This is a genomic window from Aestuariibaculum marinum (assembly GCF_014596975.1).
Lineage (GTDB): Bacteria > Bacteroidota > Bacteroidia > Flavobacteriales > Flavobacteriaceae > Aestuariibaculum > Aestuariibaculum marinum.
Window position 1 is genome coordinate 188,615 of the sequence record NZ_JACVXD010000001.1, and the last position, 56,301, is coordinate 244,915.

40 protein-coding genes and 1 other RNA gene (1 of these 41 running past the window's edge) are annotated in these 56,301 nt (G+C 35.4%); 21 read left to right on the forward strand and 20 right to left on the reverse strand.

All coding sequences use genetic code 11. The features are described from left to right. From ICJ85_RS00790 to ICJ85_RS00800, 3 genes are all read left to right on the forward strand, one after another. Window positions 1-8,781, forward strand: the 3' portion of a protein-coding gene (locus tag ICJ85_RS00790; RefSeq protein WP_188221866.1) for a T9SS type B sorting domain-containing protein. 5,028 nt of this gene lie to the left of the window's left edge; only the last 8,781 of its 13,809 coding nucleotides appear in the window; its start codon lies beyond the left edge, outside the window; the stop codon is at window positions 8,779-8,781. 37 nt (window positions 8,782-8,818) lie between these two features. Further along, complete coding sequence (locus tag ICJ85_RS00795; RefSeq protein WP_188222454.1) at window positions 8,819-9,796, forward strand: PorP/SprF family type IX secretion system membrane protein; 978 nt, start codon at window positions 8,819-8,821, stop codon at window positions 9,794-9,796. A 120-nt stretch (window positions 9,797-9,916) separates the two neighbouring features. Then, window positions 9,917-11,059, forward strand: a complete 1,143-nt coding sequence (locus ICJ85_RS00800; protein WP_188221867.1) for an MFS transporter — start codon at window positions 9,917-9,919, stop codon at window positions 11,057-11,059. On the opposite strand, the gene ICJ85_RS00805 is transcribed toward ICJ85_RS00800, so the two are convergent. Continuing rightward, complete coding sequence (locus tag ICJ85_RS00805) at window positions 11,060-12,094, reverse strand: glutaminyl-peptide cyclotransferase (protein WP_188221868.1); 1,035 nt, start codon at window positions 12,092-12,094, stop codon at window positions 11,060-11,062. It abuts the gene before it with no gap. An 87-nt stretch (window positions 12,095-12,181) separates the two neighbouring features. Between ICJ85_RS00805 and ffs the strand changes: the two genes are divergently transcribed. Both ffs and ICJ85_RS00815 read left to right on the forward strand, forming a co-directional pair. Further along, window positions 12,182-12,280: signal recognition particle sRNA small type (ffs, locus tag ICJ85_RS00810), an RNA gene on the forward strand. Between the two features lie 70 nt (window positions 12,281-12,350). Continuing rightward, the gene (locus tag ICJ85_RS00815) at window positions 12,351-13,154 is read left to right on the forward strand and encodes an SDR family oxidoreductase (RefSeq protein ID WP_188221869.1); all 804 of its coding nucleotides are present in this window, start codon (window positions 12,351-12,353) and stop codon (window positions 13,152-13,154) included. A gap of 13 nt (window positions 13,155-13,167) precedes the next feature. Here the strand turns inward: ICJ85_RS00815 and ICJ85_RS00820 are convergent, their stop codons facing one another. Further along, entirely contained in the window at window positions 13,168-14,592 is a 1,425-nt protein-coding gene (locus tag ICJ85_RS00820) for a TlpA family protein disulfide reductase (RefSeq protein ID WP_188221870.1), read from the reverse strand. A gap of 288 nt (window positions 14,593-14,880) precedes the next feature. Here ICJ85_RS00820 and ICJ85_RS00825 point away from each other — a divergent pair, with 288 nt between their 5' ends. Next, a complete protein-coding gene (locus tag ICJ85_RS00825; protein WP_188221871.1) occupies window positions 14,881-16,506 on the forward strand; it encodes an ABC-F family ATP-binding cassette domain-containing protein in 1,626 nt (541 codons plus the stop codon). Window positions 16,507-16,570: 64 nt separating this feature from the next. Here ICJ85_RS00825 and ICJ85_RS00830 read toward each other — a convergent pair whose 3' ends face one another. Together ICJ85_RS00830 and ICJ85_RS00835 are read right to left on the reverse strand one after the other, a co-directional pair. Continuing rightward, the gene (locus ICJ85_RS00830) at window positions 16,571-16,810 is read right to left on the reverse strand and encodes a putative signal transducing protein (RefSeq protein WP_188221872.1); all 240 of its coding nucleotides are present in this window, start codon (window positions 16,808-16,810) and stop codon (window positions 16,571-16,573) included. Window positions 16,811-16,812: 2 nt separating this feature from the next. Continuing rightward, window positions 16,813-17,049 (reverse strand): DUF2007 domain-containing protein, encoded by a 237-nt coding sequence (locus ICJ85_RS00835; protein ID WP_188221873.1) that lies wholly within the window; start codon window positions 17,047-17,049, stop codon window positions 16,813-16,815. 115 nt (window positions 17,050-17,164) lie between these two features. On the opposite strand from ICJ85_RS00835, the gene ICJ85_RS00840 reads away from it, so the two are divergent. Then, the gene (locus ICJ85_RS00840; protein WP_188221874.1) at window positions 17,165-17,920 is read left to right on the forward strand and encodes a sulfite exporter TauE/SafE family protein; all 756 of its coding nucleotides are present in this window, start codon (window positions 17,165-17,167) and stop codon (window positions 17,918-17,920) included. A 17-nt stretch (window positions 17,921-17,937) separates the two neighbouring features. Here the strand turns inward: ICJ85_RS00840 and pheT are convergent, their stop codons facing one another. From pheT to ICJ85_RS00885, 9 genes are all read right to left on the reverse strand, one after another. Then, window positions 17,938-20,367 (reverse strand): phenylalanine--tRNA ligase subunit beta, encoded by a 2,430-nt coding sequence (pheT, locus tag ICJ85_RS00845; RefSeq protein WP_188221875.1) that lies wholly within the window; start codon window positions 20,365-20,367, stop codon window positions 17,938-17,940. A gap of 118 nt (window positions 20,368-20,485) precedes the next feature. After that, complete coding sequence (locus ICJ85_RS00850) at window positions 20,486-20,956, reverse strand: hypothetical protein (RefSeq protein ID WP_188221876.1); 471 nt, start codon at window positions 20,954-20,956, stop codon at window positions 20,486-20,488. Window positions 20,957-20,959: 3 nt separating this feature from the next. Then, window positions 20,960-21,343 carry a DoxX family protein gene (locus ICJ85_RS00855; protein WP_188221877.1) on the reverse strand — a complete coding sequence of 128 codons (384 nt, stop codon included), beginning with the start codon at window positions 21,341-21,343 and terminating at the stop codon, window positions 20,960-20,962. A 34-nt stretch (window positions 21,344-21,377) separates the two neighbouring features. After that, window positions 21,378-23,789, reverse strand: coding sequence for an alpha-ketoacid dehydrogenase subunit alpha/beta (locus ICJ85_RS00860; RefSeq protein WP_188221878.1), 2,412 nt, complete (start codon window positions 23,787-23,789; stop codon window positions 21,378-21,380). A 167-nt stretch (window positions 23,790-23,956) separates the two neighbouring features. Continuing rightward, window positions 23,957-26,713: a metalloprotease gene (locus ICJ85_RS00865; protein ID WP_317173029.1), complete on the reverse strand. Its 2,757-nt coding sequence runs from the start codon at window positions 26,711-26,713 to the stop codon at window positions 23,957-23,959. A 182-nt stretch (window positions 26,714-26,895) separates the two neighbouring features. Next, window positions 26,896-27,582 (reverse strand): LOG family protein, encoded by a 687-nt coding sequence (locus tag ICJ85_RS00870; RefSeq protein ID WP_188221880.1) that lies wholly within the window; start codon window positions 27,580-27,582, stop codon window positions 26,896-26,898. A gap of 113 nt (window positions 27,583-27,695) precedes the next feature. Next, window positions 27,696-30,530 (reverse strand): excinuclease ABC subunit UvrA, encoded by a 2,835-nt coding sequence (gene uvrA, locus ICJ85_RS00875; RefSeq protein WP_188221881.1) that lies wholly within the window; start codon window positions 30,528-30,530, stop codon window positions 27,696-27,698. Between the two features lie 508 nt (window positions 30,531-31,038). Further along, complete coding sequence (locus tag ICJ85_RS00880; RefSeq protein WP_188221882.1) at window positions 31,039-31,755, reverse strand: hypothetical protein; 717 nt, start codon at window positions 31,753-31,755, stop codon at window positions 31,039-31,041. A gap of 142 nt (window positions 31,756-31,897) precedes the next feature. Next, window positions 31,898-32,509 carry an acyl carrier protein phosphodiesterase gene (locus ICJ85_RS00885; protein ID WP_188221883.1) on the reverse strand — a complete coding sequence of 204 codons (612 nt, stop codon included), beginning with the start codon at window positions 32,507-32,509 and terminating at the stop codon, window positions 31,898-31,900. A gap of 84 nt (window positions 32,510-32,593) precedes the next feature. On the opposite strand from ICJ85_RS00885, the gene glmM reads away from it, so the two are divergent. Then, entirely contained in the window at window positions 32,594-33,988 is a 1,395-nt protein-coding gene (glmM, locus tag ICJ85_RS00890; RefSeq protein WP_188221884.1) for a phosphoglucosamine mutase, read from the forward strand. 14 nt (window positions 33,989-34,002) lie between these two features. Continuing rightward, on the forward strand, window positions 34,003-34,518 hold the full coding sequence (locus ICJ85_RS00895) for a DUF3124 domain-containing protein (protein WP_188221885.1): 516 nt from the start codon (window positions 34,003-34,005) through the stop codon (window positions 34,516-34,518). A gap of 53 nt (window positions 34,519-34,571) precedes the next feature. Here the strand turns inward: ICJ85_RS00895 and ICJ85_RS00900 are convergent, their stop codons facing one another. After that, the gene (locus tag ICJ85_RS00900; RefSeq protein ID WP_188221886.1) at window positions 34,572-35,453 is read right to left on the reverse strand and encodes a lysophospholipid acyltransferase family protein; all 882 of its coding nucleotides are present in this window, start codon (window positions 35,451-35,453) and stop codon (window positions 34,572-34,574) included. Between the two features lie 62 nt (window positions 35,454-35,515). On the opposite strand from ICJ85_RS00900, the gene ICJ85_RS00905 reads away from it, so the two are divergent. Next, entirely contained in the window at window positions 35,516-36,166 is a 651-nt protein-coding gene (locus ICJ85_RS00905; protein ID WP_188221887.1) for a rhomboid family intramembrane serine protease, read from the forward strand. Between the two features lie 224 nt (window positions 36,167-36,390). Further along, window positions 36,391-38,841, forward strand: a complete 2,451-nt coding sequence (lon, locus tag ICJ85_RS00910; RefSeq protein ID WP_188221888.1) for an endopeptidase La — start codon at window positions 36,391-36,393, stop codon at window positions 38,839-38,841. A gap of 39 nt (window positions 38,842-38,880) precedes the next feature. Here lon and ICJ85_RS00915 read toward each other — a convergent pair whose 3' ends face one another. Beyond that, the gene (locus ICJ85_RS00915; protein ID WP_188221889.1) at window positions 38,881-40,050 is read right to left on the reverse strand and encodes a retropepsin-like aspartic protease; all 1,170 of its coding nucleotides are present in this window, start codon (window positions 40,048-40,050) and stop codon (window positions 38,881-38,883) included. Between the two features lie 181 nt (window positions 40,051-40,231). On the opposite strand from ICJ85_RS00915, the gene porQ reads away from it, so the two are divergent. Both porQ and cmk read left to right on the forward strand, forming a co-directional pair. Further along, a complete protein-coding gene (gene porQ, locus ICJ85_RS00920; RefSeq protein WP_188221890.1) occupies window positions 40,232-41,251 on the forward strand; it encodes a type IX secretion system protein PorQ in 1,020 nt (339 codons plus the stop codon). Window position 41,252: 1 nt separating this feature from the next. Beyond that, window positions 41,253-41,945 carry a (d)CMP kinase gene (gene cmk / locus ICJ85_RS00925; protein WP_188221891.1) on the forward strand — a complete coding sequence of 231 codons (693 nt, stop codon included), beginning with the start codon at window positions 41,253-41,255 and terminating at the stop codon, window positions 41,943-41,945. Window positions 41,946-41,989: 44 nt separating this feature from the next. Here cmk and ICJ85_RS00930 read toward each other — a convergent pair whose 3' ends face one another. Continuing rightward, complete coding sequence (locus ICJ85_RS00930) at window positions 41,990-42,370, reverse strand: LysM peptidoglycan-binding domain-containing protein (RefSeq protein ID WP_188221892.1); 381 nt, start codon at window positions 42,368-42,370, stop codon at window positions 41,990-41,992. Between the two features lie 292 nt (window positions 42,371-42,662). Here ICJ85_RS00930 and rpsA point away from each other — a divergent pair, with 292 nt between their 5' ends. The 6 genes from rpsA to ICJ85_RS00960 all read left to right on the forward strand — a co-directional run bounded on the left by rpsA (window position 42,663) and on the right by ICJ85_RS00960 (window position 47,947). Beyond that, on the forward strand, window positions 42,663-44,495 hold the full coding sequence (gene rpsA / locus ICJ85_RS00935) for a 30S ribosomal protein S1 (protein WP_188221893.1): 1,833 nt from the start codon (window positions 42,663-42,665) through the stop codon (window positions 44,493-44,495). Window positions 44,496-44,698: 203 nt separating this feature from the next. After that, complete coding sequence (gene pyrR, locus ICJ85_RS00940) at window positions 44,699-45,238, forward strand: bifunctional pyr operon transcriptional regulator/uracil phosphoribosyltransferase PyrR (RefSeq protein WP_188221894.1); 540 nt, start codon at window positions 44,699-44,701, stop codon at window positions 45,236-45,238. A 60-nt stretch (window positions 45,239-45,298) separates the two neighbouring features. Beyond that, window positions 45,299-46,228, forward strand: coding sequence for an aspartate carbamoyltransferase catalytic subunit (locus ICJ85_RS00945; RefSeq protein WP_188221895.1), 930 nt, complete (start codon window positions 45,299-45,301; stop codon window positions 46,226-46,228). 3 nt (window positions 46,229-46,231) lie between these two features. Continuing rightward, window positions 46,232-46,564 (forward strand): ribonuclease Z, encoded by a 333-nt coding sequence (locus ICJ85_RS00950; protein ID WP_188221896.1) that lies wholly within the window; start codon window positions 46,232-46,234, stop codon window positions 46,562-46,564. 3 nt (window positions 46,565-46,567) lie between these two features. Next, window positions 46,568-47,035: a DUF3291 domain-containing protein gene (locus ICJ85_RS00955; protein WP_188221897.1), complete on the forward strand. Its 468-nt coding sequence runs from the start codon at window positions 46,568-46,570 to the stop codon at window positions 47,033-47,035. Between the two features lie 3 nt (window positions 47,036-47,038). Next, entirely contained in the window at window positions 47,039-47,947 is a 909-nt protein-coding gene (locus tag ICJ85_RS00960; RefSeq protein ID WP_188221898.1) for a ribonuclease Z, read from the forward strand. On the opposite strand, the gene ICJ85_RS00965 is transcribed toward ICJ85_RS00960, so the two are convergent. Next, window positions 47,940-48,350 (reverse strand): hypothetical protein, encoded by a 411-nt coding sequence (locus tag ICJ85_RS00965; protein ID WP_188221899.1) that lies wholly within the window; start codon window positions 48,348-48,350, stop codon window positions 47,940-47,942. The two genes, ICJ85_RS00960 and ICJ85_RS00965, sit on opposite strands and share 8 nt — an antisense overlap. An 89-nt stretch (window positions 48,351-48,439) precedes the next feature. Here ICJ85_RS00965 and pdxH point away from each other — a divergent pair, with 89 nt between their 5' ends. Together pdxH and ICJ85_RS00975 are read left to right on the forward strand one after the other, a co-directional pair. Beyond that, window positions 48,440-49,087, forward strand: coding sequence for a pyridoxamine 5'-phosphate oxidase (pdxH, locus tag ICJ85_RS00970; RefSeq protein ID WP_188221900.1), 648 nt, complete (start codon window positions 48,440-48,442; stop codon window positions 49,085-49,087). Between the two features lie 166 nt (window positions 49,088-49,253). After that, the gene (locus tag ICJ85_RS00975; protein WP_188221901.1) at window positions 49,254-49,748 is read left to right on the forward strand and encodes a CAP domain-containing protein; all 495 of its coding nucleotides are present in this window, start codon (window positions 49,254-49,256) and stop codon (window positions 49,746-49,748) included. Between the two features lie 423 nt (window positions 49,749-50,171). Here ICJ85_RS00975 and ICJ85_RS00980 read toward each other — a convergent pair whose 3' ends face one another. The 3 genes from ICJ85_RS00980 to ICJ85_RS00990 form a co-directional block, all read right to left on the reverse strand. Next, complete coding sequence (locus ICJ85_RS00980; RefSeq protein WP_241739465.1) at window positions 50,172-52,088, reverse strand: OmpA family protein; 1,917 nt, start codon at window positions 52,086-52,088, stop codon at window positions 50,172-50,174. A gap of 11 nt (window positions 52,089-52,099) precedes the next feature. Next, window positions 52,100-53,026 carry a PorP/SprF family type IX secretion system membrane protein gene (locus ICJ85_RS00985; RefSeq protein ID WP_188221902.1) on the reverse strand — a complete coding sequence of 309 codons (927 nt, stop codon included), beginning with the start codon at window positions 53,024-53,026 and terminating at the stop codon, window positions 52,100-52,102. A 12-nt stretch (window positions 53,027-53,038) separates the two neighbouring features. After that, a partial coding sequence (locus ICJ85_RS00990; protein WP_194420785.1) for a gliding motility-associated C-terminal domain-containing protein occupies window positions 53,039-56,301 on the reverse strand: 3,263 nt, incomplete at its 5' end.

Consider the following 56,301-nt stretch of genomic DNA (forward strand, 5'->3'; position numbering starts at 1 on the left):
TCGCCATATACAGTAACTTTAATTCAAGGTTCTGGTACTGTAAATTTATCAGGAAACACGTTTACCTTAACTACAGGTGTTGCTGGAACCTACCAATTCCAGGTAACTGATGCAAACGGATGTACTGCTGTATCGAATGTGATTACTGTGAATCCTATCGAAAACCCGACAGCGACAACAACAGTAGTTAATGCCTTATGTAATGGTAGCAGCGATGGTTCGGTTCAAATTGTACCTTCTGGAGGAGTAGGACCTTATACTTTTAATTTTAACGGATTAGGTTTCTCAACAACGTCCTTATATACAGGATTAGCGGCTGGAACTTATAATTATCAGGTTCAGGATGCTAATGAATGTACTTTTGATGGAACCGTAACAATAACAGAGCCTTCTATTTTAGATATAACGGCTTCAGCAACAGCATTTAGTTGTGATGATAATAATATAGCTGAATCTTCAACGGTAACGATTGTTGTGCCAACAACAGGAACAGCTCCATATACCTATAGTTTTAACGGTTCGGCTTATACTGCTTCAAATACATTTGAAGTAAATGATAATGGTTCAGATCAAACCATAACATATTCTGTTCAGGATGCTAATGGATGTACTGCTGATGGTTCATTAACTATTTCAGCGTTAAATCCACCAACCGATTTAGATTTTTCGGCAACTACTGTAACTTGCGATAATGAAACAGCAAGCATAACAATAACAGCAACTAATGGAGTAGGAACGTTAGAATACGAAACTATAGCGCCTTCACAAGAAATTATTGGAAAGCAAAGCTCGAATGTGTTTTCAGATTTAGAACCAGGCACCTATATATTCAGGGTAACTGATGCGAATGGGTGTTATTATACAGAATCGTTTGTAGTTCCTCCCGTAACACCAATTGCCATGACCGCTCTGAAATTAAGAGATGTGTTATGTTTTGGAGGAAACGATGGTGCTGCCCAATTTGAAGTATTTAACGCAACGAATTTCACGTATACAGTAACGGGAGGAACAGCAACAGTTACAGGTTCTGTAATTAATTTAACAGATTTAGCTGCTGGAACATATAGCGTTACTGTAACAGATACAGATACAGGATGTACAGCTACCGAAAGTGTAACTATCAATGAACCAACTGCTGCTGTTAGTGCAACAGCCTTGGCAACTAATATTACTTGTAATATTTCAGAATCTCAAATTACTATTACAGCAACAGGAGGAACTCCTAATTATAGTTATGCTGCTGTAGCTCAAGGGACAACGGTCACTGATTTTGATTACGGAAGTAGTAATGTTATTACTGTAGATACAGCGATAGATGGTTTAGTTTTTGATGTTTATATAAAAGATCAAAACAACTGTACATTACCAACGCCAATAGTGGTAAATATAGAACAAGATGAATTACCAACAGTTACTGCACCAACGGTAGATAATCAGTGTGATGTGTCTTCTGGATTTACTTTTGAAGTTAATGCAACAGGAGTAACGCCGTTATCATACAGTATTAACGGAGGCACTTCATATCAGTCAAGCCCAATTTTTACTGTTAATGCGGCAGGTAATTATACAGTTACCGTTAGAGATGCTAATGGATGTATTGTAACAGCCGACACCTCTACAGATGTGTTTGAACCTATTACCGTTGATGTATTATTAACTAAAGATTTAACCTGTTCGACACCTGCTGAAGCCACTATTGAAGGAACAATTTCAGGTGGTAATGCACCTTATAATGTCACATTCATTCAAGGAAGTGGAACAATTAATGTTAGCGGAAATACTTTTGATTTGTCAACTTCAACTTTTGGTGATTATCAGTTTTTAATTACCGATGCTAACGGTTGTACTCAACAAACAGGTGTAATTACTGTAACAGAACCAATAACAGTAACAGCATCAGTAACATCGGGAGACCCTAGTTGTAATGGTGATCTTCAAGGATACATTCAGCTAACAGCTTTAACAGGAGAAGCGCCATATCAGTATAGTATTGACGACGGAGTAACATTCGTAGATTCTAATATTTTTACTGAAGTAGCAGGAGGCACTTATGATTATGTGGTTAGAGACAGTAAAGGGTGTGAAGCCACAGGTCAGGTTACAATTGTTGAGCCACCAGTAATTGACTTTAATTTAGCCAAATTGGATATTACTTGTGACACTAGCGGAGGAGGAACAAGTTTAGGTGAAATTACAGTTGAAAATGTATCAGGAGGAACATTACCATTAACATACTATATAACCAATAATTTTGGAGATGTTATTGCAGGAAATCCATACTCAGCATCAGCAAGAGAAGATTATACCTTTGAAATTATAAACTATGGTATTTATACTATTAATGTGGTTGATGCTAATGGTTGTAATTTAGAAAAACAAATTACAATAGCTTCACCTCCAGAAGATTTAGAGATTGATGTGACGACCGTTTCGTCAGATTGTACAAATGGAGGTACAGCAACTGTTGAAGCTCTGTCTTCGGTTTCTGGTTCTGAATATGAATTTGCAATTTTAGAGTTTAATACTGTTCCATATGCATCTGCAGGTTCATGGTTAGATCCAGATGTTGTTGGAGGAAACATTAGAACATTTACAAATTTAACACCAGGTGTGGTATATACATTTGTTGTACACGACAAGACCACTGGATGTTATTTTGTTAAAGCAGCAGATACCCCTATATTATCAGCTTCACCTTTAACATCTGTAGTGACTCCTAATAATATTTCTTGTGTAGGTGCTGCCGATGGAAGCGTAACATTTACAATTGATAATTTTGATAGTTTAACGACTTCTGTAGACTATGAAATTTTTAGAGCATATAGCAACGTTTCTGTTATAGCAAGTACAAATGTATCTGTAACCCCAGGAACTCCAGAAACAATTACAGCTCCAATACCTGGTTCATTATCCATAGGTCAATATTACATAGTTTTTACAGAAAACGGAACAGGTTCTTTTGACGGTTGTGAATCAGCTTCAGAAATTTTTGAAATCAAAGAATCATCTGTGGCATTAGAGTTCCAAGCTCAAGTTCTTAAAAATGAAAATTGTAATGAGTTAGGTGTTTTAAGAGCTACTGGAAGTTTCGGTACCACACCGTACCAATATCAAGTGGTGGTTGCAGGAGGTTCTTTAAATGATGCAGATTGGGTGTCTACTAACATTTTTGAAAGGGCTGAAGGTCTTTACGATGTTCATGTTCGTGATGCTTATGGTTGTGTTGTTACAGAAGCGAATGTTCAAATTATTAAAGACGCCGAACCAATAATCGATCCAGTAGCTCAGGACTGTTGGAATGGTGAGCCATTTACTGTGACTTTAGATGGAACGACTTTTAACGGAAATCGCACTTATAATGTAAATGGAGGTGCTTATCAAACAAGTGCCGATTTTACAATTTCAGCAGCGGGTACTTATACTTTCAATATTAAAGATGATAACGGATGTATAGATCCAACAACCCTTGTGGTTAATCCGCCTGTAGTATTAGATGCAATTTTAAGTTTAGATTTAACTTGTGACGACGATGCTGTTATTAATTTATCGGCATCAGGAGGTTCTGGCACCTATACTTATGAAATATTATCTCCGGTTTCTGCAGTTGGAAATATTTCAGGAGCAACATCTGGAATATTTACAGGATTGAATGAAGCAGGAACTTATATCTTTAGAGTAACAGACGATCAAGGATGTGAGGCGGTATCAAATCCAGTAGAGGTAACACCTACTACAACACCAACATTAACCACTCAGGTATTTGATGTGACTTGTAATGGTGGGGCTGATGGAAGTATTATTGTAACAGCAGCCAATGGTATTTCGCCTTATGAATATAGAAAAAGTGATGATGGCGGTTCAACTTGGGATGCTTGGCAAACCTCAAATGTATTTGATGGTTTAGCTGAAGGCACTTACACTATACAGGTAAGAGATAGTAAAAGTTGTGAGTCTCTTCCTGTTGATGTACCGGTTGATGCCCCTGATGTAGTTGTAGCTGATGCACAAGTTACAACAACGTTAAGTTGTGGAGAAGGAAATGCAACGTCCCCAGCAGAAGTTACCGTAACAGCAACCGGAGGTTCAGGTTCTTATTTATATAGTTTTGATGGAGGTTTAAATTATTCAACATCAAATACATATAGAACGTATAATCCAGGAACAGTAACAGCTTTGGTGAAAGATACCAACGGTTGTACTGCCGCAAGTTCTGCAACTACAGATATTGAACCATTAAGTGTTCCTACGGATTTAGATTTTGTTCCAACAGATATAACCTGTATAACAACGACGGCTTCAGTTACCTTAACGGCAACTAATGGTGTAGCACCATTGAAATACAGTATTATTTCACCAGCATCCGAAACTACAAATATTTCAGGTGAAGATTCAGGTGAGTTTACAGGATTATTGCCAGGAACTTATGTATTTACAGTTACCGACGCAAATGGATGTTCTTACACAGAAGCTTATACAATTAACCCTGTAACGAATATTACAGTTTCAGGTCAGTTAATAAATGATGTCTTATGTACAGGTAGTTCTGATGGGGCTGTAGAGTTTATCGTTGGTAATTTCTCAGGAACTTACAGTTATACCATTAATGGAGGAACAGCAATTACAGGACAAACTAATACAACGATTGGTATCACTGGAGTTTCAGCTGGAGATCAAACTATTATAGTGACTGATGATGTTACAGGTTGTACAGATACCATTTCAGTAACAGTAGGAGAGCCAACGGCAGTAGCCTTAGCTGAAATAGATAATATTAATGCAAATTGTAATTTCGGTGCGCAAGTAACAGTCGAAGCAACAGGAGGTACATTGCCTTACGAGTATGCATTTATTATTAATGGTTCTGCTCCAATTGATGCAGATTATAGCAATAGTGCATCTGCAGTTTTAGATCCAACAATAAGTACAGATTGGGATGTTTGGGTAAGAGATGCGAATGGGTGTACAGATATGATTGATGTCACTATTATAACCGACCCGCTACCAACAGTGACAGTACCAACTATTTCAGATAATCAATGTAATTTAAATGGAGATCCGTTTACATTTACAGTAACTAATCCAACAGGAATAGAGCCATTTAGTTATTCTATTGGTGCTGGATTCCAAACCAGTCCAACGTTTACGGTGTCTACACCTGGTACTTATCAAGTAACGGTTAAAGATGGAAATGGATGTACAATAACAATGCCTACACCAATTGAAATTTATCCAACTTTAGATTTAAATGTTGCTGTAACGACATTACCAAGTTGTGATACTGCAGATGGAGTGATTACTGTAACAGGAGCGGGAGGTTCAGGAAATTACAGCTATGCTATCGATTATGCAGGAGCGACTGTTTCTGGAAATGAAATTTCAGGTATTCCTTCAGGTTCGTATACAGTTACAATCACTGATGTGGATACGGGATGTACTAATACAGCACCTATTACTTTAGATGCGCCGACACCAGTTACCTTTACACCAATACCAACCGATGTAACCTGTAACGGAGGTAGTGATGGAATGATTACAGTTGATTTACCATCAACTAACGATAACCCGATCTATACATACGAGATTATAGCTCCAATTACGGTTGGACCTCAAACTTCAAATGTATTTACAGGATTAGCACCAGAAACTTATACTGTTCGTGTAACTTCAGGAAGAAATTGTATCGCTGAACAAGATGTTGTTATTGGTGAACCAGATGCTATTGTAGTACCAAATCCTACAGTGGTAGAGTATACTTGTGCTCCGGATACTAATGCAGCAAACTTTGCTTCAATTACAGTTTCGGGTGTTACGGGTGGTTCTAACAATTATGGGATTTATGAATTCTATAGAGATGGAGCTTTAGTTCAGTCTGGTGCAAATAATGTGTATAATGAAGCCGATTTCTCTGGCGGAAATTACACCATCAATGTATACGACGAAAATGGATGTTCTGGAACAACAACTGCAATTATTGCGCCTTATATAGAATTAGAGGACATCAATATCGCAATTGATAATGCAATCACTTGTGTTAACGATGAAGATATTACAGTATCGGCAACAACTACTGGAACAGCAAATTTACAATATACTGTTGAAGGTGTTGATGTGTCATACAACCAAACGAATACAATAGGAATCTTTACAGGTTTAGCAGTAGGTAACTACATTATTACTGTTGAAAACTTAGATACAGGATGTAGTTTACAAACCGTACACTATGTAATTGATCCTAATACGTTTGAATTAGATATTGAAAGTATTACCGATGTAACCTGTTTTAGTGATAACGACGGAAGTGTAACCTTAACCTTAGTAGATCGTGTACCAACACCAACCGATGAAGCTGGTCCGTTTACTTATGATGTGTTAGATGCTTCAGGAGCTTCAGTACAAACGGGAGCTTCGGCTAATGCAGGTCCGTTAACCATTACTGGATTAGTATCAGGAACGTATACCATTAATGCGACATTAACTAATGCACCTTTCTGTACCGTGTCAACAAATGTGACCATTACAGCTCCGACTGCACCATTAGAAATACAAACGTCTCACACCGATATTACATGTATTGGTGCGGATGGAACGATTTCTGCGAGTGGTTCTGGTGGATGGCCTGGTGATTATGAGTATCAGTTAGAGTTAGGTGGAACTGTCGTTTCAGCGTTCAGCAGCACCTATTATTTCGAAGGGTTATCAGCTGGAATTTATACAGTAAGCGTAAGAGATAGTCAAGGGTGTATTGCTTCGGAAACAGTTGAGTTAATCGATCCGCTACCAATAGATGCAACGGTTACACCAAGTACAACTATGTTATCTTGTTTTGATGATAGAACAGCAAGCATTACAGTAACCAATGTCTTAGGTGGTCAGGGAGGCAATTATACATATACCTTAAATGCCTTATCACCTGTTGTAAGTTCGTCAGGACCTCAAACATCTAACGTGTTTACAGGTTTAGGAGCAGGAACGTATAACGTGACTGTTTCAGATGGATTTACTTGTGAAACTATTTTTGCAGATATCGTTATTGCTCAACCAGAACAAATGGAGGCTAGCTTAGTGAAAGCTTCTGCACAAACGTGTACGGTTGATGCCACATTAACATTAAGTGCAACGGGTGGAACAGGAACTTATGAATATAGTTCAGATGAATCATTTGCAACAGTATTAGGTTCATTTACCACAGAGACAACATTCTCTGTGGCTCCGGGAACCTATCAATATTATGTGAGAGATGCTAACGGATGTACTTCTGTGGTATCAAACGATATTGTAGTTGAAGAACTTCCTGAATTGATAGTAAATTTAGATACAACTAATGCAACGATTAATTGTGCAGGAGATACTACCGGAGTTATTGTAGCAGAAGCGACAGGTGGTTTAGGAAACTATGTGTACACGCTACAAGACGCTGCGGGTAATGACATTCTAACAGCGGTTCAGGATACTCCTGGAGTATTCACCGAATTACCTATTGGAACCTATCAAGTGCATGTAGAAAGTGGAGATTGTTTAGCGACATCAGCGCAGGTTGTTATTACGGAACCTAATTTACCATTAGAAGTTGAGTTCGATGTTACCGATGTAACCTGTAATGGTAGTAACGATGGTATTTTAGAAATCACAGCAACTGGAGGAAGTGGTATCATCAAGTATGCGATTTCACCACAAATGAATCAGTTCTTTGATGAACCAATTTTCGATAATCTTGCGCCTGGTGATTACCAAGGTTTAGTTCAGGATCAGTTAGGTTGTTATGTGTTATTCGATTTTACAATTGCGCAACCAGATCCTCAGTTTGTAACTATTGTACCTAATTCATTAATTCCGGTATTATGTGATGGTGATATGAATGGAGAATTCAGTATCGAAATTACAGGAGGTACACAACCTTATAGTGTGGCTCTAGATGATATCAACGGCGAGTATGTTCAAGGAGCTGATAGGCAAACACTATTTACATTCTCTAACTTATCTGGTGAAGATCATGTTGTTTATGTAACCGATAGTGAGGGATGTCAGTCGGAATGGAATATTGAATTCCCAGATCCTGTGAAAATTGATCCAGTAGCGGTATTAGAGTATGGTTGTGAAAACAATATTTCTACCAATATGGTTACGGTTTATGTTGATGAAACCATGACAGACCCTACCCAGTTAGAATATTCATTAGATGGCGGACCTTACCAAACAAGTAACATATTTGTAAATGTTCCAGCAGGTATTGGTCATTACATAGACGTGAGACATACTAACGGATGTACGAAGCAAACAGATTTATTTGATATTGAAGCTTACGAACCTTTACAGTTTGCTATCCAAGAAGGAGAAACCATCAATACCATAGAAGCCATGGCAATCGGAGGTACTGGTGAATATGAGTTCTTCTTAAACGGCGAGTCTTATGGTAGTGAGAGTACATTTATTTATTATGAGTCTGGTAATTACACGGTAACTGTTGTCGATAGCAATGGTTGTACTTTGGAGGCATCAGGGTATTTTGAATATATCGATGTTTGTATCCCTAATTACTTTACACCTAATGGCGATGGTACTTTAGACGAATGGGGACCTGGATGTACGGAACAATACAAAGATTTAACGTTTGATATTTATGACCGTTATGGTCGAGTAGTGGCTAAATTAAAAGCCGGACAAAAATGGGATGGTAGATATAACGGCGAAGAATTACCAACGGGTGATTACTGGTTTGTTGTGAAACTTAACGATCCTAAAGACGATAGAGATTTTGTTGGACACTTTACCCTTTACAGATAATTAGTGGTTTATGGCTGTTAATATTAAATTTACGATGATGCGAAAACTAATCATATATATCTTATTCTTGACTATAACAACCAGTTATAGTCAAGAGTTAAACCTGCCAGTGTTTACACAGTATTTGGCAGATAACAATTTTGTGGTGTCTCCAACATTTGCCGGTATTGGCGATAATTTAAAAATCAGAGCGAACGGATTAACCCAGTGGGTTGGGATTAAAGGAGCTCCCGATAACCAATCGGTGTATGCCGATTTCAGAATAGCTGATCGTTCGGGGGTTGGAGTGTCTTTTTACAATGATAAAAATGGTAATACACTACAAACTGGAGCTAAGTTTTCATTTGCGCACCACCTTATTTTAGATTATTATTCAAAACAATATTTATCATTAGGTATTTCGTATAACATTAATAATTTCAGAATTGACATCGATAACTTTAATACGGGATATGAAAACCCTGTAGTAGATCCGTTTATTACAGATGATAGAAGAACATCGAATAATAACTTTGATGTAGGTGCATTGTATAGAAACCATGGCTTTTATTTAAGTTTTAATGTGAACAACTTATTACCTAAAAACTTTAATGAAGCGATTAGGCAAATGGAGCCACGATTACTTTTAAACTATCAGATTTACTCCGGCTATACCTTTAGAGGGCCTAAAAAAAGTGGTTTAGAGTTTGAACCATCGGTGTTTTATCAAATGTTTAGTAGTGATAAGCGTTCAAGTACCGACCTTAACTTTAAGTTTAGAAAGTATAATAGGTATGAAGATTATTTTTGGGGTGGAATTTCTTATCGCTTCCTAAATGATCAGTTCTTAAAGCCTTTAAATATTGGACCAATGGTAGGATTCAAAAAATCGATCTTCTATTTTGGTTATGCGTATCAGGTAACAACAAACGGACTTTCAGGCTATAACTCAGGAACGCATGTGGTAACCATAGGATTAGAATTTTTACAAGGGATTAGTAACTGTCCGTGTACACAAAGTCCTGTTCATAATTAAAGTGATATTTATGCTTTAAAACCAATGTGTTGTATTATTTTTGCAACTTCAAAATATTAATATTTAGTAAACCTCAGTTTAAAACTGAGGTTTACTTTTATAATAAATTGGTAAGTAAAAATGGAATTGAGAGCTAAACAACGCATTGCTTTAAGTATTTATTTCTTTTTATCAGGTATTTGTTTTGCGACCTGGGCATCACGCATACCAACTATTAAAACATTTTTCGACCTAAACGATGCACAGTTAGGAACGATATTAATTGCTATGCCAGTGAGTTCGTTAATAGGCTTGCCAATTTCAGGTTGGTTAGTATCAAAGTTTGATAGTCGTATTCCTTTAATTTTTGCTTTTACCTTTTTCTCAATCAGTTTGGCATCTATTGGATTTGCAACGTCAACCTTTGCTTTAGTGTGTTCGATTTCTGGTTTTGCTTTTTGCTTAAGAATATTAAATATATCTATTAATACGCAATCCATAACGCTTCAAAAAAAATACGAGAAAAGGGTAGTAGGGGCTTTTCATGGGCTTTGGAGTTTAGGAGGAGTTGTTGGCGTTGGCATTTCAACACTTATGGTGACATTAGAAATTCCGATCCAGATGCATATGTTAAGTATTGCTGTATTTGGTTTACTAGTGGCTTTATTAACCTTTAAGTTTACCGTTAAAAATGATAAATCTCCTTCCGGAAATAGATTAATTATTAGTAAACCAGACCCTTATATAATGAGTTTGGGAATATTAATCTTTTTCGGAGCCGTTTGTGAAGGTGGTATGTTCGATTGGAGTGGTGTCTTTTTTAAAGAAGTTTTACATGAAGAAGTCTTTACGTATGGATATTTAATTTTTATGACAACTATGGCATTGTCTCGTTTTTTTTCTGATAAGCTAGTCAACGTTATTGGCATTTTAAAGACTTATATTTTAAGCGGATCGTTAATTGCGGTTGGTATACTTATGGCAGTTGTTTTTAAAACCTTCTGGATGGCCTTAGCAGGTTTTTTCTTAGTAGGGTTTGGTACTGCAGCTATATTCCCAGTGACTATGTCTTTGGCAGGAACTTCTAAAAAATATTCTCCAGGAATGGCAATTTCAATAATAACCACCTACGCTATTTTAGGCATGCTTATAGGTCCGCCGTTAATTGGTTACCTCGCACATGCCTTTAATTTAGAAAACGCATTTTTCCTGTTTGTATTCATCGGAATTCTATTTATCCCTGTAGCGTTTAAAATGATGAAATACCAAATGAAGCAGGATTAATTATTTTTCAATAATTTCTACTTCAAATAATTTATCCCAACGTTTTCCTGTAATAAATAGTGTTTTTGTATCTGGATTGTAAGCAATGCCATTTAATACATCTAAACCTTCGTGCTGAGTTACTTTCTTTTTTAGAGGAGAGAAATCTATCACTCCAATAACAGCGCCGTTTTTAGGATTTATAATGGCAACACCGTCTTTTTGGTAACGGTTGGCATAAATGGTGCCATTAACCCATTCAAGTTCGTTTACACCAACAATTTTACCTTTATTTGTGTATACCTCAATATGGTCGTCTTCTGTTAAGGTATCTGGGTTTAACAACCATATGTTTTCACTGCCATCACTTTTGTAAATGGTTTTACCGTCGTTACAAAGTCCCCAGCCTTCTTTACTCTTTCCGTATTTAAAACTGCTTATTTTTTTAAATGAATTAACATCGTATACAAAACCTGTATTTTCTCTCCAGGTTAGTTGATAGATTTTATCATTCAAGATCGTTAGTCCTTCAGCAAAAAACTGATCGGCTAAATTTATATTTTTAAGTACATCTCCCGATTTATAATCGACTAATCGAAGTTTCGACTCTTTATATTGACCAGCACTTTCGTAAAGCTTGCCGTTATGAAATTCTAACCCCTGAGTATATGACGTTATATCGTGTGGATATTCATTTATAATATTATAAGTATATACTTTTGGTAATTCACTTCCTAAAATAGTAACGATAGTATTAACCGTTTGTTTGTCGCCGTTAAAATAAACGGTGGCTTCAACAGTATGCTTTCCTAATCTGTAATTTGAAAGCGTTAGGGTATTATCAATTTTATATCCGTCGAAAGTATAAGAAACCGAGTCGATAGTATGCGATTTTTTGTTTTCAAGATCTAGTTTTAGGGTCTCATTATTGGAAATATTCCCCTTTTCGGCATTAGTTTTTATAGAAAATCCATTTTTTTTCGATCCCGTGTTAGAACCGCAGTTTACTAGTGTTGCGCTTAAAAATATGATTACTAAGTACTTGAATGTTTTCATTTGAGATGTTTAATTTAAAGCAAGATATTTATTTAAAATCAGAGTAAAAAATCATTGTGAAACTTTTAAAAGATTGTATATTTGCACCGGCAAGTCCTACACAACCAGCTCCTGTTGAATCCTCCAGGGCGGGAACGCAGCAAAGGTAAATGGTCGTAGCGGTGTGATGTAGGTAGCTTGCCTTTTTTTATGCCTTTTTGTTTCCTAAAAAGCCATTCAAAATACTACCTTTACGTCTTCAAAAAAACATCAAAATATGTCTAAAGTTATTTTAATTACAGGAGGGTCTTCTGGTATAGGAAAATCTATTGGAGAATATCTTACAGAAAGAGGATTTATTGTTTATGGTACCAGTAGAAATCCTGAAAAATATGCTGATAGCAAGTTTCCTATTTTAGCTTTAGATGTAAAAAATACAAATACTATAAAACAAACGGTTTCTACTATTATAGAAAACGAAGGTAGACTTGATGTAGCGATTAACAATGCAGGAGCCGGAATTACAGGAGCTATTGAAGAAATTCCGGAAGAGGAAATTAAGGCTAATTTTGATACTAATTTCTTCGGGCCTATTAATGTTATTAAAGCGGTGTTGCCGCAAATGCGAAAGCAAAATTCAGGCTTAATAATTAATATCACCTCTATTGCAGGTTATATGGGGTTACCATATCGCGGTGTTTATAGCGCGAGTAAAGGTGCTTTAGAATTAATTACAGAGGCGTTTAGAATGGAGCTAAAGGGCTTTAATATTGACATGACAAATATTGCCCCAGGAGATTTTGCTACCAATATCGCTGCGGGACGTTACCATGCGCCTTTGTTAGAGAATTCTCCTTATAAAGAGCCTTATGGTAATACTTTAGAGTTGATGAATACACATGTTGATAGTGGTAGCGACCCTTTAATGATGGCAAAAGCCGTATATAAGGTGATAAACACTAAATCGCCTAAAGTACATTATAAAGTAGGGGAGTTTATGCAGAAATTTTCAATCGCTTTAAAGCGTATTCTTCCTGATAAAGTTTATGAAAAGCTTTTAATGAATCACTATAAGCTGTAAAGGGCTAATAGTCTTATCTGTTAATCATTCCTAGTATTTCTTCTTCAAAATTTCTAGAGAAGATATTGGCGCCACTACTAACAATGGTCTTGCGTTTGTCTACCAAATAGGTTTTTGTCATAGGTTGTACAGCAAGGAATTCTTTCGAAACCTTTGGATTTTTTAGAACGTATTCAAACTGTAAAGGGAACCTTTTGTCTACAAGCGATTTTTTAATTTTATCACTGTCGTAGTTGTCTATATTAACAGAAATAAAGTTCACCTCAGGATACTTCATTCTTAATTCTCTAAGCTTGTAATGACTTTCTTTAAAGTGATCGTAGTACAAATGCGACCAAAAGGTAATAACAGTAGGTCTGGTTATTGTTTCTTTAAGGTCTAAATCATTATTTCTAAAATCCATAACCTTCACCGATGGGAAAGGTGCTCCGTTTTTTGTAACATCAAGCATGGATACAAAACGCTTAAGGTTTTCCTTGCTTTGTTCGTCGTTACTTTTGTTTAAGAATGAATTCAGAAGTTTGTTATTATTAACAGAGTCTGTGCTTTTTGCCAGATAATTTATGGTATAATAGTGAAGCAGCTCATCTTTAATAAGAGGATTATCTACTAAACTATCAATCAATTCTAGTTTATCTAAGGTATAACAAAGCGAACTTCTGTTAAAATGCCCTTTATCATTATGGTTATAGTGCTCATGAAGCGCCATATTATTAAAGCTATGTCTTAAAAACTTATCGTAGTAGTGATTGTCCTTAAAGAAGGCATCATTATAATCGATAGATTTTCTGTAATCATAAAAATCTTTTGGTAAAGACTCCAGGATTGAGCTTTTATCTCTTCCGTAATGTACAAAAGGGTACACCTCTCTACTTGAATAATAGTTATAGTTAATGTCTGCCATAGCTATTTTATCAAATAGCTCGGAAGTTTCATAACGATCTTTAAAAAGCTTTAAGTTTTTAAGTTTGATAAATTTTAAAGAATCAATACGTTTTATATAAACAGTAGGCTTTAACTGGCAGTATTTAAAAATATTTTTTTCCTGAATTTCGTTTGCTAAAAACTCATTAATTAAGTAGTTGTTCTTTTTATCGCCACGACCTGTATAAACCAAAGATTCATCAAACTCCAGTGTATTTAATCTAAAAAGTAAGCTGTCTTGAGGTTCTAAGAATACAACTTGAATTTCGCCGCCATGGTGAAACGTATAAAGTCCGCCACTTTCAATATTTTCTAATTTGTAAAGAAAGCGATTACGATGATCTAACTTAACGGTATCTATAATTTTATCGGCTTTAGAGAGTACCACAAAGTCATTGCCTGGATTAATAATTTCTCCGCCAAAATATGCATAATTATCATTTTCAGCTTTTTTATCATCCACACAGTTAAACAGTGATAAACCTAAAAATATGCATAAATAGTGTAATCTCATAGAATGTTTGGTCGACTTTATTACAATACAAAAATATGGGTTGTATTGATATAGTGCTGTTAAGGCGTTGTTAAAGTTGAAACTTCGAAAAAACAGCTAATATAACAAAATCATTGATTCATTGGTGGTAAAATTCAGTATTGAAGTTTCCACTTACCGATTGAATTTTCTACTTTTGCACAAATGTAATCTAAGTCAGGTATTATAAAGATTATAAAGGGCTTGCTTTAGATTAATAAACAAAATAGAAATCAAGATTTTACATCTGAGTTAAACGAATATAAACTTATGTTATCAGTATCAAATTTATCAGTACAATTTGGAAAGCGTGTGTTGTTCGATGAAGTAAATACAACATTTACTTCTGGGAATTGCTACGGAATTATTGGCGCAAATGGCGCCGGTAAATCTACGTTTTTAAAGATTATCTCAGGGAAGCAGGACGCAACTTCAGGTCATGTGCATTTAGAGCCGGGAAAACGTATGTCGGTTTTAGAGCAGAACCACAACTTATATGATGAGCACACGGTGTTAGAAACCGTATTAATGGGTAACCAACCTCTGTATAAAATTAAAACGGAAATCGATGCGTTATACGCTGATTATACCGATGAGAATGCAGAGAAAATTGGAGAGCTTCAGGTGCAGTTCGAAGAAATGAACGGTTGGAATGCTGATAGCGATGCGGCTGCCATGTTGTCTAATTTAGATATTAAGGAAGATCTTCATTATACCTTAATGAAAGATTTAGATGGTAAACAAAAAGTAAGAGTGCTTTTAGCTCAGGCATTGTTTGGTAACCCGGACGTGTTAATTATGGATGAGCCTACCAATGATCTGGATTATGAAACCATTTCTTGGTTGGAAAACTTCTTAGCAAATTACGAAAACTGCGTCATTGTAGTATCTCACGACCGTCACTTCTTAGATGCTGTTTGTACTCATATTTCAGATATTGATTTTGGAAAAATAAACCATTTCTCTGGTAACTATACCTTCTGGTATGAGTCGTCGCAGTTAGCAGCACGCCAACGCGCACAACAGAATAAGAAAGCCGAAGAAAAGAAAAAGGAATTAGAAGAGTTTATCCGTCGTTTTTCTGCCAACGTTGCAAAAAGTAAACAGGCAACAAGTAGAAAGAAAATGATTGATAAATTAAATATAGATGACATTAGACCAACAAGTCGTCGTTACCCTGCTATCATTTTCGAACGCGACAGAGAGGCTGGAGATCAAATTTTAAATGTTCAAGGTTTAGCAGCTTCAATTGATGGCGAGGTGTTATTTAAAGACATCGATTTAAACCTAGCGAAAGGTGATAAAGTGGTTGTATTCTCAAGAGATTCAAGAGCAACAACGGCTTTTTATCAGATTTTAAACAATAAACAAGAAGCTGATGCTGGTAAATTTGATTGGGGTGTAACGACCACACAGTCGTATTTACCGTTGGATAACAGTGAATATTTTGAAAACGATTTAACCTTGGTAGAATGGTTACGCCAATGGGCTAAAACCGAAGAAGAGCGCGAGGAAGTACACATTCGTGGTTTCCTTGGAAAAATGATTTTTAGTGGGGAAGAAGCGCTTAAAAAATCGAATGTACTTTCTGGAGGTGAAAAGGTACGTTGTATGTTAAGTAGAATGATGATGACGAGAGCTAACGTATTAATGTTAGACGAACCTACCAACCACTTAGACCTGGAAAGTATTACAGCGTTCAATAATTCGTTAACGAACTTTAAAGGAACAGTATTATTCACAACCCATGATCATGAGTTTGCTCAAACAGTTGCAAACCGTGTTGTGGAGTTGACTCCAAATGGTGTTATCGATCGTTATACAACGTTTGATGAATATATGGAAGATTCAAAAATTAAAGAGTTGCGTAATAAAATGTATTCAGTTACGGCGTAGTTCAACAATTTATAATAAAAAAAGCGGCTTCATTAGAAGCCGCTTTTTTTTACTGAAATAATTCTTAGGCTTCCAATTCGGAAGTAATATCGTTTATTATTTGTGTTGCTCTCTCCTGTTCATCTTGATGAACAAACACTTCTTGAAAACCCGGAAGAATACCACCACCAAAACCAGCCAATCGAGCCGATTCGGTTTGGTCTTTAACAATAGGGTTGATGTTGGCATCCTCAAGTTCTAAAACGAAACGCTTCACCATAATTGCATCGCCTGTATATATTTTTGTGTATTCTGATGTTTTCATAATTAAGCTTCTAATTCAGGGGTTAAACCATCTATAACTTTGGTAGCAGCTTCAAGCTCATCTTTATGAACAAAAACTTCCTGGTAATCCCTGTTTCCACCAAAGACATCTGATATTAACCCGGTTTCTGATTGCTCCTTAACAACAGCACTAATGCCTATTTTATCTAATTCGTGAATTACACGTCTAGTGGTTACTAAACTTCCCGTATATATTTTTATGTAATTAGAGTCTTTCATGGTATTAAGTTTTAATAGTTGTCTTCTAAAGATACGATATTTTTGGGAATTTACATCGGCTAGAGCACTTCAAAAGTCGGCTTTATTGACTATATTTAATATATAAATCAATACCGTGAAAAATCTACAATTCGTATTCCTGCTATTAGCGCTCATTGCCGAGGTTATAGGGACAATTGGTGGTTTCGGGTCTTCAGTTTTTTTCGTACCTATTGCTAATTTTTATTTTGATTTTCAAACGGTTCTAGGTATTACTGCCGTGTTTCATGTGGTGAGTAATTTGAGTAAAATAGCCTTGTTTAAAAAAGGAATTGATAAAAAGTTAATCCTTTATATAGGCGTTCCGGCTGTGTTGTTTGTTATAATAGGTGGTGTGGTGAGTAAGTATTTAAAAGTGACTTTTTTAGAGTTGTTTTTAGGTTTGTTTTTAGTATCCCTGAGTTTGCTATTTCTCATTAAGAAAGATTTAATTATTAAACCACATAAAAAAGAAGCTGTAATTGGCGGAACGTTGTCTGGGTTCGTGGCCGGAGTAGTGGGAACAGGAGGAGCCATTCGAGGGCTTACCATGGCAGCGTTTAATCTGGAAAAAAATGTATTTATAGCAACTTCTGCAATTATAGATTTTGGAGTTGATTTGAGCCGAACCATTGTATATTTCTTCAACGGGTATATTAAAGAAGATATCTTAATTTATATTCCGTTTTTGGTAGGCATTGGCATTTTGGGTACGTATTTAGGAAAATTGCTTTTGAATAAAATCTCACAGGAAAATTTTAAAAAAATCTCTCTGGGATTAATATTAATTATTGGGATTGTAACGATAATAAAAAGCGCATTTGATTTTTTTAATCAAATGCGCTTTTGTTAAAATATCTAAATCGTAAATTATCTTAATTCTGCACCTAACTGGCTTTCAAAATTAGATTGTAATTTACTCATAATCTTATCAATTTGTTTATCGTTAAGGGTTTTGTTTTCATCTTGAAGCGTAAAACTTACGGCGTAACTCTTTTTGCCGGCAGGTAATTTTTTTCCTTGATATACATCAAATAGATTTACACTTTTTAGTAATTGCTTCTCTGTTTTTCTTGCAATTTTATAAATCGATTCGAATGTAACCTGATCGTCTAGTAATAAGGCGAAATCACGACGAACTTCCGGATATTTAGGTATTGGTTGAAATACCACTTTATTACGTTTTACAATCGTTAAAATAGTATCCCAGTCGAAATCTGCAAATAATACTTCCTGAATAATATCGAAATGCTTTAAGATCGGTTTTTTCACTAATCCAAAATCTACCAATTTCATTTTTCCTAAACTGAAACTAACACCTTCAGCAAAGACATCCGAGCTTACCGGACTTTCATTGTAATTTGAAATGCCTAAGCGCTCTAAAACGTTAATCACATAACCTTTTAAGTAGAAGAAATCGCTTTTTGTACTTGGTGAATTCCAATTTTCATCAGCTTGGTTTCCCGTTACAAATAACGCTAAGTGTTTAAATTCTTCTCTTTTATCTTCAGTGAATCCGTGGTATGTTTTTCCGAATTCAAAGAATTTTAAATCACTACGTCTTCTGTTAATGTTAAAAGACACAGCTTCTAATCCTGAGAATAACAATGATTGTCTTAATACAGATAAATCACTACTTAATGGATTTAGCATACTAATGTTATGCTCTTCTTTTAGCTGTTCACTTAACGCTGCATAATTAGGCGTTGTTAACGAATTGGATAGTGTTTCAAAGAACCCTAAAGAAGCCAACTGATCTCCAATAATATTTTGAATTTTATGATCTTCAAAACGTGTTGAATTAGAAATGGAAGCGTTTAATTTCTCGGTAGTTTTAATATTGTTGTAGCCGTAAACACGAAGTATTTCTTCAATAATATCGGCTTCACGTTGCACATCGTTTCTGTAAGCAGGAACCGTTAACCCTAAACCAGCTTCGGTAACGTTATTCACTTTAATTTCTAAAGATGATAAAATACGCTTAATAGTTTCCTTCGGAATTTCTTCACCGATTAATTTTTTAGCACTATCAAAGCTTAAACGTACCTGGAAATCTTCAATTTTGTTAGGGTAGAAGTCCATAACATCTGAAGTTATTTCACCTCCGGCAATTTCTTTAATCAATAAAGCTGCTCGTTTTAATGCATATTCGGTTGTATTAGGGTCAATACCACGTTCAAAACGGAATGATGCATCGGTATTTAAGGCATGACGCTTAGCAGTTTTACGAACGCTTACCGGATTGAAGTAAGCACTTTCTAAAAAGATGCTTGTAGTTGTTTCTGAAACACCTGAATACTCGCCACCAAAAACACCAGCGATACACATTGGTTTTTCGGCATCACAAATCATTAAATCATCTTCGTGCAATTCACGTTCAACACCATCTAAGGTTTTGAATTTTGTTCCTGAAGGCAGTGTTTTTACTTCTACTTTCTGACCTTCAATTTTAGCTGCGTCAAAAGCGTGAAGCGGCTGACCTAATTCGTGTAGTACGTAATTAGTAGCGTCAACAATATTATTAATAGGAGCTAAACCTATCGCTTTTAACCTATGTTGTAACCAAGCAGGCGATTCTTTTACCTTTAAGCCTGAAATAGTAACACCGCAATATCTTGGTGCTAGGTCTTTATTTTTTACTTCAACATCAATTTTTAATGTTCTGCTATCCACATGAAACGCACTAACTGATGGCGTGATTAACTCTAAATTAATTTCTTTCTGTACTAAACCAGCTTTTAGATCACGAGCGGTACCCCAGTGACTCATGGCATCGGCACGATTTGGTGTTAATCCGATTTCGAATACATGGTCGTTTTCAATTTCAAATAAATCGGCACAAGGTGTTCCAACAGCAATGTCACTATCTAAAACCATGATGCCATCGTGCGATTTACCTAAACCTAGTTCGTCTTCGGCACAAATCATTCCGTGACTTTCTTCACCACGAATTTTTCCTTTTTTAATGGTCCAGGCTTCTCCTTCTTCAGTGTATAATGTGGTTCCAATAGTAGCAACAGGAACTTTTTGTCCGGCAGCAACATTAGGTGCACCGCATACAATTTGAACAGGAGCATCGCCGCCAATATTTACGGTAGTAACTTTTAATTTATCGGCATTAGAATGTTGTTCGCATGTTAGTACCTCGCCAACAACAACACCTTGTAAACCACCTTTTACAGATTGGTAGGTATCAATACCTTCAACCTCTAAACCTAAATCTGTAAGTAAATCACCAGTCTCCTCTGGTGTCCAATCTGTTTTTATAAATTGTTTTAACCAATTATAAGAAATCTTCATAAACCAAGTTCTAATTTAAGGCTGTAAAGATAAAATATTGCGGTTAGCATTCAAACATAAACCCCTAATTTATCTCGTTTTTAAAAGGATATTAAACAACAGTGTGTTAAGTTTAAAATTATAGGTTTTCGATAAGCAAATTATAGTCGTATTGCAGGTCTTCATGAAGAGTAGAAACTGTTTTTTTAACTAACGCTAATTGTCGGTTATAAAGGTTTTGGAGCTGTGCACTTCGTTTGTAACTTGGTTTAAAATCTTTTAAAACCTGTAGGAAGTAGAGTAGAAGCTCAACCTCGGTTTCTTTGTTTTGAGAGTATCGAATATACTTTTTAGTTTGCGTTAAAATTTTACGAACACTTTTTCTAATGTAGAAATAACTTTTCGTGTTTATGGCTTGAAACTGTGTGTCTATATGCTGTTTGATACTTTCTATATAACCGTTTTCATGATCAGCTTCAAAAAGCAAATAGGTGACAAGCTCCTTATTTTCTTTTTTGAATTTAGATAGTCTTAGGCAGAGTTCTATAAGTTCTTCTGGAGATTTGTGTTTTAACTCCTTTTTTATGTTCGCAATAGAAGTGGCCTTCAAAGCTTATTGCTTTTTGAATCCATCAATAGAAAATTTACCTGGTCCCATTAAGAATATAGCAATAAAGCCGATTAGATATAAAATCGATTTTTCTTTAACACCAATTGGGTCGCTGGCATGAACTATGAATCCAGCCACCAACATAGTTATAATTACTGGGATGGTTGCCCAACGGGTTTTAAAACCAATTAGTACTAGTAATGGTGCTACGGCTTCACCAATAATTGCAAGGCTCAATGATAACGGCTGGCCTAAGCCAATAGGGTCGGCGAATTTGATAGGGCCTAAAAACAGGGATTGAAATTTAGGGATACCATGCGTAAGCATCATGACGCAGAATCCTATTCTTAGAACTAGTAAACCGATATCAGGAAAATTCCTCTTCATAAGTAGTATATATTTGAATTAAATATACACTAATTTAGCGAAGTTTCGGAAATTCTTCAGGGTTTGTTTCGTGCATTACCGCGTAAACAGCTTCAAAAATATCTTCAGCTGAAGGTTTAGAGAAATAATCTCCATCGTTACCATACGCTGGTCTGTGCTCTTTAGCCGTGATTGTTTTTGGTTGACTGTCTAAATACTGGTAAGCGTTTTGCTTATTTAATATTTCATTTAAAATATAAGCTGAAGCTCCACCAGGCACATCTTCGTCAATTATCATAACACGGTTTGTTTTCTTTATACTTTCAACAATATCATGATTTAAATCGAAAGGCATTAATGATTGAACATCAATAACTTCAGCATCGATACCAACCGCTAAAAGTTCCGTAGCAACCTGCTCAACAATACGAAGCGTTGAACCGTAAGATACTAACGTGATGTCTGAACCTTCTTTTAACGTTTCAACCACACCAATAGGTGTTTTTAAATAACCAAGGTTGTTAGGCATTTTCTCTTTTAAACGATAACCGTTAAGGCATTCTACTACAATAGCCGGATCGTTGCCTTGTAATAAGGTGTTATAGAAACCAGCCGCTTTAGTCATATTTCTTGGAACTAAAACATTAACCCCTTTTACTAAATTTAAAATACCGCCCATTTGCGAACCAGAGTGCCAGATACCTTCTAATCTGTGCCCTCGAGTTCTAACAATTAAAGGGGCCTTTTGTTTTCCTTTTGTTCTATAGTGTACTGTTGCTAAGTCATCACTTATAATTTGTAAGGCATACATTAAGTAGTCTAAATACTGAATTTCGGCGATAGGCTTTAATCCTCTTAGCGCCATTCCAATACCTTGCCCAACTATAGTTGCTTCTCTAATACCTGCATCAGCAATACGAAGTTCGCCGTATTTCTCCTGTAATCCTTCAAGTCCTTGGTTAACGTCACCAATGTTTCCGGTATCTTCTCCAAAAATCAAGGCTTCTGGGTGTTTACTGAAGATAGCATCAAAGTTATCTCGAAGAATAATTCTTCCGTCAACCTGAGGCGCTTTTTCATCGTAAGATGGTTTCACCTCTTTGATTAAAACATTTGATTGTTCGGTTTCAGAGTATAAATGTGAACTGAATCTAGGTTGATTATCTTCAAGACACTTGTCAATCCATTGGATTAATTGGTCTTTTTTAGCAGAAGTTTCACCTAAAGTATATCTTAAAGCACGTCTACCATGAGATAGAATATCTTTTCTGGTAGGTTCATCAATAGCTTCTAAACTATCTTTTAATTTATTAATGAAAACGCCGTTTACACTAGTTTCAGCTAATTGCTTTAAAACTGTAACCAGTTCACGTTGCTCGTCTGAAATGGGTTTTAAGAACGTCGTCCAGGCTTTGCGTTTAGCTTCCTTAACTTCTCTTTTAATAACACGATCAATTTCGGTTAAAACTTCGTTTGTTGCAATGCCACTGTCAATAATCCACTGACGCATTCTGGCATTACAGTCGTGTTGTGTTTCCCAGTTTAAACGTTCTGGCGATTTGTAGCGTTCGTGAGAACCAGAGGTTGAATGTCCCTGAGGTTGTGTCAACTCTGTAACGTGAATTAATACAGGAACGTGCTCTTCGCGGGCAATAGCACTTGCTTCCTGATAAGTCTCTATAAGGTTCGCATAATCCCATCCTTTTACGCGTAAGATTTCGTAACCCTTATTGTTTTCATCACGTTGAAATCCTTTTAGAATTTCTGATATATTTTCTTTTGTAGTTTGATGTTTTGCATGAACAGAGATTCCATATTCATCATCCCAAACACTAATAACCATAGGTACTTGTAATACACCGGCCGCGTTTATGGTTTCAAAAAACAACCCTTCACTAGTACTGGCATTACCAATAGTTCCCCAGGCTACTTCGTTTCCGTCTACTGAAAAGTTAGAAGCGTTAATACCTTCAACATTTCTAAATATTTTAGAGGCTTGAGCTAATCCTAACAAACGTGGCATTTGACCCGCGGTAGGAGAGATGTCTGCACTTGAATTGTATTGTTTAGTTAAGTTTTTCCAGGTTCCGTCGTTATTTAAACTATGAGTTACGAAGTGGCCTCCCATTTGACGCCCTGCTGACATAGGTTCCTCCTGAATATTGGTATTAGCGTATAAGCCAGCAAAAAACTGTTCTGGAGTTAGTTCGCCAATAGCCATCATAAAAGTTTGGTCGCGATAGTAACCTGAACGCCAATCTCCTTTTTGAAACGCTTTAGCCATGGCTAACTGAGGTACTTCTTTACCGTCTCCAAAGATTCCGAATTTTGCTTTTCCGGTTAATACTTCACGTCGACCTAGTAAGCTACATTCCCGACTTCTCACTGCTGTTTTATAATCGTTTAAGACTTCTGTTTTAAAATCTTCGAATGAGATGTTGTTTTTCAAATCTGGAATTGATTGCATGTTAAATACCTCTTTTAAACTTTGTGCAAAAGTAGTTAATCTTTACGTGTTATGCAATTATATTTGATTCAAAGAAACTAACAATTTTCTAAAAAAATGAGTTTTAGGAAGTTTTGATTGAAAAATTTTTATAAAAAATGCTGTTTGAGTAAGAATTGTTTAACGAGTTAAAACCAACGCCTTCTAAATAAACCTAATAAAACTTGTGGGTCTAAAGTGAATTTTATCCGTATTCGTTCTTCATATTGAGGCTGAGAGATTTCCCACCCTAAATTAGAATAAATAGGGAAGTAAACTTCAAAATAATCGGTAACAAGATTGACGCGTATACCTGAGTCGTAGACAAATTTGGCGTGATCGAATTTATTCTTAACAAAACCAATATCTCCATACGCTAAAATGTATCGCCACAGGGTTGTACTTACGTTAACGGTAGAAATCCATTGGTTGGCAAAGGGCGTGTCTAGTTTAGATTTAAATCCCCCTTCAGCTTCAATATACTGTTGACTGAAAATTCCAGAGCTTTCGGATCTTCCTAAATAAGGTAATTCAAATAAATAATCCGTTGGGCGATCTAGCGCAAAGCTAAAATAATCTGAATCAATATCGTTTCTGTTGCTTAAAAAGGCCCCAGTATAAGAACGAACGTTAAGCTGCCTGTTGTTATGAAATAAGTGTCTGTACTCGAAATTAAAGGCTAATTTGCTAAACGTTTTTCCAATTTGCAGATCAGTATACCACTTTGTATAATTAATTAAGTTATCGTTGGAATGAATGAATCGTGCATTAAATACATTATAACTAGGTTCGTCGGTAGTGTAGATGTTATTAATGTCCTTATCGCGATGAATATCAAGATATCTAAACGATAGCATTTGTCTTTTATTAGATCGGAAATTATCGTCCTGTCTGAATTGAAAAGTTAAAGAAGGTGTAATTTGTCTAACAAATAAATCAGGAGCATATGAGCTATAGCCTCCAACTAAACCATAGTTGATAGCATAAAGGTTTTTGTTTTCAAGATAGTGCGTCATGGCTACAACACCAGATCCGGTAAATGATCTGGATTTAAATGCATACTGAGGTGAAAATTTGTAACTGAATCGTTTTTTTAATAAGGTTTTATTGTAGGTTTTGACACCTAAAGTGAAACCGTCGTAAATATTATTAAATTCCAAAAGCGGCATGAAAAATACCTGATTGTAATATGGATCTTCAATATCTTTAAAAAGTCTGAACTGTAGCGGTTTGTTGTTAAAAAAGAACCCTTTTAAGGATTTCCAATTATCACGCTCATTAATTTCTGGAATAATACTGTTGTAGTTTAAAACAAGCTTATTGGCGTCATTTCTTGGAAGAGTTAGTGTTTTATTCTCACTAATGTTTTCAATCCATGTTTTTGAAATAACACTATCATTGTTTAAAGTATAAAGAGACACCGGCATGGTGTTGTGTCTTTTGTTTTTTATAGTAACCGTTATGGAGTCTTCGGTTTTGTGTACATTTTTTATTTTAAAATCTAATTTGCTACGTGTTTTTAAATAATCGTTGAAGAACCAATCGATATTTTTGTCGGTTTTAGATTTTAAGTAGGGTTCAAAATCTGAGGCTTGAATTGGTTTTAATTTGTTATCGTTAACAAAAGATTCAATGGAGCTTTCAACAATATGGTTATTAACAAAATCGTCTAAATATTTTAACCCAATACCAGCTTTGTATTTATTGGCGATATTGGCATTGAATTTTAGAAGCGAATCCTTAGCCATAACCAAAGGTTGATCTCTATTGGTTCTCGCCATAAGCATAAAGGCTAAATTGTATTTGTCATTAAAACGCATGTCTGCTGCGTGAAACGATCGAACGCCCCAAAAATTAGCTAAAGACCCGAGGAATTTCATATTTGGGTAATGTTCCTCAACATAATTTATCAAATAGAAAATCTCAATACCATCAATTAACCATTGGTCTTTCCTTGGGTTTAGAAGTAAGGTGTTTTCTAAATAATTACGAAGCGCTACTTTTAAAAGTTTAAGTTCGTATTTAAAATGACTAGGGTAAGTTTTTATAAAGCTCGGTAGAAAATTTAAGCCGTAAACAGGGTTGTCGTCATAATCGGTTTGGGTAGCAAAGAGTTTTTCATGAGGATAATCACCAAACTTCTTTGTGATATACTTTATTATTTTTTCAGTAATGAGAACCTTATCTATAATTTCTAAATCTTCATCATCAATATCTGAAACTATAGAAAAGTCATTTGTTTCAACGGTATTGAAGTTAGGTGTTTTACTAATGAATAATTTATTAACTGTCCGATTTTTTCCTGTTAGGTTAAATGTTTTATAATCAGTTGTTTGTGATTCTTTATTTAAATTTAAATCTGAAGTTAATGTATGCGTTTTAGGAATTTCTAAAATTAACGAAATATCAGATTTTGGAATGAACAAATCGTTTAAATCTTTGTTGCTAAAGTATTGCCATTCACCATTATATATTGCAGGTGTGATATACCAGTATTTTAAATTTAAATCACCTGTTTTAGTAATGCCATATCCAGTAAATTTATCGCTAGGCAGCTGTACAATATATTCTAGGTGTATATTATATGATTCTCCCGGGTATAATGCTGAATTCAATATTACTTTAACGATATCTATCTGGCTTTTTAAATCATGATATACCAAATCTGTATCATTACTTTTTACAGAAGTTAAAATTGAGAAACCACGTTCGTCGTTTTTTGCCAAGTGAAAATCGTTTCGGTATTCATCAGCAATTCGCTTTGCTAAAGGTGTTGTTTTTGTAGCATACGAATTTCCCCAGTTACTTAAATAAATAGAATGAAGAGTGTCGTTTGAAGTGTTTTGATATTGAATATTTTGAGAGATTTTAATCTGCTTATTTTCAATATAAAAAATAGCATGCACGTCAATTTTGTTTTGGCTAAAACAAGTAAGACCAACAAGAAGGCTAATGGTAAAACTAAAATGACGTAAATTCAATTTCTATTAAAGATTAAGGATTGCAAATGTATGTTGATTATCACAATATAGGATTAAACCGAATATTGTTAGATAATTTATAAACGAAAAAAACACTTAAATGGGTTTTAAAAATTAGGACTTAAACCTGATTCTTTGTAGAAGCTATCAAGTATGTCTATAACCTCGTCTTCAGAATCGACCAAATGAATTAGATTTAAGTCTTCAGGGCTGATATTACCGTGACTAAGAAGAGTTGATTTAACCCATTCTATAAGTCCTTCCCAGAATTCTGTTCCAACAAGTATAATTGGGAATTTTTCGATTTTATGCGTTTGTATCAGTGTCATTGCTTCAAATAATTCATCTAAAGTTCCAAAGCCACCAGGCATAACAACAAACCCTTGAGAGTATTTAACAAACATAACCTTTCTCACAAAGAAATAATCGAAATCTAAACTTTTATCTGAATCTATATAAGGGTTATCGTGTTGTTCAAAAGGTAATTCTATGTTTAGACCAACAGAGGTTCCGCCACCTATATGTGCTCCCTTGTTACCGGCTTCCATGATACCTGGTCCACCACCGGTAATTACACCGTAACCGGCTTCAACAATACGTCTGGCTATGTTTTCGGCAAGTTGATAATATTTTTGATCTGATTTTGTTCTGGCCGAACCAAAAATAGATACACAAGGACCTATTTTACTCATTTTTTCAAAACCATTAACGAATTCGCCCATGATTTTAAATATTGCCCATGAATCATTTGTTTTAATCGCATTCCACCCTTTAGGGTGTTGTTCTTTTCTCATAGTAGTGCATTAAATTTTTTATAGTCCATTAAGCATGTTGAATACTTTGCTTAGTGAACTGCTCAAATTTAGTTTTCTATTTTATGAAAAGCAAACGGCGATACGCTTATTATTTATAGGTTTAATTCTTTCTTTAAAAATTTAGCGGTATAACTCTTTTTATGCATGGCAACCTCTTCAGGTGTACCTTCAACAACAACTTTTCCACCACCTTTTCCACCTTCGTAACCAATATCAATAATATGGTCGACAGTTTTAATAACATCGAGATTGTGTTCTATAATAAGTACTGTATTGCCTTTATTGGCTAGCTTGTTAAGTACGATCATAAGAACTCTAATATCTTCAAAGTGTAACCCTGTTGTAGGTTCATCTAAAATATAGAAGGTGTTCCCTGTATCACGTTTACTAAGCTCTGTAGCCAGTTTAATACGCTGTGCCTCACCGCCAGATAGCGTTGTGCTTTGTTGGCCTAATGTGATATAGCCTAGACCTACATCTTTAATAGTTTTAAGTTTGTTAAAGATTTTTGGAATATGCTCAAAGAAATCAACAGCTTCATTAATAGTCATATTTAAAACATCACTAATAGACTTGCCTTTATATCGAATTTCGAGAGTTTCACGATTGAAGCGTTTGCCTTGGCAGGTTTCACATTCTACATAAACATCTGGGAGGAAATTCATTTCAATGACTTTCAGCCCGCCACCTTGACAAGTTTCACAGCGTCCGCCTTTTACGTTAAAGCTGAAACGTCCCGGTTTGTAACCACGAATCATAGCTTCAGGAATTTTAGCGAATAAACTTCTAATTTCGCTGAAAACACCGGTATAGGTAGCTGGATTACTTCTAGGAGTTCTACCAATAGGCGACTGGTTGATATCAATCACCTTATCGATGTGCTCTAAACCTTTGATGCTTTTGTAGGGCATAGGGTTTTTAACGCCATTGAAATAGTGAGCGTTTAGAATAGGGTATAGGGTTTCGTTGATTAAAGTTGATTTTCCGCTTCCGGAAACACCTGTAACACCAATCATTTTTCCTAAAGGAAATTTAACAGATACGTTTTTAAGGTTGTTACCTGTACACCCTTTAAGTTCTAAAAATTTACCGTTGCCTCCACGACGCTTTTTGGGAACTTCTATTTCTTTTGTGCCATTTAAATAATCGGCTGTAAGTGTGTCGTGTGTTAAAAGCTCCTGTGGTGTGCCAATGCTGATTATTTTACCGCCATGTTTTCCGGCCTTTGGACCGATATCTATAACGTAATCGGCGCGTTCAATCATGTCTTTGTCATGCTCAACAACAATAACTGAATTTCCAATGTCCCGTAGTGAAACCAAGGAGTTAATCAATTTTTCATTATCTCGTTGATGCAGGCCAATACTAGGTTCGTCTAAAATATAAAGAACCCCAACAAGTTGTGATCCTATTTGTGTTGCTAAACGAATACGTTGGGCTTCACCTCCAGAGAGAGATTTAGAGCTTCGGTTAAGGGATAAATAATCTAAGCCGACATCTAATAAAAACTGAAGTCTGGATTTGATTTCTTTAAGAACCTCTTCGGCTATTTTTAATTGTTTCTCTGAAAGGTGTTTGTTTAAATCGTTAAACCAATCAGCTAATTCAGATATGTCGGTATTAGCAAGTTCTGCTATATTTTTTTCGCTTATTTTAAAGTATAAAGATTCTTTTTTAAGTCGTGAGCCTTGACATTCAGGACATATCACTTTATCCATATACTCTTTTGCCCAGCGTTTAAGAGATGTGGTTTCAGCGGTTTTATATTGGTTTTCTATAAAATTAGCAACGCCTTCAAAATCTATTTTATAATCTCTTGTAACTCCCAGACTTTTACTTGTGATGGAGAATTTTTCATTACCACCATATAGAATCATATGTTTGGCTTCCTCAGGGATGTCTTTATAGGGATCAGATAAGCTAAAGTTATAGCGTTGCGCAATGGTGTTTAATTGTTTGAAAATCCAGCTGTTTTTTTCCGGACCATGCGGAGCTAAAGCGCCGTTCTTTATAGATAAAGTATCATCGGGAATAATTTTCTTTTCGTTTACTTTTCGCATGGTGCCTATACCATTACAAGCCGGACAAGCGCCTTTTGGAGAATTAAATGAAAAGTTGTTAGGTTCTGGATTAGGATATGAAATGCCTGACGACGGGCACATTAAGTTTCTACTAAAATAGCGCACCTCTTGCGTATCTTGATCTAAAATCATTAAAACATCTTCTCCATGATACATAGCTGTGTTAATGGTTTCAGTAAGGCGTTTATCGTTGTCTGCAGACTCGTCAATAACCAAGCGATCGATAACTATTTCAATATCGTGAGTTTTGTAACGATCGAGTTTCATCCCTTTTTTAAGGTCTTGAATTTCGCCGTCTGTTCTTACTTTTACAAAACCCTGCTTGGCAATTTGTTCAAATAATTCACGATAATGTCCTTTACGTGAACGAATAACAGGAGCTAAAACATTAATGCGTTTACCTTTGAAATCTTTTATGATTAACTCTTTTATTTGTTCGTCGCTATAGCTTACCATTTTGTCTCCGGTATTGTAACTGTAAGCATCACTGGCGCGAGCGTAGAGTAAGCGCAAAAAGTCGTAGATTTCGGTAATGGTTCCAACTGTAGATCGCGGAGATTTACTGGTGGTTTTTTGTTCGATAGCGATTACAGGAGACAGTCCGTCGATTTTATCAACGTCAGGTCGTTCGAGTCCACCAAGGAATTGTCTGGCATAGGCCGAAAAGGTTTCGATGTAACGTCGTTGTCCTTCCGCATAAATGGTATCGAAAGCCAAAGATGATTTTCCACTACCTGATAAACCGGTAATCACCACAAGTTTTTCTCTGGGAATAGATACATCAATGTTTTTTAAATTATGTACTCGTGCTCCTTTTACTTCTATAAATTCTTCGAAATGACTCATATAATCGCAAAAGCGCAAAGTTACAATTTTAGTTGTTAAATTATTAAGAGGAAGACTTCTGATTTTAATTAATCATTCAATAAAAAAAGCTGCATTATTAAATGCAGCTTTGGTGGTGTATTTTACTAGTTGGTAAAGTTTCGTAATGTCTGAAATATATTCAGACAAAAATTTTGTGTAATCATCTCTAAAAAACACTACGGTTTAATGTTGAGGAATTACAATGATAATTAGTTTAATTGTGGTTCTAAAGTAATAGAGTTTAAGCGATTATGCAAACTGTTATTTTGTTTAAAGGTCAGAAAATATGATGTTGATGTTGTTTGTTTTTCGAATTTTTAAGGGGTGTTTATGTTTAGTTTATGTTAATTTATTGTTAAGCATAGGTTTTTGTAGGGTAGATGGTAGGGGATTGTGAAAAATTAAATGGACACCCCTAAAATTTAGGGGGTAAAAAAAAAGTTAACTAATGTTAATTATTTAACAAATTTTTAAGAAATGTAAAGTGTTAGAAGCTTGTTTTGATGTCTTCTATCTCGATTCCTAAAAATAACAGTTTATGAAATGTTGGTAGTTGTGCTTCTGTCGAGGTGGTAACCCAATCGCTCCATGATGCTTCCAGCCCGTCAATGGGTAATATTGATGTCCACATTTTAAAGCTTTTAGGTTTGCCAGATTCATCAAATAGCCATAAGTAGGAATCTCCAGGGGTAGATCCTCCTGTAGTGTAGGTTATTAGTAGGCCTTGTTTGTTATCTGGTAAGTTAACTAATCGGCGTTCGGTTCCTTTATCAAAAACTTTATATGGTGCCACTAACCAAAACGAATCGTTATTAAAATATTTTATAGCCTTTTCTATAAGTTCTTCTGCCAATTCTCCATGCACGTTAAAACTATGAACAAAGGCTTGGTGGTTACTAGGGTTGTTTAAATCGAGATCAACACGGTATTCTTTCCAATATACCTTGCAGGAGCTATTAGTTTTGTTCCATTCGTAATGGTGTCGTTTCTTGAAGGTCCATTCAATATGTTTGGTGGCTTTATAGGCTTCGTGATTTAATGAAGCTAACATATTTTTAGCGAGTAAGTCTGCTTCTTCGCCTTGAATACCTTGCGGAAGCTCTTCATTATATTTAAAGTAAAGGAAACTAAAAAACAGTATACTGGGAAGTGTAAAAAACACGACTACTCCGAAAAATATTTTTAAACTGCGTTTTAGTTTCATAAGCAAATGATGTATGAAAAATTGAAAATAGTAAGAACCTGACTAAAATCTAAAATATTAATATATAACGACTTGTAAAAATAAAATAGATTAAAACCGATAGTTGTAGTAAGTTTTCGATAAAATACGACTCTTAAGTTGTTTACGAAGCGTTTTTGTTCAGTATAAAAGTATGTTCTTTTAGTTTCTGTTTGGAGAAATGTATAAGTTCATCAAAAAACTCAGAAAACTCATTTTCAAATTCATTGTAAAACTCTTCCAGTTCATTAACCGCTTCATTCATACTTGAACGATGTTTGGTTCGGCGATTCATGCCGTCCAAAACTCTTGCAATGCCGTCAATTGAAGAGTAACTTAATAACCAGTTGTCGGTCATCATATAAGGCATCATTTTTTGAATCCGCATAGGAAGTAAGTCGTAATGATTTTCTAAGGAGTCGTAAAATTCTTCCGAATACACTTTCAAAGGGCTATCATGATACATGTGCCAGTTTTTAGCCAAAAAGTGGTCGTACAAAATATCAACTATAACCCCAGAGTAATGTCCGTATTTTTCATGAAGTCGTTTGGTGCTTTGTCGTACTACTTGATGTGCATCGGTAAATGTATCAATATTTCGATGCAGAAGAATGCCGATTTGAATATCAGTGTTGTAATTTTTGTAGGCTTTTCCTTTTATGCCATCAGCAATAAAATTACCAATAGTAACTAATTCGTTTTCTCCGGAAAGATAAATATGGGCTAAGTAATTCATTTGTGAAATTTACGAATTAGGTTTTAAGAATTACAATTTTGTAATTGTATATTTGTTTCAAACTAAATTTAATTAAAAAAATTAATGACATTAATAAAATCGATTTCGGGAATTAGAGGAACCATAGGAGGGCAGGTAGGAGAGAATTTAACGCCTATTGATGCGGTTAAATTTGCAGCCGCTTATGGCGCATGGATAAAGCAACAGAGAGATAAAAAAGATTATAAAGTTGTTGTGGGTAGAGATGCTCGTATTTCGGGTAAAATGATTCAGGATTTGGTAATGAACACTCTGGTTGGTATGGGTATTCATGTTGTAGATATAGGTTTGTCGACAACTCCTACGGTAGAAGTAGCTGTTCCTATGGAGCATGCCGATGGAGGTATCATTCTAACAGCAAGTCACAACCCTAAACAATGGAACGCCTTAAAGTTGTTAAATTCCGATGGAGAGTTTTTAGACGGTGTTGAAGGTGCTAAAATTTTAGAGATTGCTGAAAGCGGCACAATCGATTTTGCCGATGTTGATAGCCTAGGAAAAATAACAAAGAATAAAGCATACATCGATTTACATATCATTGAGGTTTTAGATTTACCGCTTGTAACTGTAAATCCCATTGAAGAGGCCCGTTTTAAAGTGGTGGTTGATGGTGTGAATTCTACAGGAGGCTGGGCGATACCTTTATTGCTTGAGCGGTTAGGTGTAGAAGTTGTTAAGTTATATTGTGAGCCTAACGGACATTTTCCGCACAATCCGGAACCTTTAAAGGAGCATTTGTCAGAATTATCTAAACGTGTTGTTGAGGAACGTGCTGATTTCGGTATTGTGGTTGATCCGGATGTTGATCGCTTAGCGTTTGTAGATGAAAATGGAGAGATGTTCGGTGAAGAATACACCCTTGTGGCTTGTGCCGATTATGTATTGAGTAAAACACCGGGAAATACCGTGAGTAATATGAGTTCAACACGTGCGTTACGTGATGTTACCGAAAAGTACGGAGGTACTTATGAAGCTAGTGCCGTTGGTGAAGTGAATGTGGTGAAGCTCATGAAGCAAAACAAGGTAGTTATTGGTGGTGAAGGTAACGGCGGAATTATATATCCCGAAGCACATTACGGACGTGATGCCTTGGTTGGTGTGGCTTTATTTTTAAGCTTGTTAGCAGAAAAAGATATGAAGGTTAGTGAACTTAGAAAAACGTACCCAGACTATTATATGAGTAAAAAGAAAATTGAATTAACACCAAGTCTTGATGTCGATGCTATTTTAAAAGCTATTGAAGAACGTTATCAAAATGAACAGCTGACTACGATTGACGGTGTAAAAATTGATTTTCCTGAAAACTGGGTACATTTAAGAAAAAGTAACACAGAACCTATTGTAAGAATCTATACTGAAGCTAAATCTCAAACCTTAGCCGATGATTTGGCAGATAAGTTTATAGAAGAGATTGGTTCGATTGCGGGTATTAACGTTTAAAAACTATTTTAGTCATGACTACAAAATTTTTATTTACCGTATTATTGGCAATGCTTTTTTTGCAGTCGTGCGATAAGGAGAAGGAATACAGTTCTGTTGACGAAGTGAATTGGAAAAAAAGAATGGTCCATTCAACTTTACCTGATTCTTTAGTTCAGGGGAAAACATATTTATCGGTGTATTCTCAAATTTATAGCGAAACAGAACACCGTATTCATAGTTTAACAGCTACAGTAAGTATTAGAAATATAAATGTTTCTGATACGGTTTATATCGATAAAGCCACCTATTTCGATACCCATGGAAATGCGATACGTACATATTTTGATAAAACCATTTTTGTGGCCCCAATGGAAGCAGTAGAAATTGTTATAGATGAACGTGATGAAGAAGGAGGAACCGGAGCAAATTTCTTATTTGACTGGCGAATTAAGAATACATCAAACTCACCGTTTTTTGAAAGTGTTATGATTTCAACTTCAGGACAGCAAGGTATTTCATTTACAACACAAGGAAAAGAGCTTAAATAGTAAAGAATTTGTAAAAAACAAAAGGCAACATTTTTAATGTTGCCTTTTGTTTTTTATTCAGGTTTTTGGTCTTTGTATTTCCAGCGTTTATGTGTCCAGAAGTAATATTCGGGAGCTTCGTGAATTTGTTTTTCTACTTCACGTAAAAACATATCGGTTAATTCGTAGTCTTTATAAACGGTGCTGTCTTCGGCTAAAGTCATAATTTCAGCTTCGTAATGTCCGCGTTTTACCTTAGTTACTTTCAGGAAAGCCGTCGTTAAGTCTAATTTTTTAGCTAAACGTTCTGCTCCAGTAAAACAAGGAACCTCTACACCCATAAAATGCCCCCAATAGACTTCTTTAGTTAACCGTGGTGATTGATCACTTAAAAAAGCCATAATGCTTTTAATATTTTGGCTTTCGTTTTCATTTATCGTGTTGATGGTTTCTTTAGTGCTAATAAGCGTAGTATTGAATTTTGAACGCATACGTCTTACTAAATTATCGAAATATTTGTTAGATAATTTCTTGTAAACAGCAAGACCATTAAAGTTAATGTAATTCTGAAGCACGACAGACCATTCCCAGCTGGCATAATGCCCAAACATTAGGATGATACTTTTATTTAAACTTTCCAGACGTTTAAATTCTTCCGGATTTTTTATTTTAAATCGCTTGTTTAATTCTTTTTCAGAGATGGTGAGTGTTTTAGCCATCTCTAAAAACATATCGCATAAATGCTTGTAGAACTTTTTTGTGATGATTAAAACTTCCTCGTCTGTCTTTTCAGGAAAAACCAGCTTAATATTGCTTTTAACGACTTTCTTTCGGTAGGCTACAATATGGTACATAAGCAAATACAGTCCGTCTGAAATAAGATACAGGATTGGAAAGGGAAGTATGGAAATAATCCATAAAAGAGGATAAACAAGAATATATGCTAAGAATTGCATGAATTAATTTTAGATTTGTAGGGACAAATATATGCTAATTTGAAAATAAACTTTTAAGCTTTATGGGGAATTTAAATTTAATAACTATTGTAATAATTGCAGCGAATGTGCTAATATCCTATAAAGGATTTAGTGATTACGGATTTTTCGATAGGTATAAGTTTCAGGTTGGTAATGTACAACGCGGGGAAAAAATTAGATTATTCAGTTCTGCTTTTCTACATGTCGACACACAGCACTTACTGTTTAATATGTTAACCTTGTATTTTTTTGCAAATACCGTGTTGTGGAGTTTAGGTACAGTTGGTTTTCTGTTTATTTATATTGGAAGTTTGTTGTTTGGTAATGTATTGTCATTATACTTTCATAAAAATGAATATCATTACAGTGCAGTAGGAGCCAGCGGCGCAGTTACAGGTATTTTGTATTCTGCTATTTTATTGGAACCGAATATGAGTTTGTATTTGTTCTTTGTGCCAATTCCAATTCCTGCATATGTTTTTGGTGTTGGATATTTACTATATTCTATTTACGGTATGAAAAACAGAATCGGCAATATTGGTCATGACGCGCATTTTGGAGGTGCTGTTGGAGGATATATTATAACGTTGTTTTTAGCTCCAAGTTTGTTTCAAGAGCATATGCTAATGGTTGTATTATTAGCGATACCCATTGCTTTGTTATATGTGTTGAAAAAGGCAGGTAAAATATAAGTAAAGGCCCATTTTAAATTTAGGATGGGCTTTTTTCTGGGTAAACTTCTTTTACTGTATTGTTTTGTCGTGTTTACTATTATGGCACAGGAATTGACTTTATATAAGAAAGATGTATAATTTTAATTGTTTAAACGACTGAATCTAAAACAATTGATATTATAGGTTAATTATTAAATCTGAAAGACTAGTCTGTTGACTGACAGATTGGCTTAAATATACATATGAAGAAATCAAATTTTTTAACCCTTGACAGTTTGTCATTACAGGATTTTGACGAAAACGCAGAATTAATTCCTTTAATGACACCTGAAGACGAAGAAGAAATAAACAACGAAGAGCTGCCCGAAACTTTGCCTATACTTTCGTTAAGAAACACTGTATTGTTTCCAGGAGTAGTTATTCCTATTACGGCGGGTCGTGATAAGTCTATTAAACTAATTAACGACGCAAACAAAGGCTCTAAGATTATTGGTGTAGTAGCTCAAAAAGATGAGTCGGTAGAAAACCCAACGGTCAAAGAAATTAATGAGGTGGGTACGGTTGCCAAAATTTTACGTGTTTTAAAAATGCCCGATGGTAACGTAACCGTTATTATTCAGGGTAAAAAGCGTTTTAAAGTAGCAGAGGTTCTTACCGAAGAACCTTATATGAATGCTACGGTAAGAGATTTACCTGAAGCAAAGCCAGCAGTTAAGAATAAAGAGTTTTCTGCAATCATTGATTCTATAAAGGAATTGGCTTTAAATATTATTAAAGAGAGTCCGAATATTCCAAGTGAGGCGTCTTTTGCCATTAAAAACATTGAAAGTAATTCGTTTTTAATCAATTTCGTATCATCAAATATGAATTTAACGGTTGCCGAAAAGCAGTCGCTATTAGAAATTGATGACCTTAAAAAACGAGCACTTGCAACTTTGAAATACATGAATGTTGAGTTTCAAAAACTGGAACTTAAAAACGATATTCAGTCTAAGGTGCAAATGGATATGAGTCAGCAGCAACGTGAGTATTTCTTGCATCAGCAAATGAAAACCATTCAGGAAGAATTGGGTGGCGTAAATCATGAGGAAGAGATTGAAGAGATGCGTGAGCGTGCACTTACTAAAGAATGGGATGAAAAAGTAGCGAAACATTTCGAGAAGGAATTATCGAAGATGCAACGCATGAATCCTCAGGTGGCAGAGTATTCTATTCAGCGTAATTACTTAGAACTGTTTTTAGATTTACCTTGGAATGAATACAGTCAGGATAAATTCGATTTAAAGCGTGCTAAAAAGATTTTAGATCGTGAGCATTTCGGATTGGAAGATGTTAAACGTCGTATTATTGAGTACTTAGCGGTATTGAAATTACGTAACGATATGAAGTCGCCTATTTTATGTCTTTACGGACCTCCGGGAGTAGGTAAAACCTCTTTGGGTAAATCTATAGCTGAGGCTTTAGGTAGAGAGTATGTTCGTATTTCGCTTGGTGGTTTACGTGATGAAGCAGAGATTCGTGGACATAGAAAAACTTACATAGGTGCCATGCCAGGGCGTATCATTCAGAGTTTGAAGAAAGCAGGAACGTCGAATCCTGTATTTGTTCTTGATGAAATTGATAAATTAACCAATTCTCATAACGGAGATCCGTCTTCAGCAATGCTTGAGGTTTTAGATCCTGAGCAAAACAGTGAATTCTATGATAACTTCTTAGAGATGGGTTACGACCTTTCTAAAGTAATGTTCATAGCAACATCTAATAGCTTAGGAAGTATTCAGCCGGCATTACGCGATCGTATGGAGATAATTAACGTTACTGGATACACCATTGAAGAGAAGGTAGAGATTGCTAAGCGTCATTTATTGCCAAAGCAATTAAAAGAGCATGGTTTGGATGATTCGCATTTAAAAATAGGAAAGCCACAACTAGAAAAAATAGTAGAAGGTTATACCAGAGAATCAGGTGTTCGTGGTTTAGAAAAGCAAATAGCAAAAATGGTGCGTCATGCAGCTAAGAACATTGCTATGGAAGAAGAGTATAATGTCAAGGTTACAAACGAAGATATTATTGAAGTGCTTGGAAGACCTAAATTAGAACGTGATAAATACGAGAATAACAATGTGGCAGGTGTTGTTACGGGATTAGCATGGACTAGCGTAGGAGGAGATATTCTATTCATTGAGTCTATTCTTTCTAAGGGGAAAGGTATGCTTAATATTACCGGAAACCTAGGTAAGGTGATGAAGGAATCTGCTACTATTGCTATGGAATACATTAAAGCCAATGCTGATGAATTCGGCATTGATAATGAAGTGTTCGACAAATACAATGTGCATATTCACGTGCCGGAAGGCGCAACGCCCAAAGATGGACCAAGTGCAGGTATTACGATGTTAACTTCTCTTGTGTCCTTATTTACTCAGAAGAAAGTTAAGAAGAGTCTGGCAATGACAGGTGAGATTACGCTTCGGGGTAAAGTGCTTCCGGTAGGAGGTATTAAAGAGAAAATTTTAGCGGCGAAACGCGCCAGAATAAAAGAGATTATTCTTTGTGAAGAAAATAAACGTGATATTGAGGAGATTAAGCAGGAATACTTAAAAGGCTTAACCTTCCATTACGTTACAGATATGAGTGAGGTTATTAAAATAGCCATCACGAATCAAAAGGTAACAAATGCTAAAAAGCTATAAATTAAAAAGAGGTTGGATTTCAGCCTCTTTTTTTTATGTTTATTCTTTGTTAACGGTTATTTCGAAGACTTCGCCTTTAACAGGTTGTATTTTCATTTTTATATGGTTAAGGTCATCAGAAATTATTTGAGAGGTAATAATGTCGCATAAATTTGCAGGGATGTCATTTATTTCTAAGAGTTGGTCTCCGTAATGTAATTTACTTTTCAAGTTTTCGTTCCAGATATATCCAATAATAACGTTTTCATCTTTAACAGAAAGTGAAAATCCTAATTCTGGGCGGTTAACGTTTATAGGGTTGGTGTCTGTTTCAAAATAGAATTTTTTGTTTTTGTAATCTATAGTGGTTATTCCGTTTTGTAACAATTTCGTTCCTATTTTTGAGTTATTGTCGTTAGATGTCTGTGCAGGAACATTTTCAAAAACGACATGGTTTAGTTTTAATCCAGGCGTTAAAACTTTGTATTGTTCATTTGTTGGTAGTGTGCCAAAAAGGCCTATTCCCGAAGCACCTGTGCTTTTACCTTTAATTTTGAATATTTCTTTCGTGTTTAACAGTTTAAAGTTTTCTAAAGCGATGTTGTAAAATTCGCTCATGCCTGTATCTACTAAAATCCGCTCTCTGGCTTTGTGTTTTCCTTCCAGGTTAATCCAGATGTATGGGCTACTTTGGTTGTCTATAAATTGAATATATGAAGCTTCACTTTTGTTTAATTTCAGAGTTTTAGCATCGTCAGTAATAATGATCTGCTTACTTTTCATATTAATCTGAAGAATTGAATTTCTTAAAAGATTACTACCAATAAATCCATCTACTTTAAAACATTTAAAAACGGGGTCGCTATTTAAGTCGTAAATTAAGGTTGGTGTTTTTGTAAATTCTACAGTACCTATGTTTAGTTTATCAAGTAGTATTAGTTCTAATTGGTTTTGCTTTCCATTGGCATCTGTAATTGTAATGGTTTTAGTTTTTGAGGTGTTTAAAATTTCTTTCAGCTCGTTTGAAATAACATTTGGAGCTCCGGTATCAAGAATAAAGCGATAGGTTTTTCCTTGAATGCCTACAGGTAAAATAATCTTATTTTTAACTATTTCAATGGGTATGGATTCAAAATATTGCTTTGAAGACTTTCCTTTATTTAGATTAGTATTCTGAGAATGTATGTTAAGAAATAAAAACAGACTTAAGATGCTTAATAGAAATTTCATGTTTTCGATTTTAATTCCATTTAAAGAATAGTTATTTGTGATAATGTGTTCTAAAGTATTAATTTCTAAAACATTTTTGTAACCATCATTAATTAACATTCAATTTATCTGTATTTTTTTATTAAAATAAAAAGGCCATGTTATCGTTTTAAGATAGATTTGTTTACTTTGCGCCCTATATATGCTAAAGAAAATTATTGTCGCTTTTACTGTATTTACTTCAGTTATCTCCTATGCGCAGTTAGGAGGCGAAGCAACGTATCAGTTTTTGAACTTAGTCTCATCACCGCGTCAGGCAGCCCTAGGAGGAAAGGTGTTAACCAACGTCGATTACGATGTGACTCAAGGGCTTTTTAACCCGGCAACCATTAATATGGAAATGGATAATCAGCTGGCGTTAAACTATACGAGTTATTTAGGCGGTATTAGTTATGGAACGGCATCTTATGCGTATACGGTAGACAGGCGTACACAAACCTTTCATGGGGGGATAACCTACATTAACTACGGTTCTTTTGATGGTTACGACGAAGATGGAAATTCTACTGGAACCTTTACGGGTAGCGAAACGGCTTTGTCCTTGGGGTATGCATTACAAATAGGGTATTCTGATTTTTATTTCGGTGGAAATTTAAAATTGATAACATCTAAATTAGAACAGTACAATTCATTTGGTGCTGCGGTGGATTTAGGATTGATATATATCGATGAGGTGAATGACTTTCACGCGGCATTAGCGATTAGAAATCTGGGAACCCAAATTACAACCTATGCCGGACTTCAGGAGAAATTACCATTAGAAGTTGATTTTGGTATGTCGCAAACTTTAGAGAATGTACCGATTCGTTGGCATGTCACTTTAGAGAATTTACAAGAGTGGCCCATAGCTAGACCAAATCCGTCTCGTGTTACAAGTGATTTAAATGGAAATCAGACTGAAGAGAAAATTGGATTTTTAGGTCAAGTCATTAGGCATACCATTATTGGAGCAGAGGTGTTTCCGGAAGGTGGCTTCAATATTCGATTAGGCTATAATTTTAGAAGAGCAGAGGAGTTACGTTTGGTCGATCAACGTAACTTTTCAGGATTATCTGCTGGATTCTCCATCAAATTAAATAAACTTCGTTTTAGTTATACGCATGCCAAATATACCAGTGCGGCGAACTCTAATTTTTTCGGTTTACAAATAGACTTACAATAACATGAATAATAAAATTACCATTGCAATAGATGGGTTTTCTTCAACAGGAAAAAGCACGGTTGCAAAGCAGTTAGCAAAGCATTTAGGCTATGTGTATGTAGATACTGGAGCAATGTATCGTGCAGTAGCGTATTACGCCATGAGTCACGGATTTATTGATGAGAATGGTTTTGATAAAGTAAGTTTAATAGAGCATCTTGAAAATGTTAACATCAGTTTTAAGTTTAATGATGCTTTGGGTTTTGCTGAAGTATATTTAAATGGGGTTAATGTAGAAAAGAAAATCAGAACCCTTGAAGTGTCCAAATTTGTTAGTACTGTTGCAGCTGTTTCTGAAGTCAGACACAAATTAGTGGAGCAACAGCAACAAATGGGAAAAGATAAAGGTGTGGTTATGGATGGTCGCGATATTGGTACTGTTGTATTTCCAGATGCCGAACTAAAACTATTCATGACGGCGTCTGCTGAAACCAGAGCGCAACGTCGTTACAAAGAGCTTGTTGTTAGAGGCGATGAGGTTGTGTATAATGAGGTTTTAAAAAATGTTCAGGAACGCGATTATATTGACACACATCGGGAAGATTCGCCATTGGTAAAAGCTGATGACGCGATTGAAGTCGATAATTCTAATTTAACCTTAGAAGAGCAATTCAGTGTTATTCTTGAATTGGTAAACAAAACATTAAATAAGTAAACAAAAAGAGCGGTATTTACCGCTCTTTTTGTTTACTTAATCTCTTATAAATTTGGAATCACTAATTCCTGATCAGGATAAATTAAATCCGGGTTTTTAAGTTTATCGGTATTCGCATTAAAGATGGCTTGGTATTTAGAAGCATCTTTATAGTAGTGTTTTGCTATTTTACCTAAAGTTTCTCCGCTTTTCACGGTATGTCTTGCATAAACGCTGGTATCTTCTACTTTAATGTCAGCCATAATATCTTCGGGATTATTACCACCAATCTCTTTTATTTTATCCCAAAGTAAATTTTTTTCGTATTGGGTTTTAGTAGTTCCCCATACGTTTAATTTGTTTTCTTTTTCTTCAACTTTACCATCTTTAACATTTAGAGTTTCGCCTAAATCTAACACCGGTTGGTATTTTTCTTTTGCTGTCATAATTATAAGTGTTTAATATTTTTCCTTCAATATAATGATTTATAGACTATTATCTTTTATTAAAAAGTTAAGATTTTAAGTCCTGTTTAATTAGACCCGAAAGTAGGAAGGAAGTCACTACTAAATTTATTTTCTCATTTTTAGGTAATTAGCATAATAATATGTATTTTTGCACTCCTTTTAGCGGTTCAGGAAAGGTAAAAGGATTGTATATCAAATATTTAATAACACTTTTGTGTGGTTGCCGCGTAATATTTCCTAAGCATACAAAATACAAATTTTTAATCAGCACATGGCTGAAAAAGCAAAACAAGCTGAAGTTGAAGCAACAGAAGCTAAAGCTGTTGAAGCTCCAGTAGTATCTGAAGCTAAAGCAAACCCTGAAAAATTCTTAAAAGAGTTTAACTGGCACAACTACCAAGAAGGTATTGACGAAGTAGACGCTCAACAATTACAAGAATTTGAAAAATTAGTAGCTGAGAATTTCGTTGACACTTTAGATGATGAAGTTGTTGAAGGTACTGTAGTACACATTACTGATAGAGATGCTATTATCGATATCAACGCTAAATCTGAAGGTGTAATTTCTTTAAACGAGTTCCGTTACAACCCTAACTTAGCTGTTGGAGATAAAGTAGAAGTATTAATCGACGTTCGTGAAGACGCAACTGGTCAATTAGTATTATCTCACAGAAAAGCTCGTGTAATCAAAGCATGGGATCGTGTGATTAAAGCAAACGAAACTGGAGAAATCGTTAACGGTTTTGTTAAGTGTAGAACTAAAGGTGGTATGATTGTAGACGTATTCGGTATCGAAGCATTCTTACCAGGTTCTCAAATAGATGTTAAGCCAATTAGAGATTACGATCAGTACGTAAACAAAACTATGGAATTCAAAGTTGTTAAAATCAACCACGAATTTAAGAACGTAGTAGTATCTCACAAAGCGCTTATCGAAGCTGATATCGAAGTTCAGAAGAAAGAAATCATCGGTCAGTTAGAAAAAGGTCAAGTATTAGAAGGTGTTGTTAAAAACATTACTTCTTACGGTGTATTCATCGACTTAGGTGGTGTAGATGGTTTAATCCACATTACAGATCTTTCTTGGTCTCGTATCAACCATCCAAATGAGATTGTTGAGTTAGATCAAAAACTTAACGTTGTAATCCTTGATTTTGATGAAGATAAATCAAGAATCCAATTAGGATTAAAACAATTAAGCAAACACCCATGGGAAGCTTTAGCTGATACAGTTGCTGTAGGAGATAAAGTAAAAGGTAAAGTTGTTGTAATTGCAGATTACGGTGCATTTATTGAAGTAGCTGATGGTGTTGAAGGATTAATTCACGTATCTGAAATGTCTTGGTCTACGCACTTACGTTCAGCTCAAGATTTCGTATCTGTAGGAGACGAAGTTGAAGCAGTTATCTTAACATTAGATAGAGAAGAGCGTAAAATGTCTTTAGGTATCAAGCAATTAACTGCAGATCCATGGACAGACATTACTACTAAATACCCTGTAGGTTCTAAACACAAAGGTATTGTACGTAACTTCACTAACTTTGGTGTATTCGTAGAATTAGAAGAAGGTATCGACGGATTAATTTACATCTCTGATTTATCTTGGACTAAGAAAATTAAGCACCCTAGCGAATTCTGTTCAGCTGGAGATGAGTTAGAAGTTGTAGTATTAGAGTTAGATGTTGAAGGACGTAAATTATCTTTAGGTCACAAACAAACAACTGCAAACCCTTGGGATAAATACGAAACTGAATTTGCTTTAGAAACTGTTCACGAAGGCGCTATCGCTGAAATCGTAGACAAAGGAGCTACAGTAGAATTTAACGAAGATATCGTTGCATTCATCCCTTCTCGTCACTTAGAAAAAGAAGACGGAAGCAAACTTAAAAAGGGTGAAACCGCTCAATTCAAAATTATTGAGTTCAACAAAGAGTTTAAGCGTGTAGTTGCATCTCATACTGCTATCTTTAAAGCAGAAGAAATCGCTAACGTAAAAGCTGCAGCTAGAAAAGCTGAAGCACAAGCAGCAGAAGCAAAACCAACTTTAGGTGATGCTAACGATGCTTTACAAGCTCTTAAAGACAAAATGGACGGTAAAAAATAATTTTACATCCTTTAATTAGGAATCCATTATAAATCTAAAAGACCTTCAAGAAATTGAAGGTCTTTTTTTATGTGTTTACTGTTCAGTAGTTAATAATCTATAACTGTGGTTTAGATATTTTTATTTTAAATACACCATCATTTCTGTATGGTTCACACGTTTTTTTTAACTAACTTTGTTCTCCAAATACGTTTGGATAGTATATGAGTCAAAAAGTTTTACTTAACGAAAAAGAGGTAAACATCATTCTTCACCGATTGGCTTGTCAACTTATTGAAAAACATAAAGACTTCTCTGATACCGTACTTATTGGTTTACAGCCACGTGGTGTGTATTTAGCCGATAGAATTGCTAAAATTTTACGAGAAGATTACAAGGTTGAAAATATCCAGTTAGGATATTTAGACATTACGTTTTTTAGAGATGATTTTCGCCGAGGAGAAAAGCCTTTAGAGGCCAATAAAACCAAAATCAATTTTTTAGTAGAAGATAAAAACATCGTATTTATAGACGATGTATTATATACCGGTAGGAGTATAAGAGCCGCATTAACAGCGATACAGTCGTTTGGTCGCCCGAACGAAATTGAACTTTTAACGTTAATTGATAGACGTTTTAGCAGGCATTTACCAATTCAACCAAACTACAGAGGGAGACAGGTAGATGTGATTAATAATGAGAAAGTACGTGTAAACTGGAAGGAGAAAGATAATGAAGATTCAGTTTACCTTATAGAACGATAATTTTACCCGTTTAACCTACTGATACAGGTAGGTTTAAACACTTAACTTTAAACATAGAAAATGAGCGAATTAAGTGTAAATCACTTGTTAGGAATTAAATATCTTAATGAGCAAGATATTCAACTTATTTTTGAAACCGCCGATCATTTTAAAGAGGTGATAAACAGGCCCATTAAAAAAGTGCCTTCACTTCGAGATATTACCATTGCCAATTTGTTTTTTGAAAATTCAACCCGAACCAAGTTGTCTTTTGAGTTGGCTGAAAAGCGTTTATCTGCTGACGTTTTAAATTTTTCATCAGCACAATCCTCAGTTAAAAAAGGAGAAACGCTTATCGATACCGTAAACAACATTTTATCTATGAAGGTAGATATGGTGGTGATGCGTCATCCAAACCCTGGTGCAGGCGTATTTTTATCAAAACACGTTAACGCCAGTATTGTAAATGCCGGAGATGGTGCGCACGAACATCCAACACAGGCCTTATTAGATTCGTATTCTATTCGAGAGCGTTTAGGTGATGTAGCAGGTAAAAAAGTGGTTATTGTTGGTGATATTTTGCACAGTAGGGTAGCGCTTTCTAATATTTTTGCTTTACAATTACAAGGCGCAGAAGTTATGGTTTGCGGACCAAAAACTTTAATTCCGCGTTATATTCATGAGTTAGGTGTAAAAGTAGAAACTAATCTTCGTAAAGCTTTAAACTGGTGTGATGTGGCAAATATGCTTCGTGTACAAAACGAGCGTATGGATATTAGTTATTTCCCGTCAACACGTGAGTACACTCAACAATTCGGGGTAAATAAAGAGTTATTAGATTCTCTAGATAAAGAAATTACAATCATGCACCCGGGGCCAATTAATCGTGGTGTAGAGATAACGAGCGATGTGGCCGATTCTAAACAAGCCATCATTTTAGATCAGGTTCAAAATGGTGTTGCCGTAAGAATGGCTGTTATATATTTATTGGCGTCTAAAATAAAACAATAAACAATGATTATAGATCAAGACGGAAACATATCGATTATTACTCAGGAAAAAGCAACCCTTCCAGAGTTAGTTAAAAAACTTCAGGCCTTATACCCTAAGTTTAAGAACAGTAACATCATTGTTATTTTATCGACATTAAAAACACTTGGTGTACATGATATTGTTGAATTTTTAGAAATTTCAAATACGCATCGTGGATCTAAACACTCGTTTGTCATTGTTACCGATAAGATTGATTTAGATGAAACTCCAGATGAAATTGTCGTAGTGCCTACAACTCAGGAAGCATACGATATTATTGAAATGGAAGAAATGGAGCGCGATTTAGGGTTTTAAAAAATGAAGACCTACCATCTTGCACAGGTTAATATCGCGAAAGGTTTAGCACCAATTAGCGATCCTATTATGCAGGATTTTATAAATAATGTTGACCGAATAAATGCTCTAGCCGATAAAAGCGACGGTTTTGTTTGGCGTTTTAAAGATGAAGACAAAGATGAAGCTTTGTCTGTTTTTAAGGAAGACAACCTGTTAGTTAATATTTCTGTTTGGGAAGATCTTGAGTCACTTTTCAATTACATTTATCATTCCGATCATATTGAGGTTTTTAAGAGAAAAAAAGAGTGGTTTTCTAAAGTAAAAATGAAGCATATGGCATTTTGGTATGTGCCAATTGATTATAAACCTACTTTAAAAGATGCGAAAATTCGCTTAGATTACTTAAATTCACATGGAGAAACGCCGTATGCGTTTACCTTTAAAAGTAAATTTTCGGTAGTCGATGCTATTAATTATAAAACCCCATAATACATGAAGCTCACAATATTAGGATGTTACAGTGCTACACCAAGAGCTTTAACCAATACCACATCACAAGTTTTAGAAATTAACAACCACATGTTTTTAATAGACTGTGGTGAAGGTACTCAAGTGCAGTTACGAAAGCATAAAATAAAGTTTAACAGGATTAAGCATATTTTTATTTCGCATTTGCATGGTGATCATTTTTTTGGTCTTGTTGGGCTGATTTCTACATTTCGATTACTTACTCGTGAAACCGATTTACATATTTATGGGCCAAAAGGCATAAAAGAAGTTATTACGCTTCAAATGAAACTTTCCGACTCCTGGACAAATTATAAGCTTATTTTCCATGAGTTAACATCTAACAATTCAGAATTAATTTTTGAAGACGAAGTAGTTGAAGTGTATACCATTCCTTTAAATCATCGTGTATATACCAACGGATACCTTTTTAAAGAAAAGGAAGGTAATCGCAAATTAGATATTAATCTGGTTGAGGAGGCTAATATAGATATGGCTTACTATAGAAAACTACAACAAGGGTTTGATGTTGTAAATGAAGATGGGGTGTTAATCGCTAATGAAAAAGTGACAAAACCTGGTAAAAAGTCTAAAAGCTATGCCTTTTGTAGTGATACTATGTACAAAGAAGATATTGTGCCTATCATTAAAGATGTCGATGTTTTATATCATGAATCTACATTTTTAGAAAAGCATGCACATTTAGCTTCACCAACAAAACATTCAACCGCAAAAGAAGCCGCTACAATTGCTAAAAAAGCGAATGCAGGGGTTTTGTTGCTAGGACATTATTCAACGCGCTACGACAGCTTAAAACCGTTTAAAGAAGAAGCACAGGAAGTCTTTAAAAACGTTAGGTTATCTCAAGATGGTAAGGTGTTCGATTTTAATTAAATTCTCTTAAACCTAACACCCATTCAATAGCTTCGTTTAACGATGTACAGCGCTTTATACTAGATTTCGAAAATCGTTTTTCTAAGGTAGCATTTAAATAAGCCATATCGTTGTATATAACAATAGCACTCGCTATAATAAAAATATGTTTAACTAATTTATTCCAGTTATGTGGATCTACAGAATAGGAATTGATGCGGTTAGAGATATAGGCTATTCTAGGCTTTGTTCCATAAAATGCATTAACGTTATTCAATAAATCTTGAGCCATATTCCAATCAAAGTGGACACCTTCAATCATTTCGGATAAAATAAACTTTTCACCAAAATAAAAGGTGCCAAATGGCTTTTCTAATTTAAAGAACTGCGTTCTATCGTAATAGGCAGAATTCTCAAATGTCATATTAATTCGTTAGGGAGGGCCTAATTTAGAAAGATTATTTTATTAAGGAATGAAAAGAAATATTTAATTTTGAATAATTTTAGATTAGTATGGAAAAGGACTTAAGTAGCTATAGAAAATCTTATGAAAAAGGAGAGTTATTATTGCAGGATGCTCCCGAAAATCCAATGGAATTGTTTCAAAAATGGTTTTATGAAGTGGATAGTTTTTTTGTTGAAGATGAAACTAATGCTATGACCGTTTCAACCATCGGGTTGGATGGATTTCCGAAAAGTAGAGTAGTACTGCTTAAGCGTTATACATACGAAGGCTTTATTTTTTATACCAATTATAACAGTGAGAAAGGCAAGGCTATTGCAAATAACCCAAATGTTTGTTTATCTTTCTTTTGGCATGGTGCCGAACGTCAGGTAATCATTAAAGGTAAGGCTGAAAAAATAGCTGAAAATTTAAGCGATGGCTATTTTGAATCTAGGCCACGTGGTAGTCAATTAGGTGCTATGGCTTCAGATCAGAGTGAAGTGATTGAGAGTAGAGAGGTCTTAGAGCAAAAACTCTACAATTTGGAACAGGAATACGAAGGCAAAGAAATAACCAGACCAAGGTATTGGGGAGGTTATATTGTTAAGCCTGTTGAAATGGAATTTTGGCAGGGTAGAGCTAACAGATTACACGATCGCATTAGATATAGATTACAAACAGATTATAATTGGCAGATTGATCGACTATCTCCATAATTTTACCGCTGAAATACATGTTTTTCATTGCGCCGAGTATTTTTAATCGATGAAATACATTATTTAACGATAAAAAACACGTCGTTAATCGATTTTAACATTTCTTTAACAGTTACTTCAAGTTAGGCTTCTAAATTTACAGAACCAAATCTAAATTTACCTAACCATGAAGTTATCAACCAAACTGCCTTTTTTGGCTCTCCTAGCTATTCTAAGCTTTTCTTGTACCACTGATAGTCTTGAAGATGAAGTACAAGGTGAAGAATTTAGTTTAATAATTTTAGAAGACAAATCGATTGAAGTCGAAATTTTAGACCTTATAAATGATCACAGGTTATCAAAAGGGCTTGATCCTTTATTGGATATGAACATTGTAAAATCTGTGGCTTACACACACACCGATTATATGGTAGATAATAATGAAGTATCGCATGCTAATTTTTTTAAGCGTAGTGAATACTTAAAGGCTAATGCAGGGGCATCTAAAGTTTCTGAAAATGTGGCTTATGGTTACAGTTCTGCAGAATCGGTAGTTAATGCATGGCTAAAAAGCGAAGGGCACCGCGCTACCATTGAAGGTGATTTTACAAACTTCGACATTTCTGCCGAAGTAAACACTGAAGGTAAATGGTATTACACCAATATCTTCATTAAAAAATAATTATTTGCTAGTCTCAGTTTGATAGCAATTACCGCATAACCTGTTATGTATTTAATAGGTTATACCTTGATAACTTAATTGTTATTGAATTTAGCTTTAGGTATGAGCCTCCCTTGGTTGGGGAGGCTTTTTTTGTTTTAAGCTTCTTAATATTTGGGGACTATAGTTATAGTTAATGACTTAGGACTTTCCTGAATAAGGATATAATAGTACAACTATACCTATTAGATTATGAACAGAAAGAATTAGCATAAAAGGAGTTGTGAAAGCAAGAAATCTGTTTAGAGTATAGTGTCAGATAACATCTTTGTTCTTTATAAATATTTTGAGATGAAGGTATTTCTATTTAAAGCTAAAAACCCACTAAGAACAAGTCTTAATGGGTTTTTAAAATATTGAATTTAGCTTATTTTTCCTTTGTCGTTATTCCATTTTAATAACGATAAATTGTGTACGTCTGTTTAACTGGTGTGCTTGTTCTTCACAATCCTCACTACCGTCACATCCGTTGGTCAATCTGCGTTCACCAAATCCTTCATGAGCTGTAATTCGTTCAGGGGCAACACCATGTGAGATTAAATACTCATAAGTAGAATTTGCTCTGTCTATCGACAATTTATCATTGTAAGATAAAGAACCTCTGGAATCGGTATGCGATTCAATTCTAATTACCATATCAGGATATTGGTTAACCATTAAATCGACAATCTTATCTAACTCTTGAGCCGCGTCAGGTCTGATGTTATACTTATCAAAGTCAAAATAAATGGTATTTAACTGAGCAAGGGTTACAACGTCTTCTACAGGGTTTAACAATAAGTTCGCAGTTATTGTTGTTAATTCTGTTTTCAAATTTTTAGAGGTAAACGTTCTGTAATCCTCTATGTATTTGTCATGACTTCCAACAATTTTGTAATCTTGGTTTCTATCTATATTAATGGAGTAGTAGCCGTTTTCATCGGTTTCCATATAAGCGATTTGTCCACCCTTTTCATCGTATAATTTGATGGTTGAATTCGGGATTGGATTGCTGTTAATGGCATCTGAAACAACACCTTCAACTTTTAATGGAGGTATTCTGTTGTAAGCATAAATATCATCGTCACCTTTACCTCCAGATCTGTTGGATGCAAAATAACCAGCAGTTCCGTTCGCACTCATAGTGAATGAGAAGTCATCTTTACTGGAGTTAACCGGAGTGCCTAAATTAATAACATCAATGATATTGTCATTTTCATCATTTATCGAAGCAAAAACGTCTAACATTCCCAGACCAACATGACCGTCTGATGAGAAGAATAAGGTGCCTTCATTATTTATAAAAGGAAACCCTTCAGCTCCATTGGTATTTACAACGTCTCCTAAGTTTTTAGGCTCTCCTAAAACACCATCGGCAGAAATATCTACGACGTAAATATCAGATCCACCCATACCTCCTGGTCGGTCTGAAGCGAAGTAAAGCTTAGTATCATCACTGTTTAGAGCGGCGTGTTGTGTTGAATAGTTATCACTGTTAATGGCTAAGTCTTCAACATCTGTCCAGATGCTATCCCTAAAAGTAGCCCTATAGATTTTCATATTAGTAAGACCTTTGTTGTCTTTATTTTCTACGTTATCTTTAAAATTGTTTCGAGAGAAATACATATACTTACCGTCTTTTGTAATGGTCACAGGACCATCATGAAACACAGTATTGATATCTCCTTGTAATTTTTTAGTATGGTCTACTTCTTCTTCAGAGTCTAATTCGGTTACATAAACATCTAAGAATGGTTGTTCGTTCCATCCGTATAAACGTTTAATAGCAACGCCGGCATCTCGGGTAGAGCAGAAGTATATTTTGCCATCGTGCTCGTAAGCACCAAAATCACTATACTCTGAGTTAAAATTGAATTTATCTAAGAAATATTGTTGCTTTGCGTTGAATACATTGGTTATGAAATTTGAATCTTTAGAGAAATCATTACTGTTTACAACACCACCAGAATCCTTGTAACGTTCTAACCATTTTTCAGATTCTTCATAATCTTTAATACCTCTTAAAGATTGCGCGTAGCTATAATAATACTCTACAGGAACATTATCTTGTTCAACCACCTTTTTATAATATTTAGAGGCATTTTTCGGATCTCTCAACAAGGCATAACAATCTGCCAGTTTTCTTGTTGCATAATCTTTGTTGTAATCTTTAGCAATAAGCTCCTTATAAACTTCTGCCGCTTTTACAAAAGAAAATTTATTGAATAGTGTGTCTGCCTTATTTTGCTTCCCTTGCTGAGCGAACACAGTGAAGGTTAACAGTAGTGCAGCGAATACTAAAATGTAATTTTTAATCTTCATATCTTAGGGTATTAGAAGTATCTAGGTGATTTTAGTTTAGTACTTAAGAATTTGAATTCGTAAATAAGCAGGATTTCATGTGTTCCTGTTGTATAGTCAGCAATATCTGAAATGGCTTTCTCGTAAGCATATCCTATACGTAGTTGTCGTGAAATTTGAAAATCTACGATACCTCCAATAGCAGCAGTTTGTTCGTTGATTCTATATGAACCACCTAACCAAAACTTTTCATTGAATAAAAAGTTCGCTGTAAGATCGTACGATAATGGGGCACCGTTTGTTGCTTTTATTAAGTATGCAGGTTTGAATTTTATTGTTTTACTAAGGTCGAATACATAACCACCGGTAAAATAGTAACTCAAACGCTCTAAGGCTTCGTAACCCTCCTCATTGTTTCTATCGGTGTTTAGAATTCTTGGTGTCGATAAACCTAAGTACCATTTATTCGTACTCCAGTAAACACCAAGACCGATATTCGGAGACCAGCGATTAGCAAACCCTCGAAAGTAGGTGTCTTCAACCACACTAGGGTCATTTAAAAATTCAGAATCCAGACTATATTGGGTAAATCCTCCTTTAAGACCGAAAGCCAGTTTTCCTGTTTGTCCGGTTGGAATGGCATAGGAGAAGTCACCGTATAAGTAGGTGAAGTTTTCAGGACCTAAATCGTCTTCTATAAATGATAAACCTAAGCCTATTCTGTCGTTTCTTAACGGACTATGAATAGAAAGGGTTTGTGTTATAGGACCTCCTTTAAAACCAACCCACTGGCTTCTGTGTAATCCTACAATGCTCAAGGCTTCTCTACTACCAGCATAAGCCGGGTTAACAGATATTGTATTATACATGTACTGAGTGAACTGCGGTAATTGTTGCGCGAGTCCAACCGTACAACTTAATAATGCAATAGCGATTATGTAATGTTTAAAAAGTTTCATAGGTTAAGATTTTTATTTAGTTCCTAAATAAACTGGTCCTGTAAATGGTGCCAATCCACTATCTTTTAATGTTATTATATAATAGTAAGTTCCGTTTGGTACTGTATCAGAAGATCCGAAAGATGATTTATTCGAACGACCTCTCCAGTCTCCCATATTTTCACCTAGGGTATAATTGCTAGACTCGTAGATTAAAGCTCCCCATCGGTTGAAGATCTTTACATCTGCGACGAATCCACAGAGTTCGATTCCTTTAATATCAAATGATTCATTATATGAGTCTCCATTAGGAGTTACCGCTTTTGAAATCTCAATATCATTCTCACCACATGGTAATACCACACAATCTGAATCAACTTGAAGTGTAAGTTCGGTTTCAAAGATAGAACCGTCTCTGGTGGTCTTATACTTAACTAAGAATTCTAATACTTCACCAGGATTGAAATCTTCACCTAGTTGTAATTTCGTTGGGTCGAAAATAGAACCGATTAGGGTGGCAACATCATTTCCTTGAATAAATTCCCAAACACCTTGAAGGTTTACGTCACTTGGAATAAGTCCTTCAAGGATATCTCTTAAGTCTACAGCACCGTCATCATAACAGATAGGACTTGCTGTTGTTCTTGTTGTTACGGTTTGAATAGCGATTAATACGGTTTGTGTGTACACAGATTCGTTACCACAAGCATCAACTGCTGTCCAGGTTCTTGTAATCTGATAATCTACAAACTGGTTTTCAACGAAAGTACTCTCTTCTGTAAATTCAACAGTGTATTCAGAGCAGTCTGTAAATTCTAATTCAGGAGCATCAGGAATATCTAGGGAAGTAACAGCTATGGTTTCTTCATATTCTGTAATATTCTCAGGTGCTTTGGTATCCTGAACCGTGATGTTTTGTGTATGAGAAACGGTGTTTCCACAATCATCGGTAGCAATCCAAGTACGGGCAATTGAATAACTAGAAGGACAAGAACCGTCTGTTCTTACATCTTCAACAGTTACTATGGCATTTCCACAGCCATCTGTTGCTGTTAAAACGACGTCGTCAATAGCTGGAACGGCATCACATTCTACAGTTATATCTGTAGGTAAGGATTCAACAAAGGTTGGAGCCGTTGTATCTACAACTGTAATGGTTTGTGTTGCCGATGCAGAATTACCACAGTCGTCAGTCGCTGTCCATGTTCTGGTAATTACTTTGGTGTTACCACAAGCAGCAACCTCAGAATCACTTTCCGTGATGGTTACATTACCACAAGTATCGGTAGCAGTAGCAACACCAGTACTCACGCTTGTTACATCTTCAGAACATTCAATAGTTACACTATCGGGAGCGGTAATTGTAGGAGCAACAGTATCAACTATAGTAATAGTTTGCGTTGCAGAAGTTGGGTTACCACATTCATCAGTAGCCGTCCATGTTCTGGTGATTACTTTGGTATTACCACAAGTAATAACTTCAGTATCACTTTCTGTAATGGTTACATCACCACAAGTATCAGTAGCTGTAGCTACACCAGTATTCGCACTAGTTTCGTCTTCAGTACACTCGATAGTGACATCGGCAGGAACTGTTAATACCGGAGGCGTTGTATCTTGAACTGTAATAGTTTGCGTTGCAGAAGTAGGGTTACCACATTCATCAGTAGCCGTCCATGTTCTGGTGATTACTTTCGTATTACCACAAGCCGTTACAACGTCATCAGTTTCAGTAATGGTTACATCCCCACACGTATCAGTAGCTGTAGCTACACCAGTATTCGCACTAGTTTCATCTTCAGTACACTCGATAGTAACATCGGCAGGTACTGTTAATACCGGAGGCGTTGTATCTTGAACTGTAATAGTCTGCGTTGCAGAAGTAGGGTTACCACATTCATCAGTAGCCGTCCAAGTTCTTGTGATTACTTTTGTATTACCACAAGCCGTTACAACATCATCACTTTCAGTAATGGTTACATCCCCACAAGTATCGGTAGCTGTAGCTACACCAGTATTCGTGCTAGTTTCATCTTCAGTACACTCGATAGTGATATCGGCAGGTACCGTTAATACCGGAGGCGTTGTATCTTCAACAGTAATGGTTTGCGTTAATACAGTTGCATTGTTACACTCATCAGTAGCTGTCCAAGTTCTGGTGATTACTTTCGTATTACCACAAGCCGTTACAACATTATCACTTTCAGTAATGGTTACATCACTACACGTATCGGTTGATGTTGCAATACCTGTATTAGCACTTGTCTCATCTTCAGTACACTCGATAGTGATATCGGCAGGTACTGTTAATACCGGAGGCGTTGTATCTTCGATTGTGAAGGTTGCAGTTGTAGATGATGCATTTCCACAAGCATCAGTAGCTGTAAAGATTACCGTAGCCGAACCAGTATTTCCACAATCATCACTTAAAGAAGTGAAGTTATTAGACCAGCTAATTGAAGAACAGTCATCTGTAGCTGTGGCACCTCCATTAGAAGCTAACCAATCATCTAATTCTTGTGTATTGCCAGAACCATCACATTCTGCAATATAATCAGATGCTGTTGTTGTTAAGTTTGGAGCAATATTATCTTGAATGTGATAAATTGCAGTTGTTTCTGATGAATTACCACAAGCATCGGTAGCTGTAAAAGTTATGGTAATACCTTTTCCTTCTTTACATTTAACACTTGTATCTTGTCCATAATTATTTGTCCATGTTACATCACTGCAATTATCGCTTGCTGTTGCTCCAGCATGATTATTTAGCCAATCGGTTAATTTTTGTGGATCATCAACAGCACACTCAATATTGATATCAGCAATATTAGAGTTGTCTATAATTGGCGCTATATTATCATTTAAGTTGTATGTATAAACCCATTCATTTGAATTTCCTGCACAATCTGTGTAAGTCCAAGTGTAAGTTTTAACCCCATTACAAACCGGGTCAGCACTAATAACAGGACCAGTTGGGATTATTATATTTCCACAAGCATCAAAAACAGAAACAGGTGGTGTTGGGATCACTTGAGCATCGTCAATACAAGTTATGTTTGATAATTCATTATTTGGTAAATTGAAATTGGGAGTATCAATAGTGTAAGTATAAGTCCAGTCAGCAGTTGTTTCACCGTCACAAGCGGTGTATCTATATCTCCAAACCACAGTACCTTCACAATCAGGAGAAGGGTCATCCTGTCCAATAAGCACAGGGATAACATCTCTACCGCAGGCATCCTGAATAGTAGCAGGAGCACCAGGGTTAACGGCATCTGCAGGACAAGACACAGTGT

Bases quoted from the DNA above. Each gene is read 5' to 3' on its own strand.
- ICJ85_RS00815 (WP_188221869.1), top strand. From the start codon at position 12,351: ATGTCTAAAGTTATTTTAATTACAGGAGGGTCTTCTGGTATAGGAAAA.
- ICJ85_RS00900 (WP_188221886.1), bottom strand. From the start codon at position 35,453: ATGCAATTCTTAGCATATATTCTTGTTTATCCTCTTTTATGGATTATT.
- ICJ85_RS00885 (WP_188221883.1), bottom strand. From the start codon at position 32,509: ATGAATTACTTAGCCCATATTTATCTTTCCGGAGAAAACGAATTAGTT.
- rpsA (WP_188221893.1), top strand. From the start codon at position 42,663: ATGGCTGAAAAAGCAAAACAAGCTGAAGTTGAAGCAACAGAAGCTAAA.
- pdxH (WP_188221900.1), top strand. From the start codon at position 48,440: ATGGAAAAGGACTTAAGTAGCTATAGAAAATCTTATGAAAAAGGAGAG.
- ICJ85_RS00825 (WP_188221871.1), top strand. From the start codon at position 14,881: ATGTTATCAGTATCAAATTTATCAGTACAATTTGGAAAGCGTGTGTTG.
- ICJ85_RS00975 (WP_188221901.1), top strand. From the start codon at position 49,254: ATGAAGTTATCAACCAAACTGCCTTTTTTGGCTCTCCTAGCTATTCTA.
- pheT (WP_188221875.1), bottom strand. From the start codon at position 20,367: ATGAAGATTTCTTATAATTGGTTAAAACAATTTATAAAAACAGATTGG.
- ICJ85_RS00880 (WP_188221882.1), bottom strand. From the start codon at position 31,755: ATGAAACTAAAACGCAGTTTAAAAATATTTTTCGGAGTAGTCGTGTTT.
- ICJ85_RS00895 (WP_188221885.1), top strand. From the start codon at position 34,003: ATGACTACAAAATTTTTATTTACCGTATTATTGGCAATGCTTTTTTTG.
- ICJ85_RS00830 (WP_188221872.1), bottom strand. From the start codon at position 16,810: ATGAAAACATCAGAATACACAAAAATATATACAGGCGATGCAATTATG.
- porQ (WP_188221890.1), top strand. From the start codon at position 40,232: ATGCTAAAGAAAATTATTGTCGCTTTTACTGTATTTACTTCAGTTATC.
- ICJ85_RS00950 (WP_188221896.1), top strand. From the start codon at position 46,232: ATGATTATAGATCAAGACGGAAACATATCGATTATTACTCAGGAAAAA.
- ICJ85_RS00965 (WP_188221899.1), bottom strand. From the start codon at position 48,350: ATGACATTTGAGAATTCTGCCTATTACGATAGAACGCAGTTCTTTAAA.
- ICJ85_RS00820 (WP_188221870.1), bottom strand. From the start codon at position 14,592: ATGAGATTACACTATTTATGCATATTTTTAGGTTTATCACTGTTTAAC.
- pyrR (WP_188221894.1), top strand. From the start codon at position 44,699: ATGAGTCAAAAAGTTTTACTTAACGAAAAAGAGGTAAACATCATTCTT.
- ICJ85_RS00955 (WP_188221897.1), top strand. From the start codon at position 46,568: ATGAAGACCTACCATCTTGCACAGGTTAATATCGCGAAAGGTTTAGCA.
- ICJ85_RS00860 (WP_188221878.1), bottom strand. From the start codon at position 23,789: ATGCAATCAATTCCAGATTTGAAAAACAACATCTCATTCGAAGATTTT.
- ICJ85_RS00985 (WP_188221902.1), bottom strand. From the start codon at position 53,026: ATGAAACTTTTTAAACATTACATAATCGCTATTGCATTATTAAGTTGT.
- ICJ85_RS00835 (WP_188221873.1), bottom strand. From the start codon at position 17,049: ATGAAAGACTCTAATTACATAAAAATATATACGGGAAGTTTAGTAACC.
- ICJ85_RS00870 (WP_188221880.1), bottom strand. From the start codon at position 27,582: ATGAGAAAAGAACAACACCCTAAAGGGTGGAATGCGATTAAAACAAAT.
- ICJ85_RS00855 (WP_188221877.1), bottom strand. From the start codon at position 21,343: ATGAAGAGGAATTTTCCTGATATCGGTTTACTAGTTCTAAGAATAGGA.
- ICJ85_RS00795 (WP_188222454.1), top strand. From the start codon at position 8,819: ATGCGAAAACTAATCATATATATCTTATTCTTGACTATAACAACCAGT.
- ICJ85_RS00915 (WP_188221889.1), bottom strand. From the start codon at position 40,050: ATGAAATTTCTATTAAGCATCTTAAGTCTGTTTTTATTTCTTAACATA.
- uvrA (WP_188221881.1), bottom strand. From the start codon at position 30,530: ATGAGTCATTTCGAAGAATTTATAGAAGTAAAAGGAGCACGAGTACAT.
- ICJ85_RS00960 (WP_188221898.1), top strand. From the start codon at position 47,039: ATGAAGCTCACAATATTAGGATGTTACAGTGCTACACCAAGAGCTTTA.
- ICJ85_RS00980 (WP_241739465.1), bottom strand. From the start codon at position 52,088: ATGAAGATTAAAAATTACATTTTAGTATTCGCTGCACTACTGTTAACC.
- ICJ85_RS00800 (WP_188221867.1), top strand. From the start codon at position 9,917: ATGGAATTGAGAGCTAAACAACGCATTGCTTTAAGTATTTATTTCTTT.
- lon (WP_188221888.1), top strand. From the start codon at position 36,391: ATGAAGAAATCAAATTTTTTAACCCTTGACAGTTTGTCATTACAGGAT.
- ICJ85_RS00905 (WP_188221887.1), top strand. From the start codon at position 35,516: ATGGGGAATTTAAATTTAATAACTATTGTAATAATTGCAGCGAATGTG.
- ICJ85_RS00945 (WP_188221895.1), top strand. From the start codon at position 45,299: ATGAGCGAATTAAGTGTAAATCACTTGTTAGGAATTAAATATCTTAAT.
- ICJ85_RS00930 (WP_188221892.1), bottom strand. From the start codon at position 42,370: ATGACAGCAAAAGAAAAATACCAACCGGTGTTAGATTTAGGCGAAACT.
- cmk (WP_188221891.1), top strand. From the start codon at position 41,253: ATGAATAATAAAATTACCATTGCAATAGATGGGTTTTCTTCAACAGGA.
- ICJ85_RS00805 (WP_188221868.1), bottom strand. From the start codon at position 12,094: ATGAAAACATTCAAGTACTTAGTAATCATATTTTTAAGCGCAACACTA.
- glmM (WP_188221884.1), top strand. From the start codon at position 32,594: ATGACATTAATAAAATCGATTTCGGGAATTAGAGGAACCATAGGAGGG.